Consider the following 57,671-nt stretch of genomic DNA (forward strand, 5'->3'; position numbering starts at 1 on the left):
GTCGCATCAGCAGCAATCATCGCCAGACGGGCATTGCCATCAAGTAAATGTACTGACAAATCCGGTGTAACTTCGGCCTTAATTCGCTCGAATTGCTCACGACGTTTGCTATTTACCAGCGGAACCAGCACTTCCAGATTGGGCAATTGTTGCTTCAGAATAGCTGCTGTGCGCAGAAAATCACCACTGAGCATTTCTACTTCAGAATGGCGACTACCCGGCAATAAAGCCAGACAAGGTGTATTGGGTGCAATGCCAAGCTCAGCTTTTGCCGCGTGTTTATCGGGAGCCAATGGCATAGTGTCCGCCATGGTATGGCCGATAAAACGGCAGGGAACATTAAAACGATCGTAAAACGCTTTTTCAAAAGGAAGGAAGGCGAGCACCATATCGGTCGCTTTGCCAATTTTGAAAACACGTTTTTGCCGCCAGGCCCACACCGATGGGCTGACATAATGAACGGTTCGTATGCCACGCTGCTTCAAGCGCCCCTCGAGGGTAATATTGAAATCAGGAGCATCGATACCGACAAAAACATCCGGCGATAGCTCGCTAAAGCGTTGAGTCAGCTCCTTTCGGATTTTCAGTAGACGTGGCAGGCGCTCTAACACTTCAACAACGCCCATCACTGCCAATTCTTCCATCTCAAACCAGGCTTCGCATCCTTCAGCTTGCATCAGAGGCCCAGCTACACCAACAAAGCGGGCATCAGGAACCTGAGCTTTCAGTGCACGAATCAATCCTGCACCTAAGATGTCGCCGGAGGTTTCACCGGCGACTAAACCTATAGTTAAAGGACGCCCGCCACTTGACGGTCGATCAACAGATAATGGGCTATTTTGCATAAGTCAGCGAATAATGCCGCGAGTCGAACGCGCAAAGAAATCAATGAATGCTTGAACTGATGGATGTTGTTCCGCCAATTCAGCAATTTCAGGTTTCACTTCATCCAATGTCCGGCCACTGCGATACAATAATTTGTATGCATTGCGGATAGCATGGAGTGATTCTTTGTCGAAACCACGGCGTTTTAACCCTTCGATATTGATACCGAATGGTGTCGCATGGTTACCTTGAGCAATGACAAAAGGAGGCACATCCTGAGCTACACCAGAACAACCGCCCACCATCACATGCGCACCAATCACGCAGAATTGATGAATGGCAGTCATTCCGCCAATAATGGCAAAATCGTCGATTTCTACATGACCACCCAATGTTGCATTATTCGCAAGAATACAACGATTGCCAATGATACAGTCATGGGCAATATGGGCATTAATCATCAGTAAATTATCGCTGCCTACTTTCGTTAATCCACCACCTTGCACGGTGCCTCGGTGGATAGAAACACTTTCACGGATACGATTACGGTCACCGATTTCTACGCGAGTAGGCTCGCCAGCATATTTCAGATCCTGATTTGCTTCACCAATCGAAGCAAACTGATAAATCTGATTATCACTGCCGATTTTTGTTATTCCATTAACGACGACATGGGATTTCAGTTCCGTGCCAGCGCCGATTTCCACCTGGGATCCGACAAAGCAAAAAGGGCCAATACGAACGCCGGCGCCAATAACTGCACCTTCTTCGACGATAGAACTTGGATGGATAACGGCGGTTTTGTCAATCACGTATCAGGACTCCTTAACGTCAGACTTTGCAACTTCAGACTTTGCAACTACAGCTGTTGCTGGTTTGCTGCGAGCACACATCATTGTTGCCGTACAAACGATTTCACCATCAACTTTCGCAACACCAGTAAAACGAGTCAGACCACGGCGCTCTTTAACAAACTCAACTTCCATGATCATTTGATCGCCAGGCACTACTGGACGTTTAAAGCGAGCATCATCAATACCAGCAAAATAATAAAGCTCACCTGGTTCAAGTTTACCGCGGCTCTTAAACGCCAAAATCCCGGTAGCCTGAGCCATAGCTTCTAATATCAGCACACCAGGGAAGATGGGCTTACCTGGGAAATGGCCTTGGAAAAATGGCTCGTTGAAAGAGACGTTCTTCACTGCACGCAGAAATTTCCCTTCCTCAAAATCAAGGACGCGATCTACCAGCAAAAACGGAAAACGGTGCGGGAGTAGATCCAGAATCTCTTCAATGTGCAGAGTATGAGTGTCAGTAGTCAAAATACTCTTCCTGTCTAAAAACTGATGCTATCAACAACACGGCCTGCACTGCCCCAAAAGGGAGGCATTAGGCAGGCCGCAAATTAGGAACTCTTTACACTTACTTTTGGCATCAATTGCCAATAAGTTTGATTATTTGCTCAGAGTTTCGGGCTTAAGTGATTATTCTTTATCGATTTTGCGCTCAATCGCTTTTAAGCGTTTATTAATTCCATCAATATTCATCACTAAAGCAGCTGTTTTGCGCCACACTTTATTGGGTTGTAGCGGAATACCGGAGGAGTATAACCCAGGTTCAGTGATTGGACGCATCACCATTCCCATTCCGGTGATTGTGACTTTGTCACAAATCTCCATATGACCATTGATCACACTTGCGCCGCCTATCATACAATAGCGTCCAACTTTCAGACTACCTGCCATGATAACACCACCCGCAACCGCAGTATTGTCGCCAATCACAACGTTATGTGCAATCTGACATTGGTTATCAATGATGACGCCATTACCAATAATCGTATTATCCAGCGCACCACGGTCAATTGTTGTACAAGCGCCAATCTCAACACGGTCGCCAATATGTACAGAACCAAGCTGCGGTATTTTTATCCAGTTGCCACGATCATTTGCATAGCCAAAACCATCTGCACCAATGACCGTACCGGATTGAATCAGACAGTTTTGCCCAATTACAACTTCATGATAAACGGAGACATTGGCCCACAAACGGCTACCTGCACCAATGTGAGTATTCTTACCAATAAAACAGCCAGCACCGATAACTACGTTATCGCCCAGCACAACACCAGACTCTATCACTGCATTTGCACCGATAGATAAGTTCTCGCCCAACGTTGCCTGCGGAGAAATCACCGCACTTGGGGCAATATCTTGCGCAGGTTGAGGTGTGGTATCCATTATCTGTGCCATGCGTGCATAGGTTAAATATGGATTTTTAACCACCAGGGCAGCAGATTTACAGAAAGGTAAGTCAGCCTCAGTCAACACCACCGCACCTGCATTGCAAGTTGCGAGTTGTTCTTGATAACGGCTGTTTGACAAGAATGTGATTTGCGAAGGCTCGGCAGAATGCATAGAAGCGATGCCGGTGATGACCAGAGAGCCATCACCGTGCACCTGTGCATCCAACTGCTGGGCTAAATCAGCCAGTCGAATTGAAGGCATGTTTTATTTAACCTGTTTCAGCACGTCAGCAGTGATATCTTTAGAAGGATCTGCATATGCAACAGCATTTGCATCAATCACTACGTCATAACCGCCTTTGCTAGCAACAGATTTAACAGCATCCTGAATACGGCTCAGAATTTTGTTACGCTCTTCCATCTGACGACGGCGATTATCTTGCTCAAAAGCCTGGGCTTTAGTAGAGAAAGTTTCACGCTGTTTCATTACGTCGTTTTCCAGCTTAGTACGATCACTAGCTTTCATGGTAGAACCGTCGCGCTGCAGTTTCTGCATTTTAGTCTGCAGATCGCGCTCCATTCCTTGCAGTTCGGTTGCACGGCCTTTGAATTCATTCTCCAGCTGTTTAGCTACGGTTTCACGCGCAGGTAATTGTTGGAAAATGCTGGAAACGTTAACAATAGCAATCTTGTCTGCGGCTTGAACGCTGGCAGAAGCTGCCAATGCTAAACCAAGACCTGCGGCACACAACCACTTTTTCACTATAAACTCCTTACCATTACCCGTTTGTGTCAGAGACACCTTGAAGTGCACTTAATACTGAATAATACCTAAGATAGCGCCAACCTGAGCCAACGCTACTTTAGGTTATTTCAACTACCAGTGCTGTCTTTAAAATTCAGTGCTACTTAGCTAATCAATTACTTCGCCAAGCAATTACCAAGTTTTACCGATGTTAAACTGGAATTGCTCTGACTTATCGCCTTCGTAATCTTTAACTGGTTTAGCATATGAGAACACTAAAGGCCCCAATGGTGACATCCATTGTAGTGCCACACCGGCCGAGACACGAATATTACTGGCTTTACTGTAATCAGGAATACCTGCTGCTCGTGTTTGAGCGGTATTTTCCCAATTGGTATCCCATACGGTACCAGAGTCAATAAAGACTGAAGTGCGTACAGAGTTCGAGTATTTCTCACTAATGAACGGTGTCGGTGTAATCAGTTCTATACTAGCCACCGCCATGGCGTTCCCCCCTACCGCATCGGTAGAGTTATTAACTGTAGTCCCATTATTGGCGTAATACGCCGCTTTTGGACCAATGTTATTAGAACGGAAACCACGAACAGAGCTGGCACCACCGGCATAGAAGTTCTCGTAGAATGGCATTTCTTTCGAACCGATACCGCCACCGTAACCCAAGCGACCACGGCCCAACAGCACCCATGAACGATCTTCATCTAATGGCTGATATGCCGATGTATCGAATGTGACTTTGTAGAACTCATTATCTGAGCCAGGTACAGTCACTTTCGTATTCACCGAGGATTTCACACCCGAAGTTGGGAAGAAGCCACGGTCAAGGTTGTTGTATGTCCAACCCATATTCAGCGTAAAGTCATCAGTAGTAAAGCCCGTACGCCCGGTGTAGTCAGGACGTTGACCTACTGACTCTAGATAGCGCCACATCGCAACTTGTGGTTCCATATCAGACAGATCGTTGTGGACGTAACCTAAGCCAACACGCAATGAGTTATTCTCATTGATTGGGAAGCCTAAAGTACCGTCAACACCATAACTGCTGTTGGTATAACCGGATAAGTCTGCGTTATCTGCTTTAAAATCATTATAGAAGATACGCCCGCCCAGACTGACACCGTCAACGGTGAAGTATGGGTCAGTTAAGGTAAACTCAGCATAGGTCTGGTAGTCGTTTTTCGTGCCGTTAATACCGACTGTATTACCCGTACCCAACCAGTTATCTTGCTGCACGCCAACCTGGAAGCTCACGCCACTTTCAGTACCGTAACCGATACCAAAGTTCAGACTACCCGTGTTTCGTTCCTTAACTTTGTAAGTCACATCGACCTGATCAGCCGTTCCTGGGACACGTTGAGTTTCAACATCAACAGTCTCGAAATAGCCTAAACGGTTCAGACGTTCTTTACCGGCTTCAACTTGATCATTACCCAGCCATGCACCTTCCATTTGACGCATTTCACGGCGCAACACTGAGTCTTTACTGGTGTCATTGCCTTCGAAACGGACATTACGGACATAGAAACGGTTACCCGCATCTACATTGATATGCAATTTAACTGTTTTATCAGCATCGTTAATTTCAGGCTGAGATACGACGCGCGGATAAGCATAGCCATAGCGACCCAACATCTTCTTGATGTCTTCTTCCATGCGCGTCACTTTACTGCCGTTAAACAGTTCACCCGGCTCAATCTTGGTCAGCTTATCCGCTTCAGATTGATGGCCTGCAAGATTACCGCTCACCACCACGCTGTTAAGCTTGTATTGGTCGCCTTCAGTAATATTGATAGTGATATAGATGCCTTTTTTATCTGGCGTCAAACTCACTTGGGTTGAATCAATGTTAAACCGGGCATAACCACGATCCAGATAGAAACTGCGTAAGATTTCAAGGTCACCAGCCAGTTTCTGCTTCTGATATTTACGATCACCGACCACGTTCCACCATGGCACTTCATCGCGCAATTGGAAGCGCGAGATAAGTTCATCAGTTGTGAAACTGTGGTTACCTACGATGTTGATCTGCTGAATTTTTGCAGATACACCCTCGGTAAAGACCAATTTTAGATCAACACGATTACGCGGCAATGGAGTAACAACAGCCTTCACTGAAGCACTGTATTTACCCACACTGTAGTAGAAGTCTTCGAGTCCTTTTTCAATGTTGGATATAGTGGTACGGTCCAGGGCTTCGCCAACCCGGACGCCAGAGGCCTCCAGATTCTGCTTAAGCATGTCATCTTTCACCGCTTTATTACCGGAGAAAGTGATGCTGGCAATCGTTGGGCGTTCTTTGACTTGAACAATCAGCGTATCACCATCGCGCAGGACGCGAACGTCCTCGAAGTTGCCTGTAGCAAACAACGCACGGATAGTTTGACCGATGTCATCATCACTGACGGTATCGCCTACGCGAACCGGCATATTAAGTAACGCCGCACCGACGGCGACCCGTTGCAGGCCTTCGAAATGAATATCTTTCACTACGAACCCGTCTGCACCGTATACGGTGGCGCTGCCAAACAGCAGCGACGCTATGAGCAACTTTTTCATCGCCATCGTTGTTATGCGTTCTTCCTAACCTATCCCCTGCCGTTAAAGACGGGAGAAATCATTGAAAAGTGCAAGCCCCATTAATAACACCAGCAAAATCGAGCCGATGCGATAACTGAAGTCCTGTACTCGCTCAGAAACCGGCCCACCCTTCAGCTTTTCTATCGCCAGGAAGAGCAGATGTCCACCATCTAACACCGGTAACGGGAACAAATTGATAATGCCCAAGTTGACACTGATAAGTGCCAAAAACATCAGGTAATACACCAACCCGTACTCAGCTGAAACCCCAGCACCTTGTGCAATAGATATCGGGCCACTCAAGTTATTCAGCTTAACATCACCAGTAATCAGTTTACCCAACATGCTTACCGTCAAATGCATCAACTGCCAGGTTTTATCCCCAGCTTGGTAGAGTGCGGTGAACGGGCCATATTGGCGAATCGTTTTATATTCATCCGGAAGCGGTATAACTTTCGGCACTACACCCGCAAAACCTTCACTGCGGTTTTCTCCAACCGATTTTGTATCTGGTATCAAGGTTAAAGACAAGGGGGTACCACCCCTTTCAATATCTAACACCAGCGCTTTACCGGGGTTATCTCGAACTTGTAAAACAAATGATTGCCAACGATCCAGCAACTGGCCGTTAACTTTAACTATCCTATCCCCTGCTTGTAAACCCGCCTTTTGTGCCGCTGACCCTGGTTGGACTTCTGCCAAGACGGATTCAATCTGCGGGCCACGCGGAATAATGCCTAACGCAACCACGGGATCTTGTTTATCTGGCTCAAATTGCCACTGACGCAAATCCAAGGTCTTTTGCACCACGTTAGCAGAGCCAAATGGAGCAACACCGACTTGTGCTTGCTTATCGCCAATTTTACTGATTAAAGCCAAACGAACAGAATCCCAATCAGGCGTTTCGATGCCATCTACAGACTTAAGTTCCATTCCTGGAGAAATATTGGCTTGCGCAGCAATGGATTGTGGCGAAATATCACCCACAACCGGACGCACACTTGGCACGCCAATGATAAACACCAGCCAGTAAGCAATGATAGCAAAAAGGAAGTTAGCAATAGGGCCCGCGCTGACGATTGCCGCACGTTGTAAAATGGTTTTATTGTTAAAAGATTGATGGCGGAGCTCCGGAGCAACAGCCTCTACGCGCTCATCCAACATTTTAACGTAGCCACCCAATGGGATGAGGGCGATAACATACTCGGTTCCCTGACGATCAGTTCTACGCCATAACGCTTTACCAAAACCAATCGAAAAGCGTTCGACACGGACACCACAGCGCCGTGCCACCCAAAAGTGGCCAAACTCATGCACTGTAATTAAGATCCCCAGTGCGATAATAAACGCGGCCAGGCTCCAGAGTATGCTCATCATATTCCCTAAACTCCCCGTCAGTGACGGATTAAAACACTAACAGCATTAAGCAGGCAAATACCGGCACAGCTGCGGTCAGGCTATCGATACGATCCAGTATCCCACCATGACCAGGAATCAAATGACCACTGTCTTTGATTCCCGCTTCACGTTTAAACATACTTTCGGTCAAATCGCCGAGTACCGAGGCCAATGCAGCGACCACGGAACAGATTAACAGTTTTTCGGGGATGATATCCAATGGAGCATATCGACCAAACAACCATGATATCAGAGCTGATGTCAGTAAACCGCCAATTAATCCTTCCCACGTTTTACCCGGTGAGACTTTAGGCGCTAATTTATGTTTACCGAACAATTTACCGAACATGTAGGCGCCAGAATCAGCTCCCCACACCAGCAGCATCACATAAAGCAGCCACCAAGCACCAATATTATGGTCCAGCTCGTAGCCATACTGGCGTAGTGCGACCATTCCCCAGAAGAATGGGACAATGGTCAGGATGCCGAAAACTATACGCAACAGACGTGAATCGCGCCAAAATACCGCAGAGCGTGGGTAAGTAAGCACCAACAGCAATGCAGCGATCCACCAGCCTATAGAAAGCCAGAGAGGCACGCTCACTTGTGGAAGATGAGCTGAATGTTGGTAGGCCGGGAGGCTAAGCAACATTGAGACCAGTAAAAAACCACACAGTATGGCTAGCCAAATACGCTGAGAACGACTGGCAAACCCGGCTAATTGCCCCCATTCCCAAGCGGCAAGCATGCTGACAACAAGAGTGACAATAGCAAAACCAACCGGCGGAAGCAGGAACAGTGCACTAATGACAACCGGAATCAAGATTAAAGCAGTTATGAGACGATACTTCAGCAAAAGTTCCCCCTAGGATGCAGTTGCATCGATAGGTGTAGTTCCCCCGAAGCGACGCTCGCGTTGTGCAAATGCATTCAGCGCACCTTCAAAGACATGTTCATCAAAATCAGGCCAGAGTACATCAGTAAAGTAAAGTTCAGCATAGGCGATTTGCCACAACAAGAAATTACTGATGCGATGTTCACCACCGGTTCTGATCACTAAATCTACCTCAGATTGCTCATGCAGGCAGATATGCGAATTTAGCGATTCTTCACAAATATCTGTGGGTTGCAATTCCCCTCGCTGTACCTGCTCAGCTAAGTGACGCACTCCCTGAATAATATCCCAACGGCCACCATAGTTGGCAGCAATGTTAAGTCTCAGACCGTCATTATTTGCCGTTAACTCTTCTGAGCGACGGATCCGTTTCTGCAAACGTTCACTAAAGCGACTGATATCACCAATGACCGATAACCGAACCTTATGTTTATGCAGACTTTTTACTTCGCTGTCCAGCGCATGAACAAAAAGTTCCATTAATGCGGTGACTTCTTGAGCAGGGCGGTTCCAGTTTTCACTGCTAAAAGCATAAAGCGTGAGCGCATCCAACTGATGAGTAGCAGCAAAACTGACCGCTCTGCGAACTGATTTCACTCCCGCTTTGTGACCGAAAACCCTTAATTTACCCTGTTTTTTTGCCCAACGCCCATTGCCATCCATAATGATAGCAACATGGCGAGGGGTTAGGGGGGACAAGTTAGCCCTATCTTCATTTACAGACGACATAATGCGAACTCATTTCCTCAATAAATCAATTGTTCATCCCGAACATTAGGCAGCAAGCGCACAAAAAAAGCCGTGTACCAAGTCACGGCTTCTTCAGTGACAGCCAAAATAGACGGTTTAAATACCTATTGGGCCATTAATCAACAGTCTATCTACCCATTGACGGTGCAGACTATATCATCTCAGCCTTATCCTAACAAATTCCCACATTAGCCAAGGAGGCTTTTAATTATTCAATTTCGCTATTACTTGAACAGCCATATCGCGGGCTTTACGGTCAATCACCAACACCTCATCCACACTGGCTGGCTCTGGTAATGATAACTGCTCCACAACAGTACGATTAATCACTGCAATATCAGTGAAACGAATTTGCGAATCCAAGAACGCCATGACAGAAACTTCGTTGGCTGCATTCAGGGCGGTAGTGGCGGCTTGCCCTGTATTTGATGCATCGATAGCCAATTTCAAGCACGGATAACGCTGATAATCTGGCTCCGCAAAAGTCAGCTCGCGTATCTTGCAGAAATCCAGTGGTGCCACACCTGAACTCACCCGCATTGGATAAGCCATCGCATGTGCAATCGGTGTTCGCATATCTGGCGTCCCCATCTGTGCCAATACGCTACCATCATGGTAGCGCACCATTGAATGAATGACAGATTGAGGATGTAAAATAACTTCCACCTGTTCTGCGCTAGCATTAAATAACCACCGCGCTTCGATATACTCCAGCCCTTTGTTCATCATTGTCGCTGAGTCGACCGAAATCTTGCGCCCCATAGACCAGTTTGGATGGGCACAAGCTTGGTCCGGGGTGACATCTGCAAACTGTGCTAATGGCGTTTCACGCAGTGGGCCACCAGAGCCCGTTAAGATGATGCGGGAAACACCATTCTCACTCAGTGAAGAATAGCCTAATTGAGACTGAATTTTTTCAGGTAAACTCTGAAAAATAGCATTATGTTCGCTGTCGATGGGTAGCAGTTGTGCACGACTGTGCTTCACTTCATCCATAAAGAGCTTGCCACAAGTAATTAGTGACTCTTTGTTGGCCAGTAATACTTGTTTGCCTGCGCGGATAGCCGCCAGTGTTGACGGTAAACCTGCGACGCCGACAATCGCCGCCATCACCTGATCAACATCGCCTATAGCCGCCACCTCACACGCGGCTTTTTCGCCGGAGTAAACTTCTGTTCTTGAACCGTTTTCTGCCAACAACCGGCGCAATGCTTTAGCCGAAGTTTCATCGGACATAGCGGCATAACGGGGAGCGAATTCGAGACATTGTTGGGCCATCTGATCAACATTGCGACCAGCAACCAATGCGGTGATTTTGAATAATTCGGGATTAGCGCGCACAACACCCAGAGTGCTGTTGCCGATGGAACCTGTAGAACCAAGAATAGTCAGTTGCTTCATGAGAGTGCTCTGAATAACTGTGTTTATACCCGTCATACTTCAAGCTGTATGTACGTTGGCTGCTTTGTTCACCCCAGCCACTTACCGGTGTAAGTTCTTGGGGATTAGCTCAATAGCCGCCTTCCTGCAACTCAAATTATTTAGGGTATTATGATAGGCGCGGCATCAATCTAACAAAATATTGAACCCGCTAAAACAAAGCGCCAACTAAGCGGCGCTTTGTCATTGCGAGTGAGGATTAGAAATCCATCAACTCGGTTTCTTTAGCAGCCAACGCAGCATCAACTTTCTTGATAAAGGCATCGGTCAGTTTTTGAATGTCTTCCTGAGAGCGGCGATCTTCATCTTCGCTGATCTCTTTATCTTTCAACAAAGCTTTTACTTTATCATTAGCATCACGGCGCACGTTACGAATAGAAACGCGGCCCTGCTCGGCTTCTGCACGAACAACTTTGATTAAGTCTTTACGGCGTTCTTCTGTCAATGCTGGCAGTGGAACACGGATAACGGTGCCCGCAGAAGAAGGGTTTAGGCCTAAATCAGAGGTCATGATCGCTTTTTCAACTGCGGCACTGAGGCTGCGGTCAAAAACAGTCAAAGCCAAAGTCCGGGAGTCTTCAACGACGATGTTAGCCAACTGGCGCAATGGCGTTGCAGTGCCATAATACTCAACCTGGATGCCATCAAGAATACTTGGAGAAGCGCGGCCGGTGCGGATCTTACTGATGTGATTCTGGAATGCTTCTAAGCATTTTTCCATACGCACTTCGGTATCTTTTCTAATTTCGTTAATCACGTTGTGAACCCTTGAAAACTGGTTACTTGGCAGGCCATACCTTGAGTATAGCCAGTGAATATACAAACCAACAGTTGCTGGCGTAGGAGCAGCCCCTCGATAACACGGGCAGTCGCTTATTTAACTGTCGGTATCACTTCTTTAGTGATCAATGTCCCTTCGTTCTCACCCATCACCACACGGCGCAGAGCGCCAGGCTTATTCATGTTGAAGACACGAATTGGCAGGTTGTGGTCACGGGCCAAAGTGAAGGCCGCCAGATCCATAACTTTCAGCTCTCGCTCTAAAACGTCCTGATAGGTTAACTGTTCGTACAGTGTTGCATCAGGATTTTTCACCGGATCTGCGGAGTACACCCCATCGACTTTTGTTGCTTTTAACACAACATCAGCTTCAATCTCGATGCCACGCAGACAAGCTGCGGAGTCTGTAGTGAAAAATGGGTTGCCGGTACCCGCAGCAAAAATGACTACGCGGTTGTGGCGCAGCAGGCTGATTGCTTCGGCCCAGCTGTAATTATCACACACACCATTAAGTGGAATAGCAGACATCAGGCGGGCGTTCACATAGGCACGGTGCAGTGCATCTCGCATTGCCAGGCCGTTCATTACGGTAGCCAGCATTCCCATGTGGTCGCCCACTACGCGGTTCATCCCAGCTTGTGCCAAACCGGCACCGCGGAACAAGTTACCGCCGCCAATCACCACACCGACTTGAATGCCCAATTCGACCAGCTCTTTAACTTCTTGAGCCATGCGATCCAAAACGCTTGCGTCGATACCAAAACCTTCTGCGCCTTGCAGGGCTTCGCCACTAAGCTTAAGCAGGATACGCTGATATACGGGTTTTGCATTGGTTGCCATGGTGTTCTGTCCTAAGCAGCAGTAATAATATTGGGGACTTGACCGTCAGGATTTCAAGGCAATATTGGGCGTTGAAAACTGACTAGCCTAAGCTTATACCCTCAATAATTCGAGTGACAGGAAGACGACAACTGAGTGAATCCTCAGGAGCCGACATAAGTCAGTGACTGAGGTGAACAAAAGCAGTCAACGCACCTGTAGCTTGAAGTATGACGGGTATCGAGTGGATAAAATGGAACCGCCTGGTGGCGGCCCCATTTTTAGCATTAAGACTGTTTGCTCATTGCTGCAACTTCAGCAGCAAAGTCAGTCTCAACTTTCTCAATGCCTTCGCCCACTTCGAAGCGGATGAAGTTTACAACGTCAGCTTTGTGCTCTTTCAACAGATCGCCAACAGTTTTGCTTGGGTCCATAACGAAGTTCTGACCAGTCAGAGAAACTTCGCCGGTGAACTTACGCATACGGCCTTCAACCATCTTCTCAGCAATTTCACGCGGTTTACCGGATTCGATAGCGATATCCAACTGGATTTGGTGCTCGCGAGCAACAACTTCAGCAGGAACATCTTCTGGCTTAACGTATTCAGGCTTGCTTGCAGCGATGTGCATAGCAATGTGCTTAACCAGCTCTTCATCAGCGCCAGTTGCCGCAACCAGAACACCGATACGTGCACCGTGCAGATAAGTACCCAGAACATCGCCTTCCAGAACAGCAACACGACGAATGTTGATGTTCTCACCGATTTTAGCCACCAGGTTAGCGCGTTGCTCTTCGTACTTAGCTTTCAGAACGTCGATATCAGCGATTTTGTCAGCCAAAGCTGCGTTGATAACTTCTTCGCCGAATGCTTTGAAGCCAGCATCTTTAGCAACGAAGTCAGTTTCGCAGTTCAGTTCCAGAATCACACCGAATTTGCCGTCGGCTGAAATTTTAGCCAGGATAATACCTTCAGCAGCGATACGGCCTGCTTTCTTGGCAGCTTTAGCCTGACCAGATTTACGCATATTGTCGATGGCAAGCTCGATGTCGCCGTTAGCTTCAACCAACGCCTTTTTACATTCCATCATGCCTGCAGCAGTACGCTCACGCAGTTCTTTTACCAAAGCAGCGGTAATAGCAACCATTTCAATTTCCTCGGTTCTCTTGTGAAAACAAGATCTCACATTAGATACGCAAAGGGGGCCTATAAAAGGCCCCCTAACCAACATATTTCAATACCTGGTTAATAAGGGCTCACGACGAGCCTGACTTATTATTCAGCTTCTACGAAGCTTTCTTCCGCTTGAACGGCCAGATCTTGAGAACGACCTTCAGTGACGGCAGTAGCAACAGCGCTCAGGTACAGTTTAACTGCACGGATTGCGTCATCGTTACCTGGGATGATGAAGTCAACGCCATCTGGATCGGAGTTAGTATCAACGATAGAGAATACCGGGATACCCAGGTTGTTAGCTTCTTTGATAGCGATGTGTTCGTGATCAGCATCAACAACGAACAGTGCGTCTGGTAAACCGCCCATGTCTTTGATACCGCCCAGGCTGTTTTCCAGCTTGTTCAGTTCACGAGTACGCATCAGCGCTTCTTTTTTGGTCAGCTTGTCAAAGGTGCCGTCTTGAGACTGGATTTCCAAATCTTTCAAACGTTTGATGGACTGACGAACAGTTTTCCAGTTAGTCAGCATCCCGCCCAACCAGCGATGGTTCACGAAGAACTGGTCGCAGTTGTTGGCAGCTTCTTTTACCGCTTCGCTTGCTGCGCGTTTAGTACCAACGAACAAGATCTTACCTTTACGGGAAGAGATCTTTTTCAATTCAGCCAGAGCTTCATTGAACAATGGTACGGTCTTTTCCAGGTTGATGATGTGAACTTTGTTACGTGCGCCGAAGATGAAAGGCTTCATTTTCGGGTTCCAGTAACGGGTCTGGTGACCGAAGTGAACACCGGCCTGGAGCATGTCGCGCATGGAAACAGTTGCCATGATTAAAACCTCTATAGTATCAGTTGGGGTTATGCCTCCACGTGTCCCATAACGCCGACCCCATAAGAAATTGATAATAATCAAAAACTTTAGGGCACCCCGGCGTATGTGTCGACACGTGTGTGTTATTTACACATATGAGTGCGATTGGTATTGCTCGACTAAACAGTACTTTCTTATCAGAACATGCACAGGCTCCCTAGAGAGACCCAAGAATAATTTCTTAACAAAGAAAATAGTACGATTCGCCGGCGCGCTTTATACCATAAACAGCCACAACACACCAACTTTTGTTGTATTTAATGCCGTCACTACAAAGGAAAGTTTGGCAGCAAATTACAGGGCTGGTACCATTAGCAACAGCTTTTTTAGGGTATATGATACTTACCTGCTTATTCATATCACGGCGGCTGGTTGATACTTACAGCCCCTACGGACACTTTTGCATGGCAATCTCAATCAAAACACCTGAAGATATTCAAAAAATGCGCGTTGCTGGCCGCTTGGCTGCTGAAGTGCTGGAAATCATTGAGCCTCACGTAAAACCAGGCGTCACCACCGGCGAGCTTGATCGTATTTGTCACGACCATATTACCAACAACCAGCAAGCGATTTCAGCTTGTCTTGGTTATCACGGTTTTCCGAAGTCAGTGTGTATTTCGGTCAATGAAGTTATCTGCCACGGCATTCCAAGTGACGACAAAGTCCTGAAAGATGGCGATATCGTGAACATCGACGTGACCGTGATTAAAGACGGCTTCCATGGCGACACGTCAAAAATGTTTATTGTCGGCAAACCAACCATCCTTGGTGAGCGTTTGTGCCGAGTGACCCAAGAAAGCCTGTATCTGGCTATCAAAATGGTCAAACCGGGTATCCGTCTGCGCACCTTGGGTAAAGAAATTCAGAAGTTTGTAGAAGCAGAAAACTTCTCTGTCGTCCGTGAATATTGTGGCCACGGCATTGGTGAAGGTTTCCATGAAGAGCCACAAGTTCTGCACTACGACGCTGATGACGGTGGCGTTGTCCTGCAAGCGGGTATGGCTTTCACTATTGAACCTATGGTGAATGCGGGTGATTACCGCATCCGCACCATGAAAGACGGTTGGACAGTAAAAACTAAAGATCGCAGCTTGTCGGCGCAGTATGAGCATACTATTGTGGTAACTGATAACGGCTGCGAAATAATGACGTTGCGCAAGGATGACACCATCCCCAACATCATAACGCACGAGTAATATGACAAGCCGGCATCCGCCGGCTTTTTTATGGGTTGCGTCTTTTTATCAACGGGGAATATATGTCTGACAATCACTCCGAGCATACTCTATCGCTGATCCCCACACCGGTTATTCCTGAGCAACCCGCATCACCGACCACCTATCTTGATAGCGAGCTGAATTGCCCGATACTCAAGCAACGGCTAGAGACTTTCCAGTCTTGGTTGGCTGATGCATTCAATGGCGGAATCAGTGCAGAGACATTAATTGCTGCGCGCAGTGATTACATCGACCGCTTGTTGCGGCGACTGTGGACATTCTATGGCTTTGATGATGTGCCAGAAACCGCGCTGGTTGCCGTCGGCGGTTATGGTCGTGGTGAATTGCACCCACTATCTGATATCGATGTCCTGATTCTGACCAAACAACGCCTGAACGACGAACAAGCTCCGCGAGTCGGCCAATTAATTACGTTGTTATGGGATTTGAAGCTGGAAGTCGGTCATAGTGTGCGCACTCTGGAAGAGTGTTTGCTGGAAGGTTTAGCCGACCTCACTGTTGCCACCAATATGATTGAATCGCGTCTAATTTGTGGCGATGTCGCGCTGTTCCTACAGATGCAAAAACATATTTTCAGCGAAAATTTCTGGCCCTCCCCCCAATTTTTCCATGCCAAGCAGGTTGAGCAACAAGAGCGGCATAAACGCTATCACGGCACCAGTTATAATCTCGAGCCAGATATCAAAAGTAGCCCCGGCGGCTTAAGGGATATTCATACCTTACAGTGGGTTGCCCGCCGCCATTTTGGCGCAACATCTTTAAGTGAAATGGTTGATTTTGGTTTTCTCACCAAAGCCGAGCGCAACGAACTGATTGAAAGCCAAAGTTTTTTATGGCGCATCCGCTTTGCTTTACATTTGGTACTGAACCGCTACGACAACCGCCTGTTATTTGATCGCCAACTGAGTGTTGCTCAACTTTTGCAATATCAGGGCGAAGGTAATGAGCCGGTCGAACGTATGATGAAAGATTTTTATCGCATGACACGCCGGGTTAGCGAACTGAATAACATGCTGTTGCAGTTATTTGATGAAGCCATTTTAGCGCTGGATGCCAATGAGAAACCACGGCCACTGGATGATGAGTTTCAGTTGCGTGGCGATTTAATCGATCTGCGTGATGAAAATCTCTTTGTTGATAAACCTGAAGCTATAATGCGCATGTTCTATCTCATGGTGCGCAATCAGGACATCAAGGGCATTTACTCCACTACCGTGCGCCGTTTACGCCACGCCCGCCGGCACCTGAAACAGCCATTATGCAATATCCCTGAAGCCCGCAGGCTGTTTATGGCCATTTTACGCCACCCAGGGGCGGTTTCTCGGGCATTGTTACCTATGCATCGCCACAGCGTACTATGGGCCTATATGCCGCAATGGGGCAGTATTGTCGGGCAGATGCAGTTTGACCTGTTTCATGCTTATACCGTCGACGAGCACACTATCCGAGTGTTACTTAAACTCGAAAGCTTCGCCGATGAAACAACCCGCCCGCGTCACCCTCTTTGTGTCGAACTTTATCCGCGCCTTCCTCAGCCTGAATTACTGCTGCTTGCAGCACTGTTCCACGATATCGCCAAAGGACGAGGGGGTGACCATTCAATATTAGGCGCTCACGATGTGCTGGAATTTGCCGAGCAACATGGGCTGAACTCACGCGAGGCCCAATTAGTTGCCTGGCTAGTCCGTTGCCATCTATTAATGTCAGTTACAGCTCAACGCCGAGATATTCAAGACCCGGCGGTTATTCAGCGATTCTCAGCAGAAGTGCAAAGTGAAACCCGCCTGCGTTATTTAGTCAGCCTGACTGTGGCCGATATTTGTGCCACCAATGAAAACCTGTGGAATAGCTGGAAACAAAGTTTGTTGCGCGAACTTTATTTCGCCACAGAGAAGCAACTGCGCCGCGGCATGCAAAACAGCCCAGATTTACGCGAGCGCGTCCGCCATCATCGGCTACAAGCGCTGGCATTGCTGCGCATGGATAATATTGATGAAGAAGCGCTGCACCGTATCTGGAGCCGCTGTAGAGCAGATTACTTCCTGCGCCATTCTCCCAATCAATTAGCCTGGCATGCCCGCCATTTACTGGAGCATGACTCAACCAAACCACTGGTGCTGGTCAGCCGTCAGGCCACACGGGGTGGGACTGAAATCTTTATTTGGTGCCCTGATCGCCCGTCATTGTTTGCCGCTGTTGTCGGTGAGTTGGATCGCCGAAACCTAAGTGTCCATGACGCACAGATTTTTACTAATCGAGATGGCATGGCGATGGATACTTTTATTGTGTTGGAGCCGGATGGCAGTCCATTGGCACAAGACCGACACCCTATTATCATCCATGCTTTGCAGCAAGCAATGACGCGACAAAACTACCAACATCCACGTGTCAGGCGGTTATCACCCAAATTACGGCATTTCAGCGTACCGACTGAAACCAACTTCTTGCCAACGCACAATGAACGCCGGACATATCTGGAACTCATTGCGCTCGACCAACCTGGGTTATTAGCGCGTGTCGGTGACATTTTTGCTGATTTAGGATTATCACTGCATAGTGCGCGCATCACCACAATCGGCGAACGGGTAGAGGATTTATTTGTGTTAGCAGATAAAGACCGCCGTGCTTTAAGCATTGAAACTCGTCGTGAATTAGCACAGCGGTTGACAGATACCCTCAATCCGAACGATAAACTGTGATACAAATATCTTTTTAGTCATTAATTTTTCTTACGATGGGAAAAAACAGGATGCAGCAACTACAGAACGTTATTGAAACCGCTTTCGAGCGCCGTGCAGATATCACCCCGGCAAATGTTGACACCGTAACGCGCGAAGCGATTAACCACGTGATTGATCTGCTGGATACCGGCGCGCTGCGGGTGGCAGAAAAGATTGATGGCCAGTGGATTACTCACCAATGGCTAAAAAAAGCCGTGCTGCTGTCTTTCCGCATCAATGACAACCAGGTCATGGAAGGCGCAGAAACGCGTTACTACGATAAAGTCCCGATGAAGTTTGCTGGCTATGACGAAGCCCGTTTCCAACGTGAAGGTTTCCGTGTTGTACCTCCGGCAACCGTGCGTAAAGGCGCATACATTGCGCGTAATACTGTACTGATGCCTTCCTACGTTAATATCGGTGCTTTTGTTGATGAGGGCACCATGGTCGACACATGGGCAACAGTAGGTTCTTGCGCACAAATCGGTAAGAATGTTCATCTGTCTGGCGGCGTTGGCATTGGCGGCGTATTGGAGCCACTGCAAGCTAACCCAACCATTATCGAGGACAACTGCTTTGTCGGCGCGCGTTCAGAAGTGGTCGAAGGGGTTATTGTTGAAGAAGGCTCGGTTATTTCCATGGGCGTTTTCATTGGTCAAAGCACCCGTATTTATGACCGCGAAACTGGCGAAATCCATTATGGTCGTGTTCCCGCTGGCTCTGTCGTCGTTTCAGGTAATCTCCCATCAAAAGACGGTAGCTACAGCCTGTACTGCGCGGTCATCGTGAAGAAAGTCGATGCGAAAACCCGTGGAAAAGTCGGCATTAATGAGTTATTACGCACCATCGACTAAGATTGAAGATAGCGGGCTAATTACCCGCTATTTTTTTGCCTTGTGAGTTAATCACATTTTTTGGCGAAAATTACCGTCATAATCATAATCTGTGGAATATAGACCTAAAGTAATTGGCATTTACAGGGAGACCGCAAGCTAATCCCCAGCAATTCCAAATATGAAAGGGATAAAACTAAAAAGGTGGCGCTATGTATGACAATCTGAAAAGCTTAGGAATCACACAACCAGAAGATGTCGATCGCTATAGCCTGCGTCAGGAGGCCAATAACGACATTCTGAAAATTTACTTCCGCAAAGATAAAGGTGAATTTTTTGCTAAGAGTGTGAAGTTCAAATACCCACGCCAGCGCAAAACTGTGGTTGCTGATAATGCTGGTCATGGCTATAAAGAAATCAATGAAATCAACCCAAATCTACGCTATGTCATTGATGAGCTTGATCAACTGTGCAAGCGCGATCAAGTTGAAGTTGATTTGAAACGTAAAATTCTAGATGACTTGCGTCATTTAGAGAGTGTAGTGACCAATAAGATTGCTGAAATTGAAGCTGACCTGGAAAAACTGACCAACGGCCGCTAAATCTGGTTTTTAATATTGCTAAAGTCACTGGAGTTGCAGGTGAATAAACATCGCCCTCACCTGCAATTTCATGGATAGAGATATATACCCTAAATAATTCGAGTTGCGGAAAAGCGGCCAACGCACATGCAGCTTGAAGTATGGCGGGTATAGTTATTGAAATAAATAGTTATTGAAGTAGGCGGCCCCACTGCTCTACCCACGAAGCTGAAACCACCTCTGGCTCTGGGTGTTCGGTGGCATCAATCTCCAGCCTTTCGCCAATTCTCGTAGCACCCTGCTCTTGCAGCAATTCATCAAATGCACGCCCGGCACCACAGAAGCTATCATAGCTGCTGTCACCCAACGCAATCACGCCATAGCGCAACTCTGGCTGGAAGCCAACTTGATCGCGCACAGCGGCAAAGAGCGAAGCAATACTGTCAGGGAAATCCCCCTGCCCGGTTGTCGAGGTCACCACCAGCGCATAATGTTGACGATAATACTGCCAGGCCTCTAAAGTGCCCTCATCGAACACTTTGACCTCATGCCCCTGTTCTTTCAGTATATTTTCAGCTTCTTCCGCAACTAATAGCGCGTTACCGTAGACCGTGCCGACAAAAATCCCGACCTGAGCCATAAAAAATATTTCCTTTTAACGAGAAAAATTACGCACTATCCTGACCTGCAGTTGCTGGAAACTCAACCCTTTCAAGATGAGGGGTAATACCCCGCCAGCCAAAATGTGACATCAGCTGTTGCCAGGAATCATCCCAACGCGCGGTCAAATTGAGTGGCTCTCCGGTGACAGGGTGATTCAGATGCAAATGGCTGGCATGAAGCATGAGCCGTGAACAATCAAAATGCTCAGCAATTCCACGATTTTGGCGTAAATCGCCATGGGTGCTGTCACCGATGATAGGGTGGCGAATGTGCGCCATATGCCGCCGTAGCTGGTGTTTACGCCCTGTTTCTGGCTTTAATTCCATTAAACTGCGCGCAGTGTCATAGCGCCCAATGGCAATGGGAACTTCCACTTGAGCCAGTGCGTGATAATGGGTAACCGAAGGCTGCGGGGCTTTATCTGGCCGGGCAAATTTATCCGCAATTTTGTCTAACTCTTCGGTCATCTCGTAATCAATCGTGCCATCTTCCAGTACATATCCACGTACAACCGCATGATATGTTTTCTGAATTTGATGCTGCTCAAATTGTAATGAAAGGGCACGGGCCACATCACTGGACAGCGCCATCAGCAACACACCTGATGTCGGGCGATCCAGTCGATGGACGGTATAAACATGCTGGCCAATCTGGTCGCGTACTGTTTGCATTACAAATACAGTTTCGTTGCTATCCAACCAACTGCGGTGGACAAGCCAGCCAGCCGGTTTATTGACCGCAACTATATGTTCATCTTGATAAAGTATTTCCAACATTAGTGACTTTCTTTATTCAGCAGGTCATCGAGGCGCTGTAATTCAACCAGCAGTAAGGTGCAATCTGGACGGCCCTCACCACTCAGCGCCTCTTCAAAGTAGGGTGTAATGGCAAAACGAGTAGGGAGTGGCCCTTTCGATTCCAGCAATGCATACATCCGAGGAATAAGTACCCATTGCAACCACTGCTCAGCATCCATGGTATCAATGCTGAAAGGCTCATTACTTTCAAAAGCCTCGACTGACGGTGGAACAGATTGCCAAAGGTCAATTGCCCGCATGGCAAGCTCGATATTTTGTAGGCTCTGGCGCACCTGATTTTCTGTATTCATGATTATGCTCTCAACCAAAAAATAACCATTCACCGGGCTGGTTCAACGGCGGCCAAGCATACCATTGAAGAAGAAGATGCCAAAATCCCCTCTAAACGATAGGCATAGGTTGAATAAAATACAGATAAAAAAAGGGGTACTGTTTTACCAGTACCCCTCTATTCGTTTCATAGCAATCCAGCTAAAAGTGATGCTCCCTGCTCAATCCTTGAAAACTTTTCCGTGCGGTTATCCTAACCAGCAATCCGTCGCGTTGTCCTACACCATCCCGGTGTCAATCCTGAGGTTATCCTAACCCACCAATCATCCTGAACTGGCTCTCAATCTCCATCCTGGAGGTGTCCTTTGTTTCGTCCTGAAACATCCCTTCACTCATCCTAAGCAGTCCCTGTGTTCTTCATCCTGAAGTGGCATCATCCCGATACCGTCCTTCTCGACCAGATCCTATCCAGCGAGTAAAGGATCGCTTAATCAACAAAGAGAGACAAGGTATCGTCAGAATAATGAGGAAATGCTTTTATATATAAAAAAATGAATGTTTATAACGAAATGATTTTATTGAAGATAAACCCGACACAATAATTTCACATAAAATGAATAGAAGTGATGTCTCACAGCCCGTGTGCGAGATCTCTCACACGAGCTGTATTGGAAAAAACAATGACCATTTATTTATTCAGGAAATACTGGTCGTAATGCATCCAGAAAATGAGTGAGAGTCGATGCCAACAATGTCCGTTTTCCGCTACCAAACTCCTCTAACACCACATTGCCAGTAACATTACACAATGAGGCCATGGTCATTTCCGATTCTGTTGTCGCCAAAAACAGTGTCGGTGAGAGTTTTAGCCTTTTTTGTGTCACCAAATGACCAATGAGATTCTCCTGTAAACGGATAAAGTCATCTTCACTCCAAACTTGCAGCAAGGTAAAGCGGTGGTCACCTAAATCTGCTTTCATATCTCCGGCATATTGCTGGGTATAAAACTCATGAATATCGGGATGAAGTTGAATCTCCAGTGCCCGTTCAATATTAGCGAGATTAGCACCCGTGACAAAAGGCTGTGGTAACCAAAATACCTGATTATCCTCAGTTTCTATATTACACGGAGAAGGAACCCCATAAAGTTCCTCACTGGCAGGTGGCCGCCCAGTTTGCTGCTGCCATAAATCAATATAGCGCTGGGTAAAACCCTTGAGTGCCGTTGAAACGTTCTGGTCCATTATTATTCTCTGTATCGCGGCGGCTTGCTCTGCACCCTGGAGGGCATAGCTCTCACTCAGAAATGCAGTTAAACGCGGCATTAATTGATAAACTACAGCTATTGTACCTTTCTCTCATCATGGGAACAGCATGTCTTCATATCAAGACCACGAAGCTCTGGCGGAACTGACGTTAGGCAAACCTACTGCATATCGCGACCACTATGACGTAACCTTATTGCAGGCCGTACCACGCAGTATGAACCGCGAACCCCTCGGTTTATATCCTGATAATCTGCCCTTTCATGGCGCGGATATCTGGACATTGTATGAGCTGTCGTGGCTAAACAGTAAGGGCTTACCACAAGTTGCTGTGGGTGAAATTAGCCTAAATGCTGATAGCGTTAATCTCATTGAATCAAAGAGTTTCAAACTTTATCTCAACAGTTTTAACCAAACCACGTTTACTGACTGGGAAAATGTACGAACAACTTTGCAACAGGATTTATCCGCCTGTGCTCAAGGAGATGTGAATGTCAGGCTATACCGGCTAGATGAAATAACACATCAACCGATTGCCAATTTCACGGGGGAATGTCTGGACGAGCAAGATATTCGCATTGATAGCTATGAGTTCAGTGCCGATTATCTGCAAGGTGCGGCGGGTAAAAACCACGTGGAAGAAAACCTGGTCAGCCACTTGCTTAAGTCCAACTGCTTGATAACCCACCAACCAGATTGGGGTTCAGTCCAAATCAGCTACAGCGGCCCACAGATTAACCGGGAAGCCCTACTGCGCTATCTGGTCTCTTTCCGCCATCATAATGAGTTTCACGAACAGTGCGTCGAGCGTATTTTCAATGACATTATGCATTTCTGTCAGCCAGAAACATTATCAGTTTATGCGCGCTATACCCGTCGCGGCGGGCTGGATATTAATCCCTGGCGTTCCAATACTGATTTTGTGCCATCAACTGGCCGCCTGGCACGGCAATAAATGCGTACAGATGCGCAACTTTATCACCGGTTGTACGTTAGTATTGGCAAAAAATGAGCGACAACGTTAAGGTTATTTATAGGTTCCTCATGCTATTTTTAGTATAAGAATCAGTAATGAATACTTAGTGGCCTCTGATATTCCACGGAAAACAGAAAGCAACACTCTGATACACAGGCACTACCACCCTCAAGGGTGTAAAGGAGTAACTTTGATTACACATGTCAGTCCACTCGGTTCAATGGATCTGTTATCACAGCTCGAAGTGGATATGCTCAAGCGTACAGCCAGCAGTGATCTGTACCGTTTATTTCGCAATTGCTCATTAGCTGTTCTCAATTCAGGCAGCCTGACCGATAACAGCAAAGAGCTTTTATCTCGCTATGAAACCTTTGATATCAATGTGCTTCGCCGCGAACGTGGTGTAAAACTCGAACTGGTTAACCCACCAGAGCATGCTTTTGTTGATGGTAAAATTATCCGCTCTTTGCAAGCAAACCTGTTTGCGGTGTTGCGTGACATTTTGTTTGTGAATGGTCAAATCGTCAATGCTGGGCGTTTCCAACATCTCAATATGGAAAGCTCCAGCCATTTGACCAACCTGGTCTTTTCAATTTTGCGTAATGCCCGTGCCCTACATCTTGATGAAGATCCAAATATGATTGTGTGCTGGGGCGGCCATTCAATCAATGAAACCGAATACTTGTATGCCCGTAAAGTTGGCAGCCAATTGGGTTTGCGTGAATTGAATATCTGCACCGGCTGTGGGCCAGGGGCGATGGAAGCACCGATGAAAGGCGCCGCTGTTGGCCATGCCCAACAACGCTACAGACAAGGCCGCTTTATCGGGATGACCGAGCCGTCAATCATTGCTGCTGAGCCGCCAAACCCATTAGTCAATGAGCTGATTATCATGCCAGACATTGAAAAACGGCTAGAAGCTTTCGTCCGTATCGCCCATGGCATTATTATTTTCCCTGGCGGTGTGGGGACAGCAGAAGAATTGCTTTATTTATTAGGTATTCTGATGAACCCGCATAATAAGGAGCAGGTTTTACCCCTGATCCTGACGGGGCCTAAAGAGAGTGCGGATTATTTCAGGGTCGTGGACGAGTTCATCATGAACACGCTGGGTGATGAAGCACGTAAATACTACCAAATAATTATTGATGACCCCGATGAAGTCGCGCGTCAAATGAAGAAAGCAATGCCATTGGTGAAAGAGAATCGCCGTAATACCGGGGATGCTTATAGCTTTAACTGGTCTATTCGTATCGAGCCAGATTTACAGCATCCTTTCGAGCCAAACCATGAAAATATGGCGAATCTGGACTTATCCCATAATCAAGCCCCAGAGAAGCTAGCGGCAGCATTACGCCGTGCTTTCTCCGGTATTGTGGCGGGTAACGTCAAAGAGGTCGGGATTCATGCAATTGAAGCTCATGGGCCATTCAAATTGCACGGTGACCCGCTACTGATGAAGCAAATGGATCAATTGCTGCAAGGCTTTATTATCCAGCAACGGATGAAGCTACCGGGCAGTGACTACACACCTTGCTATGAAATCTGTAGTTAAAAAATCAGTAACTTTCACCGGTAGTGCGAGCAGGATCCCCCGGCTGGCGCTACCTGAAAGTTATTTGAATCCCTGCAGGTTCGCTCTTTATAGTAAAGAATGGCCAATAAAATAGCCCTCACGGGATAGGTTTTAAGACAGTCCATGCAAATTCATCTTCTTATCGTCGACGCCCTTAACCTGATTCGCCGCATTCACGCGGTGCAAGGTTCACCTTGTGTGAATGCTTGTCAGCATGCACTGCAACAGCTGATTTCACATAGCCAACCAACTCACGCCGTCGCCGTTTTTGATGAAGATGACCGCTCGGATAGTTGGCGGCATCAACTCTTGCCCGATTACAAAGCGGGCCGCTCACCGATGCCAGACAATCTGCAACAAGAAATGCCGCTAATCCGTGAAGCATTCCATTCATTGGGTGTTGATTGCTGGAGCTCTCCGGGCAATGAAGCTGATGATCTTGCTGCGACATTGGCGACAAAAATCGGTGGGGCTGGGCATCAAGTGACTATTGTTTCAACCGACAAAGGCTATTGCCAGTTGTTAGCACCGAATGTACAAATTCGTGATTACTTTCAAAAACGCTGGCTGGATATGCCGTTCGTAAAACAAGAATTTGGTGTATTACCGCACCAATTGCCTGATTACTGGGGACTTGCTGGGATCAGCAGTAGTAAAATTCCGGGTGTCGCCGGCATTGGAGCAAAAACTGCCGCGCTGTTATTGCAGCAAATTAGTAATCTGGAAGAACTCTATCAAGAGCTAGATTCAGTGCCGGAGAAATGGCACAAAAAGTTGCAACAGCACCAAGAGATGGCTTTTATTTGTAAGCAAATTGCGACACTAAAAACTGATTTGCCATTAAGCGGCAATTTGCAGCAATTACGTTTGAATCGATGATATCAGCATAAAAACAAAGGGGCCAATTGGCCCCTTGTGCGTAAGACAGACAGGTCTATCACTAAAATTTAAAAACGCTCATCACGGCGGCCCGGCGCGCCAGACCAGATACGGCGCACATGTACCGTCACTTCTTCACGGTCATGATAGAGTTGTTTGGCCTGAATATGGGCATTGATGCCATTTTCTTTTAGCTGCTCATCAATCATTTCCAGATTCTCCGAAACAACTTCAAAACGTTTTTTCATCGGTAATTTCAGGTTAAAAATCGCCTCACGGCACCAACCATTCACCAACCATTTGATAATAAGTTGGGTGACTTTAGCCGGTTTCTCCACCATATCGCACACTAACCAGTAAATATTGCTGCGCGTTGGTTCATATTTAAAACCATCAACACGATGATGCGTAACCTGCCCGGTATCCATCAAACTTTGTGCCATCAAGCCATTATCAATGGCCTGAACCATCATGCTGCGTTGCACTAGCTGATAAGTCCAACCTCCGGGGCAAGCACCTAAATCAACAGCATGCATACCACTGGCCAATCGCTCTTCCCATTCATCTTGTGGAATAAATACATGGAAAGCTTCTTCCAGCTTTAAAGTTGAGCGACTTGGTGCGTCTGATGGGAACTTAAGGCGCGGAATCCCCATATAGAACGGGGAGTTATTGTTACTGTAAGAATAACCGACATAACAACAGCCCGATGCAATAAAGAACACATGTACCACTGGCCGGTGTGCATTCTCACGGACAGACAGAATTTTTTGTTCACGCATTGCGCTACGCAGCGGCACTGTCAACTTACGGCAAAACTTAAGTAACTCTTTGCTTTCATTAGTGTCAGCAACTTCAACTCGCAGTTCACCGGCTTTTTCGACAACACCGACCAACATGCCAACAATAGGCGATACCCGATCTTCCGGCGGTAAATCTTTCAATAACTCGCCCACGACCATCATTTGACGGGCGAAAATCAATTCGCGGAATGGTACTTCACGAATCAGACGATCTGCATCTTCTAACTGATAGCATTCAAATAGCACATAACCGCTATTGTCTTTTACTCGCGCGAAACCAAAGATTTCAAGCTGTGCTGCTTTGGCGGTAATTTCCGCCGCACACTCTTTCTCAAAACCTGAGCGGCAATATAAAGCAATTTTATTATTCATGGCGTTCTGCCCTTTTTCTTAGACGCAGCGCGCCAATCAACATCAAAATCCATCCCGCCAGAAAACATACTCCGCCCACTGGCGTGATATATACCCACAGTTTCAGGTGTGATAGAGCCAGGCAGTATAAACTGCCACTAAAGAGTAGCGTTCCGAGCGCTAACAAGGCTCCACTCCAGTAAAACCAAATACTAATCTGCCGTTGCATTGCAACCGCGAGTGCCAGGATAGCCAATGTATGGAACCCCTGATACTCCAGCCCGGTATGAATCCAAGCCATTTCATTCGCCCCCAAAGAGGCACTCAATACATGAGCCCCAAAGGCACCGAAAGCAACATAGAAAAAACCGCTCAGAGCGGCAAATATCAGCATTAAACGACCATTCATCGTCATTAACCTTAAATTAATATCGCCTGGTAATAATTAAAATTAGTTGTCGTAGCGAAAACGGAGCTTTTCCTGTTCGCTAGCTGCTCTTGCCAGTATCCACTGACGAAAGGCGGCTATTTTACCCAGTTCTGCCTGACTGTCATGACAAACCAGATAAAAAGCATTTTTACTTACCAGCACTTCATTAAACGGGCACACCAACCGCCCAGCTTCAATCTCAGATTGCGCCATAACATTATTCACCAGCGCAATACCTTGACCATGAACAGCGGCCTGAACCACCATTACACTGTGACTAAATATTGGGCCTTGCTGCACATTAATCTGCGGTACACCCAATTGACGGGTATACGCCATCCAATCTCGGCGGGAAGTATCATGCAACAAGGTATGATTAGCCAGATCTGCTGGTACTTTTAATCCATTATCGCCCATTAATAGGCTAGGCGCACAAACAGGAAGCAAGAATTCGGCATACAGACGTTCAGTGCGCAAACCGGTCCAATTTCCCCGACCATAAAATATCGCCACATCTACATCATCAGCCAGTTTATCCTCTTCCCGATCCACTGCCTGGATCCTGACATCAATACCCGGATAAGCAGCATTGAATCCAGAAAGGCGGGGAACCAACCATTGAATAGCAAAACTAGGGGGAAGACTGACAGTCAGAGCACCTTTGGCGCTGCGTGCCTGCAATTTGCGAGTGGCTTCATTGATGGAGGTGAAAATCTCTTTGATGTCGAGGTAATAACTCTGTCCTTCTTCTGTCAGCAGCAAAGAGCGGTTACGCCGACGAAACAGTTTTAGCCCGAGGAAATCCTCCAGTGACTTTATCTGGTGACTAACCGCCGCTTGCGTGACAAATAATTCATCAGCAGCTTTAGTAAAACTCAGGTGACGCGCGGCCGCATCAAAGACCCGCAAGGCATTCAGTGGTGGTAATCGTTTTGACATGAATTGGATACTTTTTTATAACGGCTCATCTTCAGATGAAACCCTTTGTTTACTTATTAGTTTTTGTAATCCGAGACATTATAAATTGTCCGTTGATGATGCGCCAGCAAATACCTATAGTGGCGGCACTTCCCAAGCCGGAACGAAAAGTAGGTTTAGTATCCAGGTACTGAATTGCTTTTGGCTTTGTGGTTGTGATGTTGTGTTTGCAAATGGTCTGGTGTACCAGACATAGTAGCTAATCTACTGTTTTTTTTCACTTCCTGTACATTTACCCTGTCTGTCCATAGTGATTTTATGCAGCACCGCAATTTTTGCGGTGCTTTTTTTTTGCTCCATTCCCAGCACTGACTTCTTTTTAAGAACCTAAATGTAAGTTAATAACCTAAATGTAAGCGCCACTTTGTATTGCGTAGAGTTAAGCTTAAATTTAAGTTGTTGCAGAGGACTCCAGGACATATCAGATTTCTGTCGAAAATAACTTGGCGGCTTAACTACTTGCCCTCAGCCATTTCTTTGACTTCTGAGCGATTAATTTGCTGTTCGGTGCCATTGGCATCGGTGTAGCTTATCATCCCAGTGTCATCATCTACTTTAGGTTTACCATCAGCAACGATAGTGCGACCATCATTAGTGTGCATCACATAGTTGCTTGAACAGGCTGCTAAGGTAAAAGTGAGCATAAGTGCAGAAATTACGGCAGCTGTCTTTTTCATGGGTGACTCCTTGCAGATTAAAATGCTAAAAAAATCGTTTCCATTACCAGACAAATGGTTATGTCCGTTACTATTTAGCATAACCCTCTTGAGTCATATTGCCAGCCATCAGGGCCATTAGTCGGCTAGTTGTGGCTAAAATGAGACAGTTCCGAAGTGACCCAAAGGATACAAACAACAGAATGAAGTCTTTTAATCCAACGGATTTTCGCCAGGAATTCCCGGCAATTAACGATGAAATAATCTATCTGGACAGTGCAGCGACGGCCCTGAAACCGCGCGCCATGATTGACGCTACCCAGTTGTTTTATCAGCAAGATTCCGCGACAGTGCACCGCAGTCAACATCAATCTGCATTGTCATTGACCGCTCGTTTTGAAGAAACCCGCCAGCAGGTAGCTGACTTTATTAATGCGCCGGACGCAGAAAATATTGTTTGGACACGCGGCACAACCGAAGCCATTAATCTGGTAGCGCAAAGTTATGCTCGCCCTCGCCTACAGACTGGGGATGAAATTATTGTCAGCGAAGCAGAACATCATGCCAATTTAATACCCTGGCTTATGGTTGCTGAACAAACGGGTGCCAGAATCATTAAATTACCCATCGGCCTCGACCATCTGCCCGACTTACAACTATTACCTCAGTTATTCAGCAATAAAACCCGCATATTGGCGCTAGGCCAGATGTCTAATGTGACAGGCGGTAGCCCGCAATTAGCAGAAGCCATTGAATTCGCCCATCAACATGACTGCATCGTGATGGTCGATGGTGCACAAGGAATTGTTCATAGCCCGGCAGATGTTCAAGCGCTTGATATTGATTTTTATGCTTTTTCTGCTCACAAGCTATATGGACCCACCGGTATTGGCGTGTTGTATGGCAAATCTGAACTGCTGAAAGAAATGCCCGCCTGGCAAGGTGGCGGTAAAATGCTAACTCATGCCTCATTCGGCGGTTTTATACCCCATGAAGTGCCTTACCGCTTTGAAGCCGGTACACCTAATATTGCGGGGGTGATTGGTTTATCGGCGGTATTGAGTTGGCTGGAACAGATTGATCTGGACGAGGCCGAAATTTATAGCCAAAAACTGGCGACTTTAGCGGAGAATAAACTGGCTCAATTACCGGGTTTCCGTAGCTTTCGTTGTCAGCAATCAAGCTTGCTAGCATTCACTTTTGATGGTGTTCACCACAGTGATTTAGTGACGTTATTGGCCGAACAAGGGATCGCGCTGCGGGCTGGCCAACATTGCGCACAACCGTTAATGGCGGCGCTGGCAGTAAGTGGTAGTTTGCGTGCTTCATTTGCGCCTTATAATACCGAAAACGATGTTGAAACGCTGTGTTCAGCTATCGCCAAGGCGCTGGAATTATTACAAGATTAACGACTGGTAGATGATAATTTCGCTAATAAGAGAAAAAAATAATGATTGCTCCACACCCCTTTGGTCATGATATTACGGCCTCTACTCTGCTTGAGACATTCAGTGCTCATCAACAGTGGGAAGATCGCTACCGCCAGTTAATCTTGCTGGCGAAGCAGCTCCCGCCATTACCAGAATCATTAAAGCAAAATGAGTTGGAATTGACTGGATGTGAAAACCGGGTGTGGCTGGGGCATGAGTGTTTGCCGGATGGGCGCTTACATTTCTACGGTGACAGTGAGGGGCGCATTGTTCGTGGGTTGCTGGCTGTTATTCTGACAGCTGTGGAAGGTAAAACGCCGCTACAAATATTGGCAGAAAATCCCCTGGCCCTGTTTGACCAATTGGGGTTACGGCAACAATTAAGTACCTCTCGCGCCAGCGGTTTACAAGCACTGGCGCAAGGTGTGCAGGCGATTGCAGCTAAATACGTGTCATGATAGTGACTGCCCCTGACGGGCAGCTTTCGCCATCATTTTCTTCAATGCATGGGACACCGCAACAAAACCAAAAGTCGCGGTGACCATGGTGGCCGAGCCGAAACCTGATGTGCAATCCATCTTTTTTGGCCCCTCGGCAGTGCTGCGCGATGCACACACCGAACCATCACTCTGCGGGTAAACTAAGGGTTCGCTGGAGAAAACACAGTCAATCCCCAGCTTACCTTTGCTGTTTTTCACCACGTTAAAATCACTTTTCAGTCTTTCACGTAACTTCGCGGCTAAAGGGTCTTGAATTGTTTTCGCCAAATCCACTACCTCAATGCGAGTTGGGTCTATCTGTCCACCAGCGCCACCCGTCGTCACCACCGGGATTTTATACCGACGACAATAAGACAGCAGCGCGGCTTTGGGGCGCACACTATCAATGGCATCAATAACATAGCTAAAGTTTTTATCTAAAAGCTCCGCAACATTATCCGCAGTAATAAAATCATCAACACACGTCACTTTGCATTCAGGATTGATAGCCAGAATACGTTCAGCCATGACTTCTGTTTTAGCCTGTCCGACATTGCTCCGTAAAGCATGAATTTGGCGATTGGTATTCGTGACGCAAACATCATCCATATCAATTAATGTAATCGCACCAATCCCAGTACGCGCCAGTGCTTCGGCCGCCCATGAACCCACGCCGCCAATACCGATGACACAAATATGCGCCTGCGAAAAAAGTGTGAGTACCTGCTGCCCATAAAGGCGAGCAATACCACCAAATCGCTGTTGGTAAGCTTCTGAATAGGCGGTGCTCATCGACTTGTTACCTTCATAACTTATTACCTTTATAGCCTGGAAAAATAATACGAATACAAAAGCGGCCAATTGGCCGCCAGAGAAAGGGTTGAATAGGTTACATCACCGCTAGCTTATTGGCCCTGATTCTTCACTAACAGCGAAGAGCCATTACCGGATAGAGAGGCCGTTTTCTCCCCTTGATAAGCGGTAAATAGCGGCCCATTACTTTGCGCATTTTTTAACACCCAAACACGTCCATAATGGTTGTAGAAACCAGCGGCTTGACCAGCTTCATGCCCAATCCCTTGATATATATCAAAATGCTGGCCTTTAATTGCGCCACCCACATCCAGCGCCACCATCAAACGCATCTGATAGTGGCCAGTGAATTTACCTTGATTATCCAATAAGGGGACTTCCGCTAACAGTGTGGTACCCGGTGGAATCAGTGAACGATCAGAGGCAACCGAAGCTTTGGCAATCAATGGAACCGCACTGGCCCCTTTCACCGGCGCATACATTTCCGGTTTGAAGAAGACAAAGGACGGATTCTGCTCTAATAACTCTCTGACCTCAGCTTCGCTGTGAGTTTCAGCCCAATGGCGGATAGCTTGCATCGACATATCCGCTCTAGCGACTTCACCGCGGTCAATCAGCACTTTGCCGATACTGCGGTAAGCATGCCCATTTTTACCCGCATACCCGAAGAAAGTCAGTGGCCGCCCATCACCATAGTCAATATAACCGCTCCCCTGCACTTCCATCATAAAATTATCTACCAACGAATTGGTGTACGCGATAATTAAATTGTTGTTATCCAATGCACCTGAATATATCGCCGCGCGATCGGGTAGACGGCGCTTTCCTTTAGCAGGCATACGATAAAGTGGATGGCGGAATTCGCCTTGTCGTGTATAGCGGGCTTGCAGTACCGGCGTGTAGTAACCGGTAAATTGTACATTACCGAAATTATCCACCCCTTCCATCTGATAGGCATTCAGACCGAACAAACTTAACTTACTGGTATCTGCCCCAGCTAACATCCAGTTTTCAACCGCATTAAAGGTGCTGCTGTTGCGGTTATACAGACCCGGTGAAGATTGGTTAATCACTTTCACCTGATCAGAAAAATCTTTGGCGTTGACTGGCTTACCTGTTGCGTGTGGTTCATTCACCAACTCTAGTGGATGCTCCAGACGCCCATCTTTATATTGCTGCCCACGATCGGTTGGCCGGGATTGGCAACCAGCCAAAACAGCAATCATTATTCCACTCAGTAGGTATTTGCCCCAACGACTTGTCATTTCACGCCTTCTCTTCTCTTACTTACTTTTATCTACCGGATTTTATCTACCGGCGAACGATAACAAACGCCTATAGATAAAGGAATCAGCATGCAGAAAAAAATCCCCTGACACCATTGTGGGGAAAAAGGAAACAGATAGTTGATAAATTAATCGAAAAAACCTATTTACCCTAATTAAGTGGCAAAACTACTTGCAACAGATCTCATCCAGAGTATAGTGCGCTCAATCGGACGCGGGGTGGAGCAGCCTGGTAGCTCGTCGGGCTCATAACCCGAAGGTCGTCGGTTCAAATCCGGCCCCCGCAACCAACCGATACTGGCTACCAGCAGTATCAAATATTGTCCGATAGTCTTGAAAGTTAAGATGAATTAGGTAGAATGCTTGTTAAGTAGTAAAGCAGTAAAAATGTAATGACGGACGCGGGGTGGAGCAGCCTGGTAGCTCGTCGGGCTCATAACCCGAAGGTCGTCGGTTCAAATCCGGCCCCCGCAACCAATTACATGATTAAGTCAGATAGAAAAGTATTAAGACGGACGCGGGGTGGAGCAGCCTGGTAGCTCGTCGGGCTCATAACCCGAAGGTCGTCGGTTCAAATCCGGCCCCCGCAACCAATTCTTAATCATTTCATATCACTATAAGACACCCTCAAGGGTGTTTTTTTGTTTCTGGCGTTATACCCGTCATACTTCAAGCCGCATGTGCGTTGACTGCTTTCGTTAACCCGAATCATTGACTCGCGTCAACTCATCGGGATGAATGTGCCTCACCCCTGAGGCACACCCTGCGGGCAGCATAAATGCTGTTCAAATCGGTTCCCGACCGATTTGTATCTCAGTTGCCGACTTCCTGCAACTCGAATTATTTAGGGTATATTTCAATTAATAGCAACATCCATTCATTAAAGTCGGGCCATCGCCCCACCATTAGCAAAATAAGCTTTGATACCGGCAAAGATGGACTCAGCCACTTGCTGCTGAAAATGGCTGGTTCGTAACTTTCTCTCTTCTTCCAAATTGCTGATAAACGCCGTTTCCACCAAAATTGATGGGATATCAGGCGCTTTCAAGACGGCAAAACCCGCTTGATCAACACGGTTTTTGTGGAGTTTATTAATTTTCCCCATACGATTCAGCACTTCTTTACCAAATTTCAGACTGTCATTGATAGTTGCGGTTTGCAGCAAATCAATCATGGTATGGTCAAGATAGCGATCACCACTCTTGCTAACCCCACCAATCTGGTCTGACTCATTCTGCGTTTGCGCCAGAAAACGCGCAGCGGTACTGGTTGCCCCTTTGGTCGATAACGCAAAAACCGACGAACCTTTAGCGGCCCGGTTGGTAAAAGCATCGGCATGGATTGAAATGAATAAATCCGCACGGAGCTTACGGGCTTTAGCCACCCGCACTTTCAAGGGAATAAAGACATCTTCATTGCGAGTCATAAATACCCGCATATTCGATTCTTTCTTTATTAAAGCCTGCAATCTGCGGGCAATTTGCAACACAATATCTTTCTCACGGGTTTTATTATAGCCAATAGCCCCAGGATCTTCCCCGCCGTGCCCTGGGTCTAACATGATAACAATCGGCCTATCTCGCCCTGCTTTACCTGCTTTGGGTGCTTCTACAGGTAAAGTGCGCTCCACATTGCCTTTATTGTAATCTTCTAATAGTGCCAGCAACGGATCATCTTCAGCCGAGGTTTTCCCCTCTTGCGGATAAAGATCCACCACCAAACGATTCCTAAACTCAGCAAAAGGTTTAAGAGTAAAAAGTTGTGGGCTAATACTTTGCTTCAACTCCAAAACCAGCCGAACAGTATTTTTATCAAACTGCCCTACCCGCGCCTGCTTGAGGTAAGGGTCACCAGACTGAACTTGCTTGGTAATCTCTTTTAGTACGCTATTGAGATGCACGCCTTCAATATCAACCACAATCCGGTCCGGATTCGTCAACGCAAATTGACGATACTTAAGTGGTGTATTGGATTCCAGCGTTACCCGGGTATAGGTTGAAGAGGGCCAAATCCTGACGGCAATAATATGTGAAGAAGCAGCAAATCCAACCCGGCTGACACTCAGTAGCCATGCTGCAGCAGCCCCGTGTAGTAGACGGCGACGCCCAGAATTATGATTTGAATCTGCCATGTAACTCCAAAGTAACGACCAAAATATGAATAAAAATAGAACAAAAAAAATCACGAGGAAAAACTTTAACGAATCGATCCCATGCTGTCATTAGAAAAACATTTTTATGTGATTCAACTCATTAATACAAATACGCCATACATATGCATTTAATAGCAATTTCTTGCTTGCCATCTTGGTCAAAAAAGAATAAAAATACAAAAATACCGAATAAAAATTCAAAGAGGATCTGCCGTGAAGGAACGTAGTACAGAACTGGTCCAGGGATTTCGTCACTCAGTTCCCTATATCAATGCGCACCGCGGCAAGACATTTGTTGTCATGCTGGGTGGCGAGGCGATTGAGCATGAAAACTTTTCTAGTATCGTTAACGATATAGGCTTATTGCATAGCCTTGGGATCAGGCTGGTTGTGGTATATGGCGCTCGTCCACAAATCGACAGCAATCTGGCACAGCATCACTACGAACCTATTTATCACAAGCATACCCGAGTCACTGATGCCCGGACGTTGGAAATGGTCAAGCAGGCGGCGGGTTTATTGCAATTAGATATCACCGCAAGATTATCAATGAGTTTGAATAATACTCCGCTCCAAGGCGCGCATATCAATGTGGTCAGCGGCAACTTTATTATTGCTCAGCCCTTGGGTGTAGATGATGGTGTAGATTATTGCCACAGTGGCCGTATCCGCCGGATTGATGAAGAAGCAATTCATCGCCAATTAGACAATGGCGCGATTGTGTTGCTGGGGCCAGTTGCGGTGTCAGTCACCGGCGAGAGCTTTAATCTGACCTCAGAAGAAGTGGCGACTCAGCTAGCTATCAAACTGAAAGCTGAAAAAATGATTGGTTTTTGCTCATCCCAAGGGGTGACAGATAACGAAGGCAATATTATTTCAGAACTGTTCCCGAATGATGCGCAAAAACGGATTGAAGATCTGGAGCAAGAGGGTGATTACAACTCGGGGACGGTCCGTTTTCTGCGTGGGGCTGTGAAAGCTTGCCGCAGTGGGGTACGCCGCAGCCATTTACTGAGTTATCAGGAAGATGGGGCGCTGGTGCAAGAACTGTTCTCCCGTGATGGTATCGGTACCCAGATTGTGATGGAGAGTGCGGAACAAGTTCGTCGCGCAACCATTAATGATATTGGCGGCATATTGGAGCTGATTCGCCCGCTGGAGCAACAAGGTATTTTGGTGCGCCGTTCACGTGAGCAGCTTGAAATGGAGATAGACAAGTTCACCATTATCGAGCGGGATAATTTGACCATTGCTTGCGCCGCGCTTTATCCTTTCCCCGAAGAACAAATCGGTGAAATGGCCTGTGTCGCGGTACATCCGGATTATCGCAGTTCATCCCGAGGGGAAATGCTGTTAAAACGGGTGGCTAATCAAGCACGGCAAATGGGCCTTAAAAAGCTGTTTGTATTGACTACCCGCAGTATTCACTGGTTCCAAGAGCGCGGTTTTACTCCCGCCGAAGTTGATGTGTTACCGATTCAGAAGCAAGAATTGTATAACTATCAACGTCGCTCAAAGATTCTGCTGGCAGATTTGTAATCTGAAGGGGCGTTCGCCCCTTCAATATTTTCAGGTCAATTGATTCAGACGTTCTACCAATCCGCTAACACGAAGCGTAGGTGTCCGGACCGCATGGCTCAATACCGTATCACTGCAATACAATGTCAAACGCTGACGGGCGCGGGTAATGGCGGTATAGACCAATTCGCGAGTTAACACTGGCATGAACGTATTGGGTAAAACCAATGCCGTATGTTCAAATTCCGAACCTTGAGATTTATGCACCGTCATAGCATAAGCGGTTTCGTGGCTGGGAAGACGGCTCGGCTGCACAGATTTTATATTGCCGTCTGGCAACTGGAAATGTACCCGTAGCTCCCCCTCACTATCATACAAAGCAATGCCAATATCGCCGTTGAATAAACCCAGCGCACTGTCATTCAGCCCTATCATCACCGGCCTGCCAACATACCAACGCCCCGACGGCCCTGGTGCTCGCTCAATTAACCGCTTGCGGTGCAGTAGCTGCTCAATGCGCTCATTTAAGCCACTGACACCAAATGGCCCAGACCGTAATGCACACAGTAGTTGATAGCGCCCAAATGCAGCCAGCACCTCAACCGCATGAGCACCTGCGGCGGCCAGTTCAAGATAGTGCTGATAGCCCGCAACACAGTCTTCCAGCAATACCTGATAATCATCTGAATCTGCCAGAGAGAAATTTTCAATATCGGAATATGTGCCATTTAGAACAGATAATGCATCCCGATACTTTCCGGCATTAACTGCTAAAGCAAGCTGTCCAATCCCCGATTTCTCATCGAAGCGGTAGCTTTTACGCAGCAAACACAAGCTATCACGGACATTGACTGTATCTGTCTGCACATCACCAATCGGGATGTTTCCCACCAATATGCATCCTGTTAAGCGAGTTAGCTGCTCTGCTCGTGATCCACTGTAACCCAACTCAGCAAAGCGACATATATCACCCAGCACGGCCCCTGCTTCTACCGAAGCCAATTGATCACGGTCACCGAGAAAAATCACCTGGGCTTTGGTTGGCAATGCTGCAATTAGCCGCGCCATCATAGGCAAATCCACCATTGATGCTTCATCGACCACCAACACATCAAGGTTTAGGGGGTTACCACGGTGATAACGTAGGCGCTGACTATTAGGTTGCGCGCCCAACAAACGGTGCAATGTGGATGCCTGGTCGGGGAATAACTTGCGTTCATCGTCAGTCAGTGAGAGTTGGCGAATGGCTTTGCCCAGTGATTCCGTCAAGCGCGCAGCCGCTTTACCGGTGGGTGCGGCAAGTTGAATACGCAGTCGTTGCCCTTGGCTAAGTTGTATCAGCGCAGTCAATAATTTGGCAACGGTGGTCGTTTTACCTGTCCCTGGGCCACCGGAAATGACGGAGATACGGCGGGTAGCTGCAACAGCAGCAGCCAACTTTTGCCAGTCGACCTCAGTGCCTGCCGGCCCAAATAGGCGATCGAGCGTCTCTCTTAGTAATGTTTCATTGACGTCTCTGGCTTCATTGCCGTCACTGTCTTCCTTGATAAGCGACGCCGTATTGTCGCTGGCCATAAAACGCACCACATCCCCTTCGTATTGCCACATCCGTTGTAGATACAAACGGTCATTTTGCAAAACTAACGGTGTGGGCTGTGTGCCATCACTTACTGCTGGAGAGTTATTGAGTGTTTGCATCCACTGTAATTGATCCGGTGCACCAATTACCTGCCACAGCGCTAGCGCTAGCGCTGGCTGTCGCCCGCCAAATAGCTTTTCTGGCTGCAAATAATTGAGTGGAAGACATACATGCCCAGCACCAGCTTCAGCACTGAGAACAGCCGCTGCCAATTGCATCATGGGGTCATTATCACCGGCGATCATTCGTGAGAACTGAACATCCAGCGGACGTAGTAAGTGGTCACGAACCGCCTGCTCCAGTAACGTCATCATATTGATGTGCCCTCACCGGTTATAACAATTCCACTTTTATCGCTAATGTACGGCTCTACCTCACGACCACTGAATAAACAGTCCATTTTTTCGATCAGCGCCCATTCAGGGCGGCAACTAAAAATACCATTTCCAGGATGTTGGCTATCAATGCCGCGCAGGAAGAGATAAATGACACCACCAAAGTCGCGCTGATAGTCATAATTACCCAGCCGATGACGTAAATAGCGATGTAATGCCAAGGTATAAAGCTGATATTGCAAGTCATAGCGATGCTCTGCCATTGCTTGGGCCATCGCCTCATTGGTATAAGCGCTGCTGTCTTCCCCCAACCAGTTAGACTTATAATCCAACAAGTAATATTTCCCCTGCCAACAGAAAACCAGGTCAATAAATCCTTTGAGCATCCCTCGGACTTGCTGAAAATCCAACGCAGGGCATTGACGGGAAAGTGGATCATACTGCTTGATTAAGATATCTAACTCTCGGGCTTGCAACAGCGCATCTATCGGCAAATAAAATTGCAACTCGGCCTGCTTACTCTGTGGGGTCAATCCCGCCAATGTCACGCCGGTTTCATTCAGAGGAGTTTGTACAATGTCATTTAGCCACTGATACAGCATAGGTGACCACTGCTCGCCAAAACCTTGTTGCTGAAGTTGCTCCGTCAACCCGTCTTGCTCAATAGGCTGGCTAAAATCCAAGGGTTCGAGTAAATCATGCAGGAAAGTCCCAGGGGCCGCGCCGCGAGGGAAAGTATGAGGGGTTAACTGGCTCTCGCTAGTTGATGCTTGCTCACCAACGGCGTCAGTATCCAGCCGTGGTAATAACTCCTGTAATGGCACATTCAGTGCTGGTGATACCCCACTTTTACTCGAACCATGCTGCTGTAGACCGGAATAGCTGGTGACTCGCCAAAAATCGTGTATTTGACGGCTAAACTGACGGGCAGCAAGGGCTGGTAACTCTTTCCGCAGTGGATGCCAAGGCGTTTCGTCCAGTTGCCCAGCTTGCAAAACAGAAATATCCCCACCGGCTAGGGTTGCTAACTCGGCGAGTTTGTCAGCAAGATACTGCGCATCTCCCGCATGGCCTTGTTGCACCAAATAGCCTAGTGCGCTGAGATGCATGTCACTTTCACCCTGTTTTTTTCGCCCGCCTTTAATCAGCGGAGCAATACCTATGCTGCAATGATAAACCGCACGGGTGAGTGCGACATATAATAACCGTAAGTCTTCTGCCAGCCGCTCTTCCTCTGCCAAAGCCTGACTCTCTTCATCGGCGTTCAGGTCAAGTAAGGCCTCAAAACTGTGACGATCATGGTAAAGAACGTCTTGCTGTTGGCGGAAATTACCCACAAAAGGTAACCATACCAGCGGGTATTCCAGCCCTTTCGATTTATGGATAGTTATCACCCGCACCAAATGACGATCACTTTCCAAACGTAATTGTTGGTTATCAGACTGATGATTCGGCTGGGCTATTTGTTGTGCCAACCAACGGATTAGTGCGTGCTCACTATCAAGCTGCGATGCGGCTTCTTGTAATAACTCTCCCAAATGCAGCAAATCTGTCAGCCGCCGTTCACCGCCCTGAGTTGCTAACAAGTTTTCAGCTAAATGGCGATGAGCCATAATCTCCCGTAGCATCGGTAGCACGCCACGGCGCTGCCAATGTTGGCGGTAGCCATCGAATTCATCAACCAAAGCATCCCAAGCCCGCTCATCGTGGTTCAATCCATCCAGCATTTGTGCATCTAGCCCCAGCATACCGGTCGCCATGGCACTGCGTAATGCCCGTTCCTGTTCAGGAGCCAGAGCGGCCTGCAATAGCCACAGTAGATCTTTGGCCTCTGCAGTATCAAATACGCTGTCACGATTAGATAAATAAACAGATGGGATAGCCAATGCACTCAAAGCATCGCGCACTAATGCCGCCTCTGCCCGGCTACGCACTAATATCGTGATATCTGACGCCTGAACCGGTCTTGAGCTTGTGGCCGTCACTAATTGAGCTAATCCCTGCTGGCCCGAGGTGAGCCAGTCACGGATTTGGGCAGCACACTGTCGCGCCATTAGTTGTTGGTACTCACTAACCCCAACGCCCTCACCCGGCTGCAACCAGAAAGACATCGCTGGCTGTTTTTTCCCTTTTATTTCAAATGATAACTGTTTATTTTTTTGCGCGGGAGCCACATTTACAAAGGGAATTTGCTTAAACAAAAAAGGAATGTCGACCAAACTAAAAAGCCGATTGACTGATTGCACCATCGGGAAAGATGAGCGCCAGTTAGTCTCTAGTGTGTAGTGTGCACTTACTTCCGAGCGAGCCCGAATATAAGTGAAAATATCAGCACCACGGAAAGCATAAATAGCTTGTTTAGGATCCCCAATCAACAATAGGCCGCACTCTCCTTGCCCACCATAAAGTGTGTGGAAAATACGGTATTGCTGTGGGTCAGTATCTTGAAACTCATCAATCATTGCGACGGGATAACGAATGCGAATAGATTGAGCCAACAATTCTCCGCCCGGTTGCTGCAATGCTGCATCCAATTTACTGAGCAGGTCATCAAAACCTAATTCTGCCCGCTGCCGTTTCTCTTGCTGTACAGAGGCTCGTATTTCACTGATCGCTCTGGCTAAAATCAGATCTCTGAGTGTCAGAGGTTGCTCGAATATACGGTCTATAGCATTGAATATATCGTGCTGAGGAGCTTCCCCTTTTTTGGTTTTTTCAAATAATACTGACTGCCGAAATTTCTCTAACTCTTTAGGTAACTGGTAATCGCCGGTTTCTTGTTCCGCCCAGATACCAACCTTTTCCAACCAGTTAGGTAAATATCGGGCACTGTAACTGCGTTTATCGACACCAGATCCGCTAATCAGCGCCTCTAACTCCGGGGCCACTGCGCGCCATTGTGCTTTGACTGCATCAATTTGTTCCACTATCTGCTGATGTCGACTGAGTATCGTTTCATCATCACCAGGGGCTTGCCGAAATTTTGGCGTTTCTCCCTGTAAATAAGCAGAAAGATCCTTGAGTAAGGCCTCTGGCCCGCTCCACTCTTGACTAACCGCCCTGGCGATAGCCAGAGGCAGCGGATAACAATGACGCCGCCAGAAATCGGCGCAAGCTTGCCGGCGTAATGGCAGTTCATCCTGCACCAAAGTTTGCTCAAATAAGATGCCAGATTCAAAAGCATTGTTAGCCAACATACGCTGACAAAAACCGTGAATAGTATAAATTGCAGCTTCATCCATCTGGCGCTCAGCCGCCAGCAATTGTGCTGCGGCCTCACTCAGATCAATGATTTCAGCTAATAAAGCCTGATGCATTGGGTCATAGCTGACTCCCCGTACGCAGGCGATACGCAACTCATGGATATTGTCACGAATTCGCCCTCTCAATTCTTCAGTTGCCGCCTCGGTAAAGGTCACTACCAAGATCTCTTCGACCATGAGAGGGCGACGAAACGCCGCCTCTCCACCTAATCCAAGCAGCAATCTGAGATAAAGAACCCCGATGGTAAAAGTCTTACCTGTACCGGCTGAGGCCTCAATTAGCCTCTCGCCATACAAGGGTAGCGTTAGCGGTTCCAGCCGCTGAGGAGTCATTGATGTCATGGAGCCAATACCTTCTGCGGCAAGGTTGCTTGCAAGGCTGAAGTTGTTGGGTAGGTCGTCCATCCTTTAAGCACCGCATATCCTCCCTCAGTTTGCCCTTGGCCTTTAACCTGAGAAAGCAGCGCCAAACCTTGTGGTTTAATAACAGCTTGCTGGAAGAAATCCGCCAATGCAGGGTTTGTCAACTGCTTCACTTGAGTAATCATTTTCTCGCGGCTATCAAAGGCAAAATTATTGCGATTAAAATCATTACTATAACGGCTGGCTTCTTCATCCAGCGTTTGTGGACGTTGCAGTAATTGGTTAATAAGTGCCTGTTTGTATTGTTCAAAATCAGCCGGTTTCATTTCACGCAACCGCTTCTCAGCTTGCGGATAAAACGCAAGATAGCGCTGGTAAAGATAATCAGGCTGTTTGCTATTACTTTGCAGTAAGAAACCTAAGCCCCATTGACGCCCAACTGACATTGGGAAGGCAAATACCGCGTAGCCGAGTTGCTCTGCTGTACGAAGCTGGTCATAGAACCACGGTTGAACAATCTGCCCCAGCAAAGCACTGCGCGCCATGCCCTCAATTTCTGTATAGCCGGTCGGCACATAGACGGCAGCCAGCGCCGCATCTGAGCTACTGCCAATCCGTTCCATGTTGGCAAGCTGAGCTTTATCAACAATAACATCCTCACCAGTCCACCAGATTGTCCCAGTCAAATTGAGTTGTTTTTTCAATGACTCGGCCAAGGAAGTTACCTGCTGGGCTGTCATATTACCCACCGCCAATACTTCTACCGCAGACTGTTTGAGCAAATCATCGCGATAGGTTATGACATCTTGCACACTGATGGTGTCTAGTAACTTACGCCGCTCGCTACGTTCTGAATAAGGAACATTAGACAGTAACTTGGCTGGCTGAATTGCCAACTCATAAGCTTTGCCTTTCTCGGCAATTTCCAGTTGTTCACGATACCAAGACTTAGCCTGTGCCAATTGATCTTTTGTCGGAGTGAAACTGGAGTAACCCTCCACCAAAGAAGTCAGCAACTGCGGCATCCGCTGTGTGAAGCCATTCGCACTGACATACAAACCATTATTCGGCGTAGTAGAGAAGCTAATCCCACCGATTGAGGCCTGATAACTCAGCTCATCAAGTGATAGTCCTGCCAGGTAATCAGTCAAAGCAAAAAGAACCTGATGACGAGCAGTATCCAGAGCATGTGGGTTACGGAAAGCAACAGAGATATCGGCTTTCGGTTCGTCAGCAAAATACTGACTTGGCATATAGAACACCCGCAGTCCCGGTTGTTCTGCCACTTGCTGTGGTCGGGTGATATTTTTATCAGCTTTGATTAAAGAGAAATCATCCGGAATATAGGGATTAAGTGCTGGTAAACTCAGCGTGATGTCTTTCCCCAACTTTTGCCATTCTTGCATCTCTTGTGGGCTGATTTTATTGACTTGATAAGGGGCATCAACAAAATAGGCGACTTTATTGTGGGGTTCTTCTGGGCTGACAAACCAAATACGCGCATTTTCCGGTGTCATCTCAGCCAGTCGCGCAGTAATGGCTTTCGGATCATAGTGATCAGCCAGATAAGGTGCATCCAGTACATGTGCAACAGGTACCCGCAACATCATATCTACCAGCCACTCGATGTAATCCATATCCCGAGTGATTGAGGGGTAGCGGAAATCCAAATTCAATACATGAGCAATTTCATCGAAATAGCTCTTTTTAATGCCGTCTTTGTGTAGCATGTTGATGTAATCAAAAATAGCGGCCACCACGACATCACGGTTTGCCAGACCTTTATCGGTAAGTGATACAGAAATAGAGAATACACCACCATTTCTATCCACCATCGGGTCAGCCCCGGCATTGATGGCATCAGCCAATCCTTGTTTTTGCAACCAGTCAGACAAAGTATCTTTGCTACGATTTCCTATCAAATAACTAATGTAGGTATCTGTTTTACTGCGGAATTCTGCACTATTATTCTCAATGCGGAATTCTACTTTTAGCTGCTTGCGAGGTTGGGCTGGAACATAATGAATAATAATGCCGGTTTGATCCGGAGTGACCGCAGGTACTGTAATCGCGGGTACTTTTGCGTCCCGATTAGGGATTCGACCAAAGGTATCAGCGGCTAATTGTGCCAACTTTTCTAAGGACTGATTGCTATACAGCACGCCCACCATCAGGTTAGCTGAGTAATAATGGTGATAGAAACTCAGTAGCTCATCATGTAATTTCCCGTCAGGTTTATCTTTCAGTGTGTCCAGATTTCCGCCGGAGAAACGCGCACTGGGGTGAGCCGGGTTTAAGGTTTCCGCATTCACTTGCGCCATACGCATACCATCGCGGGAGCGGGCCATCGTCAATTCAGCATTTACCGCATTACGTTCACGGTCGGCATTAATGGGGTCTAACAGCGGCTCAGCAATTGCATCAGCCAAACGGTCAACCGCCGGGGCCAATGCATCATTTTCAATTTCAAGATAATAAGCGGTTCGATAAGAAGCCGTGCTAGCGTTATGGCTACCACCATGCTTTTTCAAGAATTCAGAGAAACTGCCGGGTTCAGGGAAACGTTTAGAGCCCATCAATAACATATGTTCTAAATAATGAGCTAATCCCAATTGATTATTAGGGTCTTCCAAAGATCCAACAGGCAATGCCAAGGCAGCTAAGGATTTGGGTGCTTGCTCATCAGAAACCAACAACACGGTCATACCATTAGGCAATTTTATTGCCTGATATTTGCGCAGGTCGTGTTCACTTTTATGAATAGCTTCTGCCAGTGGTTGCCATGCAGGAGTGTCAGCCCAACTCAGTGGGGCCAGCAAACCTAATAAGAAAAATATGCCAATAATGCGGGCAAACTGTTTATGCATTCCGTTTCTCCCCTAACCCCTTAAAGTTGCCGCTAAAACGTGTATCCGGCTTCTTGTATACAATATGTATGAAAATCTTGTTTAGTCATGTGTAGCTATCACGCCTTATTATGGCGGGCTATTGGTAATAAATAACGTTCAGTTTCGTGTAATATCATATCGAGATGTTGATTATCCATCAGGCGGAATACTCTTTGTATATAGTTATCCTCACCTTCCCCGGCAATCCGTTGGTCACCTTGCCAAACCTGTAAAAGTTTCATTCGAGCTTTGGTTTGTGTTTCTTCATCCCACAAAATTTGACCAGATTCGCTATCAAAACACTGACTCAACCAAGCCCAGCCACTTTTACTCAACAACAATAAAGGTTCGCACATACCTTGCTGATAGCCACTAATTAGCTGCTGTAAATATTGCCGTGCTTCGTCACAATCCAATGGGGCATAACGCCATGCCGTTCCTTTACGTCCATACATTCGGCTTTCACCCTCACCGCCGGCGACGCAATACACCAAATGCTCAACCCACAACAAAAGCCCATCGACCGCAGTTAATGCCGCTGGCCGCCAACGAATTAAGCCGTCCTCCTGAATCTGATGAATCCATCCTGTTAGCGTGGTATCTCCAAACTCAATATTCAGCTCAATACTGTGGCTCTCTTTACGTTCAGCACGAATTTGTTCAGCTAATGGCACCATTTCCTCTTGCTGACTTTCCCAGTAAAGCTCGCCGAAAGAACCATAAGGAAGGTTACCCGCCGCACGGGCACGACTGAATACTGTATTAATATCACTTTCTTCTATCAGCGCATTCAGTAGTTGAGTATTAAACTGATAGCGGTTGAGGTTATCTAAGGTAAAAGGTTCTTCATCCGGTAACTCCGTTTCTTCAATAACGAAATTTACCCCCAGCCGACGTTGGAAAAATGCCCTCACAGGATGGCGATAGAAACGGATTAATTCATCAAGAGTGATTTCAGGCAAAGGTTCGGGTGGTAAAGGTTGATTAAATTCTGGGTGTGCCAGTCCCTTGGATTCCGCAGAAGGCAGCCATTCAGCGGCGTAACTCTGTAACTCACTGTTTTTAATAAAGTTTTCTGCTAAGAACGGCATGCGTGGATGCCAACATAGCAAATGTTCAATAACCCGTTTGGCACTGTCATCAGCACTGAGTTCTTCATCACCAGGTAAGTGATAACTTTGCGAAATGTATTCAATCAACTCACTAACCAGCACCGAAGGATAGCGTTTACTGTTGTCTTGAATCGAGCGCCCGATATAACTGATATAAAGCTGTTGCTGGGCAGAGAGTAATGCCTCCAGGAATAGGTAGCGGTCATCATCACGGCGGCTGCGGTCACCACGGCGAACCTGTTTAGCCATTAAGTCAAAGCCCAACGGCGGTAAGGTTCGTGGATAAACACCATCATTCATTCCCAATAAACACACCACTTTAAACGGGATGGAGCGCATAGGCATTAGCGTACAGAAATTGATAGGCCCTGCGAGAAAACGCTGACTAATGCGCTCATTATCCAGGCGCGAAGCCAGTTCATCCCGTAGCAGACTCAGTGGCACGATATCCGGATATTGGGCAGCAATGCCATAGCTGATGACCTTCTGCCATTGCTGTTCAATCAGTACCAGCACTGCTTCCGTATCGTTATCGGGTTCAAAGAAAGTATCTAATAATTGGCGACACAATGGCAGCCATTCACTGAGTGAACGGGACTCTCTTAATTGCTGCCGCCACTGGCTCAATTGCATCAACATTTCAGCTAATTGTCCGGCAAGTTCAGCAGCCAGACCACTGGACTCATCATAGGGCAGAACCCCTTGCCAATCACCGGCGGCGCTATCCATAGCATAGCCAAGTAGCATGCGGGTTATGCCAAAATGCCAGGTATGTTGGCCGGTGGCGGGCAGAGATAATTCGCGCACATTGTCATCATCTAATCCCCAACGGATACCAGACTCGCCAACCCATTGCCGCAAACGGCGCAATCCATCTTCGCTAATACCAAATTTATTGGCTAAAGCGGGCACTTCCAGCAGTGCTAATACCTGCTCAGAAGTAAAACGACTCTGGGGTAAATCAAGCAGAGTAATAAAAGCCTGAAGTGCGGGATGAGCCTGGCTAGCCTTACGGTCTGAAATGGCGAAAGGTAAATAACGCTCCCCGGTAGCATTACCAAATGTCGCCTGAATATAAGGAGTGTAGCTGTCAATATCCGCGACCATCACAATAATGTCGCGCGGAGTCAGCTCTGGAGAGTCCTCCAGTAATTTCAGCAAGTTATCTTGTAAAACTTCCACTTCGCGTTGCGGGCTGTGGCACACATGCAAGCTAAGGGAGCGGTCCGTGAGTTCCAAAACACGCTTTTGGTGACTATGAGCTAAGGTTTCTGGAGTGATGCCAATAATAGCGTGGTCTTCCAGCTCCAGCATGTCATGCTGAATACCATGTAAGAGATTATCCGGCTCAATATCAACAAAAGCATGAACCTCTTGGATCTCATCAACCTGAGATAATAAATACATGTGGTCACGACCAAGCCGGCCCCATGAGGCTAACAGCGGATTACTAAGATTTTGCTCACCATCATCATTAAATAGCTGCTCAGCCTGTTCAGGGTGGCGAAAGAGTTTTACTTCCATCGACGCACTTTCAGCCGATTCACGGTAATGCCTGCGTTTGCGGCTTTGTAATTTAGCTAAAAATGTATAATCCTGAATATCTCCCCAAAAATAGCGGCATGGATTAGTAAACATCAAGTGAATATCAATGTGTTTACCCAGAGCTTGCAAAGCTTGTAAATAGATTGGGGGTAATGCAGATATGCCGCAAATAAATACTCGTTTGGGCAATCCTGCCGGGCAAACGTCTGATTCAAGAAGTGTGCGGATAAAACGCTGATAGAGATTGGCGCGATGCCATTCAGGTTGTTCTAACTGGCGAGTATAGCGAGTTAATTCGACCCACAGTAAAGCTTGCCACTGCTGAGCATCGTCCAAATTATCAACCAGTTGGCCTCGTTCCCAACTCTCCAGCCATTCTGGGCGATACACCAAATATTGGTCAAAAAGGTCGGCGACTCGTGCCGCCAGTTGGTGAATCTTACGTTTATCGCTATCGTCACTTAAATAGCGTTTCATCGCAGAAAATACCGGGTTTTCCAGTAATTCTGGTAATAACCACATGAGTTTCCATGTCATTGCATCTTTGCTAAATGCGCTTTCTTTCGGGATGCCGGGTAACACACGGGTAAACATGTCCCAGATAAAGGTAGCGGGCAGTGGAAACTCAATATTGGCTGCAATACTAAATTGTTGAGCCAATTGCATTTGCAGCCATTGAGCCATACCTGGGCTTTGAACAAGCACAACTTCTTGCTGGAAAGGATTATCCAACGGTTCTCGTTCTATCAGCGCAGTCGTTAGCGCTTTGAGTAAATCCAATTGATTAGAATGATAAACCGTGAACATGGTGGCTCCCTTAAAACTCTATGAAGAATATCCATAAATGATTAAACCAACTGACCACCACTTGCGGATAAATCCTGAAGTTTAATACTCTAACTTGATAATGAGTGAGTGCAATAGGTTATCTTCATTATCATATTTATAGCTGCGCGGTTAGCCGCCCTCACTCACAATGCAAAACCACCGACTTAATTCTGCCTGCTGTGTAGATTGCATTTTTAGGATGAATGTAAACTCCGTACACTCACCATCAATTCGATTTATAAGCTGGTGATATTGCCAGTTAGGCTTCATTCCTAAGGTAAGCGCTTTGGTGGGTTCGCCGCCGCTACTTTCAATATGTTGATTAAGCAAAGACCACGCCTGACGTTGCTGCCATAAAGAGGAAAAACCCTGCAAAAGTGCCTGATGGTATTGCAGTAATCCCAGCAGCGAGACAGAGAAAAAAAGTGCCGCGATTAAGACCTCTGGTAGGCTAAACCCCTGTTGAAAATGAGAATTCCCTCCCTCTCTGGTATACTGTGACTTGCAGCGATATCTGACTAAATACAAAATTTTGCATCCTTATCCGGACAAAAATCTGACCAACCATGAGCAACCTTAATCAACCGATGTTCTCCTCTAACTCCATGAGTAGAATGCAGTTTGACGCGTTGATAAAACATCAACGGCGGCTGTATTCCTGAAGATTGACTCTCACCTCTGAGGATAAAAAAACCGGCCAGCGAGGCAGGTTTAAGACAGGCTTTTAAGCCATATTGCAGGTGCTCATTGCAATGCCATCTTGAACCGGCTTGCCACGGCATACTGAATGACCACTTCTGCCCCGCCCCCCAATTCAATGATGATGTTGCCTGATTAAAGGCCCGTAAATGGTGTTGTTCCTCGGCGGTAATATGCTGAATATTATCCAATTTGCGGTGTAAAGCTGATAACAAAAATAAACCGAGAGAAAAAAGAGTAGCAACAGCAGCCAGGGTACTTGTCCCCCGTTGATGATCACAGCTCATAAATTATTCCCACGGATGGTATAACTCAGTTGACGATGTATGGCTGGGTTACCGGTACTTTGCCCCACCAGTTGCACGCTATAAACCTGGCCCGGAGCTTGCTGCGGTAATGGCGTAACAGAAAAATGCGTTATGGTGATGTTGTGTGGATCAAACAGTTTTTCCCAACCACTGCCAGAACAATTCAGCTCGCCGCGCTGACCTTCTAATGCTTTATTGCGTAGCCGGTAACCAAAGTATTCAGATTCCTGATGTTTCTCCCCTTCCCACCGACCATTGCGGTTGAGGTCATAAGCAACAATCAAGCAAGAGTTTGCCACTTCCCCTGGATAATGTTGTGTAGCAATCGCGTTGCCCTGACACTCACCGTGACAAAATCCAGCCCGCCTCAGGTCTTTTTCCAGTGCAGCCATAGTCTGGCTCAGTGCTAACTCCAGGTGATAGTGCTGCTGTAATGTTGCTATTTGCTTGTGTAAACGGGGGAAGGTCTGGGTAGCAGCCATAATAATCAAACCACCAACACTCAGCGCCAGCATCATTTCTGGCAGGGTAAAACCCGTCATACATTTATGTAAAAAGTAATCTGATACAGCAACCTCTGGTTTTTTTATCATTGCTAGCATAAATGAATACCCGATATTGATTGCTCATCGCTGCATAGCCTCATTCGCCCGCGGCTGGAGATAATTAGCCGAATACGCCCAGCCGGATTATTGAGCATTATATTTCCTGCTTGTGCTGTATTTCTTACACCAAAGAAACCCATTTTTTTCTTCAAAGGAATCGCAATAGAAACATCGGGATAAGGTGGAATAAACACTGAATTATCTAATGGTGAACAGGGCATGACGGGCTTATCACCACTGCCTAAACACCCCTGACCTTCTTGCTGTATCCATAACCATGCCGTGCTGTTACTGCGATTAGTTTTGGCCTGTAAATGAGTAAGAAAGGCAAGTAACTGGCGAGCACTGTCCGCGAGCCTCTCCCGTTGCCGATAATGGTGCCAATTTTGTGTCCCCCACACGGCCATAATACCGGCTAAGGCAATGACCAATAGCAGTTCAATAAGACTGATACCATTTTGTTTTTTAAGAAAATTGTTTTTATACATCGCAGTATATTGAGCCGTAGATTGGTTTTCATGAGGTGAGTTTACGTCGTGAAATTTTGATATCCAGTAGTTGTTTACTCAGGCTGGAAGAGGTGCGCAAAATTTTTTTAGTGGCGACAGAGATACAAAAAGGGGTGCGGCACAGCTCGCATTTTTACAGCAGGGAGAATGATGGTAATTGAGAGAATGATGGTAATGGAGAGGATAGATTTGACATCAACCTGACCGGAGCCGTAATAGCTCCGGTCAGCAGGCGAGATAGTTAAATAGCAATCGGCGCTTTAATGCCAGGGTGAGGGTCATACCCTTCAATTTCAAAATCTTCGAAACGATAGTCAAACAATGAATCAGGTTTACGTTTGATAATCAGTTTCGGTAATGCCCGTGGTTCGCGGCTCAATTGCAGATGTGTCTGTTCAATATGGTTGCTGTATAAGTGTGTATCACCACCCGTCCAGACAAAATCACCCACTTCCAAATCACATTGTTGCGCCATCATATGCACCAATAATGCGTAGCTGGCGATGTTAAATGGCAAGCCGAGGAACACATCGCAAGAACGTTGATATAGCTGGCAAGACAGCTTGCCATCAGCCACATAGAACTGGAAGAAAGCATGGCACGGCGCCAAAGCCATTTGATCCAATTCACCGACATTCCATGCAGAAACAATGATTCGGCGGGAGTTTGGGTCTTGCTTGAGCTGTTGCACCACTTTACTCAATTGGTCAATCTGGCGGCCATCAGCAGCGCCCCAAGCGCGCCATTGCTTACCATAAACCGGGCCAAGGTCGCCGTTTTCATCCGCCCATTCATCCCAGATTGAGACATTATTTTCCTTCAGATAAGCAATATTGGTATCGCCATTGAGGAACCATAACAGCTCATGGATGATGGAACGTAAATGGCAGCGCTTGGTGGTCACCAGTGGGAAACCATCTTGTAAATTGAAACGCATCTGATGCCCAAAAATTGACACCGTCCCGGTACCGGTACGGTCATCTTTAGGAGTGCCTTCTTCCAGCACTTTTTTCATCAAATCCAGATACTGTTTCATGTTACCTCACGAAAGTTGTTGCGCAGGACGGCGATACGCCCAAATCATCATAATGATACCGGCCAGAATCATAGGCACAGAAAGAATCTGCCCCATGCTGATCACGCCGTCGAACAAGCCGAGCTGGGCATCTGGCTGGCGGAAACATTCAACAATAATACGGAACGCACCATAACCAATCAGGAACAGGCCGGAAACACTGCCCATCGGGCGCGGCTTACGGATAAACAAGTTCAGGATGATAAACAGCACCCCCCCTTCCAGAATCATTTCATACAATTGCGAAGGATGGCGTGGCAATACACCGTATTGATTGAAAATCGCCTGCCATTTAGCTGGGTCGGCGGCAACAATCGCAATATCTTCGCCCCGAGAGGTCGGGAACAGCATTGCCCATGGAGTATCTGTCGTGACTCGGCCCCACAGCTCGCCATTGATAAAGTTACCCAAACGGCCGGCACCTAAACCAAATGGAATCAATGGAGCCATAAAATCAGCAACTTGGAAGAAATGGCGTTTGGTGCGGCGAGCAAACCACAGCATCACACAGATAACACCAATCAGACCACCGTGGAATGACATGCCGCCATCCCATACCTTAAACAGATACAATGGATTATCGAGGAACATCGGCAGGTTATAGAACAGAACATAACCGACACGGCCACCAACAAACACCCCGAGGAAACCGGCGTAAAGTAGATTCTCGACTTCTTCTTTAGTCCAGCCACTACCCGGTTTATTGGCCCGACGGACTGCCAACCACATCGCGAAGACAAAGCCCACCAAATACATCAGGCCATACCAATGCAGGGAAACCGGGCCAATGGAGAAAATGACCGGATCAAATTTAGGAAACGCCAGATAGCTATTGCTCATCTATCACCACGAAATATCTCATATTTTGAGAAAATTAATGTTCTTGCCCGGTTAGGGCGACAGGTAGCGCATAATAGCATAGGGCTGGGGGGGTCTGGGCTGCACCAAACAGAAAAGTTCTGTAAACCCGGTCGATGCTATTTATCATCGCGACAGTTATTTACCATCGCGACAGTTATTTACCCCCGCGAATCAGGCCCCCTAGCCCTTTACGCTCCATAAATGCCGCGGTTAAATGACGCACATCAGTGGTCATTTGCGCGCTTAATACCCGCTCGGCCAGAGCTTGCGCATCCACTAAATCGATATTCCGTAGCAGGTATTTAATGCGCGCCACACTGCGGCCATTCATGCTGAGATTGCGATAACCCAACCCGACCAGCAATAAAGCGCCCATCGGATCACCGGCCATTTCACCACACAAACTCACTTGCAGGCCAGATTGGGTCGCCTGCGCCAAGATGTGGCTAAGCACCTGTAGCATCGCGGGATGTAAACTGTCATACAGTGAAGCCACGCGGGTATTATTGCGGTCTACCGCCAGCAAATATTGGGTCAAGTCGTTGGTGCCGACCGAGATAAAATCGACCCGCGATTTCAGATACGGCAGCATAAATATCATGGCTGGCACTTCAACCATCACGCCCAGTTTTGGCTGAGGTAATTCATGGCCCAGAAGTTCTTGAACTTCACGACCCGCACGATCAATCAGGCGTTTTGCTTCGTCGACTTCTTCCAAACTGGTGATCATCGGCAATAAAATCCCCAGATTACCGGTTCCAGCATTGGCTCTAAGCATCGCTCTGACTTGGATCAAAAAGATCTCGGGCTGATCGAGAGTGACACGGATGCCGCGCCAGCCCAGACAGGGGTTCTCTTCACTGATAGGCATGTAAGGAAGCTGTTTATCCGCACCAATGTCCAGTGTTCTGAGTGTTACCGGTTTGTTCGGGTAAAGCTGCAACATGCCCTGATACTGCGCCACTTGCTCTTCCTCTGATGGGAAGCCGCTTTGCAGCATAAATGGGATTTCGGTGCGATATAGGCCCACGCCATCCACTCGTCCCCCCAGTAGTTGCTCATGTTCCGGGCTAAGACCCGCATTCAGCATCACCTGAACCCGCTCACCACTTCTCAGGGCGGCAGGTTGTTCAACCTCATCTTCAGCCAGTTTGCTAAGTTCAATCTCTTCCGTGACCAGCCGTTGATACTCTTTGACCAGCACCGGCTCAGGATCAACCAGCACTTCGCCACGATAACCATCAACAATCAGTAACCGCTGATTCAGTAACGCGGGTTGAATATCCGCGCCCATGACTGTCGGGATCCCCATGGCGCGCACTAAAATGGCGGCATGAGAGTTAGCCGCACCATCACGCACCACAACACCGGCGAGGCGATCCTGTGGTACTTCGGCCAGAAGTGTGGCGGTTAGCTCATCAGCCACCAGAATAAAACGCTCAGGCCACTGGCTGGCCCCAGAGGTGCTGTCGTCGAGATGAAATAGCAAGCGCTGACCTAATGCTCGCAGATCACTGGCGCGCTCGCGCATATAAGTGTCTTGCAAGCTGGCAAACTGCGCAGCAAATTGTTCGACCACTTGCTTAACTGCCCATTCCGCCACAGATCCGGCATCAATTTGAGCAAAAAGCTCGCGCTTTAGGCGGGCATCATTAAGTAAGTGGGAATAGAGATCGAAAATCGCCGCGCTCTCTTTTTGTGAGCTGGCGGCAAAGCGCTTACTGAAACGGCGGAATTCAGCCGCAGCCTCTTCCAGCGCTTGGGTTAGACGTTCGCGTTCTTGGGCGGTATCGAGTGTCGAGGCTTCATAAACCAAATCCAGCGAAGGCTGCGAAGTATCCTGCCACCCCTCAGCTACCGCGACTCCCGGAGCCGCAGCGAGTGCGCGGATCCGCGTCTGGCGATATTGGCCAAAAATAGCATTTAGCTGAGATTGAGAAAGGATGCCCGCCAGTTGCATTGCCAGCGTGACCATGAACGACTCTTCGCTCTCATCAAACTGACGATGCTCACGTTGCTGAACCACCAGCACACCGAGCAATTGACGGCGATAAATAATAGGAACCCCGAGAAACGCCCGGAAGCGGTCCTCTTTGACTTGGGGAACATATTTAAAACTGGGGTGGCTCTGAGCATCTGCCAGGTTGATTGGCTCGGCCAGACGCCCGACCAGCCCGACGATGCCTTCGTCAAAGGCCAGCGTAATAGTGCGGCCACGAGGTTTTTTCAAACCTCGTGTCGCCATTAGGTAATAACAACGGCGGTCATTGTCTGCCAGATAAATCGAGCAAACTTCCGTGTCCATCGCCAGACAGGTTTCATTGACCAACAGCTCTAACGCATCCGTTAGGCTGGTTGCCATCGCCACTTTCTCAACTATTTCTCGCAAACGCGTGAGCATGATCGGCTTAACTTAACCTCTTTTACGGCGATAAGCGGGCGGTACCCGTGGCGGAGCAATCTCCTGCACAGGCATTACAGTAGGTGCAAACTCTTTCATCACGCGGCGATAAACATCCCGTTTAAAAGACACCACCTGACGCACCGGATACCAATAACTGACCCATCGCCAGCCATCAAACTCCGGGGTGCTGCTGCGCTGCATGTTGATATCGGCTTCATTACACATTAACTGTAGTAGAAACCATCGCTGTTTTTGGCCGATGCACACCGGCTTTGTATCCCAACGCACCAAACGTTTTGGTAATTTGTAACGTAACCAGTTACGGGTTGAAGCCAGAATTCGGACATCCTTTTTGTTAAGTCCTACCTCTTCAAAAAGTTCACGATACATTGCCTGCTCTGGTGTTTCACCGGGATTTATCCCGCCTTGAGGAAACTGCCAAGAGTGCTGACCGTAACGTCTGGCCCACAACACTTCTCCCTGCCGATTACAAATTACGATACCCACGTTCGGGCGGTAGCCATCATCATCGATCACCGGACTACCTCGATAAGCTTAAAACTCAAAGATGCTCTGATTGTTTCACACTAGCAACAGGCGGTAAACCACTGCTTATCCGCCAGCGAAACCTGATAACTCTGGGATAACTCACAGATATTGGCAAAGTTATAAACACCCCAGGGTCTACACTCGCTATTTTATTCACTTTTTCTGTGGATATAGGTGTGCAGAACTCTAGGGAAAAGCAGGTACAACTCATTTTAACGCAATTATACGCTAAAAATATTCAAAAAAATAAGTGATTAATTTCAATGAAATAACAGGTTTCCCACAGGTATACATACCCCAGAAATGTGATCTTTATCCGCTTTAGATCTGAGGCTGGCTAAAGATCCATCAATGCAGTTTTTATCCACAGATAATGAGGCAAAGTTGTGCAAAAAAGAGCAAAACTCGCAAATAAACCTGTCGTCAAGGCTGTAAATTGAACCAGTGATCATGATTTATTGGGGTTATCCAATAAATCTGTGGATAAATAGGTGTAAGATCCTGTTCATTATTCCTGTTAGCAGGTGTACAAGATAGCCAAAATAAAAGTATTTTCAGGAAGGATGGAAAGAAAACTTCCGTTAAATCATGCTATTATTCATTTCTGCTGGACTGGATAACAATACATCTACGGTCACTTTTATTTCAGCTTGTTTTTTAACCGACTTTAGCAGGTTTCCACTCTATGTCTGTTTATTCACTGCCCCCGGCACCACCCACTGATGAACATCAACTTTTTCAACGTGCTGAGGCATTATCAGGTTTTACCCTCGGCGAATTGGCTATCAGAGCGGGTTGGAACATTCCAGCTGATTTAAAACGCGTCAAAGGCTGGGTGGGTATGTTGTTAGAATTCTATCTGGGGGCCAGTGCGGGCAGTAAACCTGAACAGGATTTTGCCGATATTGGTATCGAGCTGAAAACCATTCCTATCAATGCCCAAGGCAAGCCGCTGGAGACCACTTTCGTCTGCGTCGCCCCACTGACCGGTAATAGCGGTATCACCTGGGAAAGCAGCCACGTGCGGCACAAGCTCGCCCGCGTGTTGTGGGTGCCTGTCGAAGGGGAGCGGCAAATTCCGTTAGCGCAACGCCGTGTGGGCGCGCCTTTATTGTGGAGCCCTAATGAGGAAGAGAAAGAATTACTGCGGTGCGATTGGGAAGAGTTAATGGATCTCATCGTTTTGGGCAAAGTGGAAACCATCACCGCTCGTCATGGCGAAGTATTGCAGTTGCGTCCGAAAGCGGCCAACAGCCGTGCATTGACTGAAGCCATCGGCGAACATGGGCAGCCTATCATGACATTACCTCGTGGTTTTTACCTGAAAAAAACCTTTACCGGCCCGATGCTCGCCCGACACTTTTTGCTTTAACAGACGAATCTGATTATTCCGCTTAATGAATAAACGAGAATAGCCAAAGAACATGGTGTTGCAGGTAG

The 57,671-nt window shown here is 47.3% G+C and carries 48 protein-coding genes and 3 tRNA genes (1 of these 51 cut by a window edge); 14 read left to right on the plus strand and 37 right to left on the minus strand.

Features of this window, described 5'->3' with window-relative positions; all coding sequences use genetic code 11:
* The 14 genes from lpxB to rpsB all read right to left on the minus strand — a co-directional run.
* Positions 1-845 carry the 5' portion of a lipid-A-disaccharide synthase gene (gene lpxB / locus DXZ79_RS15560; protein WP_038631266.1) on the minus strand. 340 nt of this gene lie to the left of the window's left edge, so 845 of the gene's 1,185 nt are visible here — the first part of the coding sequence; it begins with the start codon at positions 843-845; its stop codon lies beyond the left edge, outside the window.
* A gap of 3 nt (positions 846-848) precedes the next feature.
* A complete protein-coding gene (gene lpxA, locus DXZ79_RS15565) occupies positions 849-1,637 on the minus strand; it encodes an acyl-ACP--UDP-N-acetylglucosamine O-acyltransferase (protein WP_004391689.1) in 789 nt (262 codons plus the stop codon).
* Between the two features lie 3 nt (positions 1,638-1,640).
* Positions 1,641-2,147 (minus strand): 3-hydroxyacyl-ACP dehydratase FabZ, encoded by a 507-nt coding sequence (gene fabZ, locus DXZ79_RS15570; RefSeq protein ID WP_038631264.1) that lies wholly within the window; start codon positions 2,145-2,147, stop codon positions 1,641-1,643.
* Between the two features lie 162 nt (positions 2,148-2,309).
* Complete coding sequence (lpxD, locus tag DXZ79_RS15575; RefSeq protein WP_038631262.1) at positions 2,310-3,332, minus strand: UDP-3-O-(3-hydroxymyristoyl)glucosamine N-acyltransferase; 1,023 nt, start codon at positions 3,330-3,332, stop codon at positions 2,310-2,312.
* Positions 3,333-3,335: 3 nt separating this feature from the next.
* Complete coding sequence (skp, locus tag DXZ79_RS15580) at positions 3,336-3,833, minus strand: molecular chaperone Skp (protein WP_011816966.1); 498 nt, start codon at positions 3,831-3,833, stop codon at positions 3,336-3,338.
* 174 nt (positions 3,834-4,007) lie between these two features.
* Complete coding sequence (gene bamA, locus DXZ79_RS15585; protein WP_120011425.1) at positions 4,008-6,395, minus strand: outer membrane protein assembly factor BamA; 2,388 nt, start codon at positions 6,393-6,395, stop codon at positions 4,008-4,010.
* 36 nt (positions 6,396-6,431) lie between these two features.
* Entirely contained in the window at positions 6,432-7,787 is a 1,356-nt protein-coding gene (rseP, locus tag DXZ79_RS15590; protein ID WP_038631257.1) for a sigma E protease regulator RseP, read from the minus strand.
* A gap of 28 nt (positions 7,788-7,815) precedes the next feature.
* On the minus strand, positions 7,816-8,664 hold the full coding sequence (gene cdsA / locus DXZ79_RS15595) for a phosphatidate cytidylyltransferase (protein ID WP_120011426.1): 849 nt from the start codon (positions 8,662-8,664) through the stop codon (positions 7,816-7,818).
* Between the two features lie 9 nt (positions 8,665-8,673).
* Positions 8,674-9,432 carry a (2E,6E)-farnesyl-diphosphate-specific ditrans,polycis-undecaprenyl-diphosphate synthase gene (gene ispU / locus DXZ79_RS15600; protein WP_038631252.1) on the minus strand — a complete coding sequence of 253 codons (759 nt, stop codon included), beginning with the start codon at positions 9,430-9,432 and terminating at the stop codon, positions 8,674-8,676.
* 225 nt (positions 9,433-9,657) lie between these two features.
* Positions 9,658-10,854, minus strand: a complete 1,197-nt coding sequence (gene ispC / locus DXZ79_RS15605) for a 1-deoxy-D-xylulose-5-phosphate reductoisomerase (RefSeq protein WP_038631250.1) — start codon at positions 10,852-10,854, stop codon at positions 9,658-9,660.
* 238 nt (positions 10,855-11,092) lie between these two features.
* Positions 11,093-11,650, minus strand: coding sequence for a ribosome recycling factor (gene frr / locus DXZ79_RS15610; RefSeq protein WP_004391701.1), 558 nt, complete (start codon positions 11,648-11,650; stop codon positions 11,093-11,095).
* A 116-nt stretch (positions 11,651-11,766) separates the two neighbouring features.
* Positions 11,767-12,513: a UMP kinase gene (gene pyrH, locus DXZ79_RS15615; RefSeq protein ID WP_038631247.1), complete on the minus strand. Its 747-nt coding sequence runs from the start codon at positions 12,511-12,513 to the stop codon at positions 11,767-11,769.
* A gap of 266 nt (positions 12,514-12,779) precedes the next feature.
* Positions 12,780-13,637, minus strand: coding sequence for a translation elongation factor Ts (gene tsf / locus DXZ79_RS15620; protein ID WP_038631245.1), 858 nt, complete (start codon positions 13,635-13,637; stop codon positions 12,780-12,782).
* A gap of 128 nt (positions 13,638-13,765) precedes the next feature.
* Complete coding sequence (gene rpsB / locus DXZ79_RS15625; protein ID WP_004391704.1) at positions 13,766-14,491, minus strand: 30S ribosomal protein S2; 726 nt, start codon at positions 14,489-14,491, stop codon at positions 13,766-13,768.
* Positions 14,492-14,937: 446 nt separating this feature from the next.
* Between rpsB and map the strand changes: the two genes are divergently transcribed.
* The 4 genes from map to DXZ79_RS15645 all read left to right on the plus strand — a co-directional run bounded on the left by map (position 14,938) and on the right by DXZ79_RS15645 (position 19,926).
* Positions 14,938-15,729, plus strand: coding sequence for a type I methionyl aminopeptidase (gene map / locus DXZ79_RS15630; protein WP_038631243.1), 792 nt, complete (start codon positions 14,938-14,940; stop codon positions 15,727-15,729).
* 62 nt (positions 15,730-15,791) lie between these two features.
* On the plus strand, positions 15,792-18,470 hold the full coding sequence (gene glnD / locus DXZ79_RS15635) for a bifunctional uridylyltransferase/uridylyl-removing protein GlnD (protein ID WP_120011427.1): 2,679 nt from the start codon (positions 15,792-15,794) through the stop codon (positions 18,468-18,470).
* A gap of 50 nt (positions 18,471-18,520) precedes the next feature.
* Positions 18,521-19,345 (plus strand): 2,3,4,5-tetrahydropyridine-2,6-dicarboxylate N-succinyltransferase, encoded by an 825-nt coding sequence (gene dapD / locus DXZ79_RS15640; protein ID WP_038631238.1) that lies wholly within the window; start codon positions 18,521-18,523, stop codon positions 19,343-19,345.
* Positions 19,346-19,536: 191 nt separating this feature from the next.
* Positions 19,537-19,926, plus strand: coding sequence for a DUF3461 family protein (locus DXZ79_RS15645; RefSeq protein WP_004391709.1), 390 nt, complete (start codon positions 19,537-19,539; stop codon positions 19,924-19,926).
* Between the two features lie 169 nt (positions 19,927-20,095).
* Here the strand turns inward: DXZ79_RS15645 and DXZ79_RS15650 are convergent, their stop codons facing one another.
* The 4 genes from DXZ79_RS15650 to syd all read right to left on the minus strand — a co-directional run bounded on the left by DXZ79_RS15650 (position 20,096) and on the right by syd (position 22,900).
* Positions 20,096-20,545: a flavodoxin gene (locus DXZ79_RS15650; RefSeq protein WP_038631235.1), complete on the minus strand. Its 450-nt coding sequence runs from the start codon at positions 20,543-20,545 to the stop codon at positions 20,096-20,098.
* Between the two features lie 28 nt (positions 20,546-20,573).
* Entirely contained in the window at positions 20,574-21,344 is a 771-nt protein-coding gene (gene truC, locus DXZ79_RS15655; RefSeq protein ID WP_120011428.1) for a tRNA pseudouridine(65) synthase TruC, read from the minus strand.
* Positions 21,344-21,676, minus strand: coding sequence for a YqcC family protein (locus DXZ79_RS15660; protein ID WP_038631231.1), 333 nt, complete (start codon positions 21,674-21,676; stop codon positions 21,344-21,346). Before DXZ79_RS15660 ends, truC begins: the two co-directional genes overlap by 1 nt.
* Positions 21,677-22,348: 672 nt before the next feature.
* Positions 22,349-22,900, minus strand: coding sequence for a SecY-interacting protein (gene syd / locus DXZ79_RS15665; protein WP_038631229.1), 552 nt, complete (start codon positions 22,898-22,900; stop codon positions 22,349-22,351).
* 130 nt (positions 22,901-23,030) lie between these two features.
* On the opposite strand from syd, the gene queF reads away from it, so the two are divergent.
* From queF to xni, 3 genes are all read left to right on the plus strand, one after another.
* Entirely contained in the window at positions 23,031-23,876 is an 846-nt protein-coding gene (queF, locus tag DXZ79_RS15670; protein ID WP_038631227.1) for an NADPH-dependent 7-cyano-7-deazaguanine reductase QueF, read from the plus strand.
* Positions 23,877-24,087: 211 nt separating this feature from the next.
* Positions 24,088-25,452, plus strand: a complete 1,365-nt coding sequence (gene ppnN, locus DXZ79_RS15675) for a nucleotide 5'-monophosphate nucleosidase PpnN (RefSeq protein WP_038631224.1) — start codon at positions 24,088-24,090, stop codon at positions 25,450-25,452.
* A gap of 144 nt (positions 25,453-25,596) precedes the next feature.
* A complete protein-coding gene (xni, locus tag DXZ79_RS15680; RefSeq protein WP_038631222.1) occupies positions 25,597-26,352 on the plus strand; it encodes a flap endonuclease Xni in 756 nt (251 codons plus the stop codon).
* Between the two features lie 68 nt (positions 26,353-26,420).
* On the opposite strand, the gene rlmM is transcribed toward xni, so the two are convergent.
* The 4 genes from rlmM to DXZ79_RS15700 form a co-directional block, all read right to left on the minus strand.
* On the minus strand, positions 26,421-27,527 hold the full coding sequence (rlmM, locus tag DXZ79_RS15685; protein ID WP_038631220.1) for a 23S rRNA (cytidine(2498)-2'-O)-methyltransferase RlmM: 1,107 nt from the start codon (positions 27,525-27,527) through the stop codon (positions 26,421-26,423).
* Positions 27,520-27,915 (minus strand): DUF423 domain-containing protein, encoded by a 396-nt coding sequence (locus DXZ79_RS15690; protein WP_072076318.1) that lies wholly within the window; start codon positions 27,913-27,915, stop codon positions 27,520-27,522. Before DXZ79_RS15690 ends, rlmM begins: the two co-directional genes overlap by 8 nt.
* A 42-nt stretch (positions 27,916-27,957) precedes the next feature.
* Positions 27,958-28,875: a transcriptional regulator GcvA gene (locus tag DXZ79_RS15695; protein ID WP_038631218.1), complete on the minus strand. Its 918-nt coding sequence runs from the start codon at positions 28,873-28,875 to the stop codon at positions 27,958-27,960.
* A gap of 494 nt (positions 28,876-29,369) precedes the next feature.
* Complete coding sequence (locus tag DXZ79_RS15700) at positions 29,370-29,591, minus strand: YgdI/YgdR family lipoprotein (protein WP_032820367.1); 222 nt, start codon at positions 29,589-29,591, stop codon at positions 29,370-29,372.
* A 182-nt stretch (positions 29,592-29,773) separates the two neighbouring features.
* Here DXZ79_RS15700 and csdA point away from each other — a divergent pair, with 182 nt between their 5' ends.
* Both csdA and csdE read left to right on the plus strand, forming a co-directional pair.
* On the plus strand, positions 29,774-30,979 hold the full coding sequence (gene csdA / locus DXZ79_RS15705; RefSeq protein ID WP_038631216.1) for a cysteine desulfurase CsdA: 1,206 nt from the start codon (positions 29,774-29,776) through the stop codon (positions 30,977-30,979).
* Between the two features lie 41 nt (positions 30,980-31,020).
* Positions 31,021-31,458: a cysteine desulfurase sulfur acceptor subunit CsdE gene (gene csdE, locus DXZ79_RS15710; protein WP_172667619.1), complete on the plus strand. Its 438-nt coding sequence runs from the start codon at positions 31,021-31,023 to the stop codon at positions 31,456-31,458.
* Here csdE and tcdA read toward each other — a convergent pair.
* Positions 31,453-32,271 (minus strand): tRNA cyclic N6-threonylcarbamoyladenosine(37) synthase TcdA, encoded by an 819-nt coding sequence (gene tcdA / locus DXZ79_RS15715; protein ID WP_038631213.1) that lies wholly within the window; start codon positions 32,269-32,271, stop codon positions 31,453-31,455. The two genes, csdE and tcdA, sit on opposite strands and share 6 nt — an antisense overlap.
* Positions 32,272-32,384: 113 nt before the next feature.
* The gene (mltA, locus tag DXZ79_RS15720; RefSeq protein WP_038631211.1) at positions 32,385-33,557 is read right to left on the minus strand and encodes a murein transglycosylase A; all 1,173 of its coding nucleotides are present in this window, start codon (positions 33,555-33,557) and stop codon (positions 32,385-32,387) included.
* 234 nt (positions 33,558-33,791) lie between these two features.
* On the opposite strand from mltA, the gene DXZ79_RS15725 reads away from it, so the two are divergent.
* The 3 genes from DXZ79_RS15725 (at position 33,792) to DXZ79_RS15735 (ending at position 34,171) form a co-directional block, all read left to right on the plus strand.
* Positions 33,792-33,868 (plus strand) — tRNA-Met (locus tag DXZ79_RS15725).
* 110 nt (positions 33,869-33,978) lie between these two features.
* Positions 33,979-34,055: transfer RNA gene (locus tag DXZ79_RS15730), tRNA-Met, on the plus strand.
* A gap of 39 nt (positions 34,056-34,094) precedes the next feature.
* A tRNA-Met gene (locus DXZ79_RS15735) sits at positions 34,095-34,171 on the plus strand.
* 287 nt (positions 34,172-34,458) lie between these two features.
* Here the strand turns inward: DXZ79_RS15735 and amiC are convergent.
* On the minus strand, positions 34,459-35,709 hold the full coding sequence (amiC, locus tag DXZ79_RS15740; protein WP_038631209.1) for an N-acetylmuramoyl-L-alanine amidase AmiC: 1,251 nt from the start codon (positions 35,707-35,709) through the stop codon (positions 34,459-34,461).
* A 234-nt stretch (positions 35,710-35,943) separates the two neighbouring features.
* Between amiC and argA the strand changes: the two genes are divergently transcribed.
* Positions 35,944-37,269, plus strand: a complete 1,326-nt coding sequence (gene argA / locus DXZ79_RS15745) for an amino-acid N-acetyltransferase (protein ID WP_038631207.1) — start codon at positions 35,944-35,946, stop codon at positions 37,267-37,269.
* Positions 37,270-37,299: 30 nt separating this feature from the next.
* Here argA and recD read toward each other — a convergent pair whose 3' ends face one another.
* The 12 genes from recD to rppH form a co-directional block, all read right to left on the minus strand.
* Complete coding sequence (gene recD, locus DXZ79_RS15750) at positions 37,300-39,198, minus strand: exodeoxyribonuclease V subunit alpha (RefSeq protein ID WP_425330484.1); 1,899 nt, start codon at positions 39,196-39,198, stop codon at positions 37,300-37,302.
* Positions 39,198-42,827, minus strand: a complete 3,630-nt coding sequence (recB, locus tag DXZ79_RS15755) for an exodeoxyribonuclease V subunit beta (RefSeq protein WP_120011430.1) — start codon at positions 42,825-42,827, stop codon at positions 39,198-39,200. Before recB ends, recD begins: the two co-directional genes overlap by 1 nt.
* Positions 42,824-45,715 carry a pitrilysin gene (gene ptrA, locus DXZ79_RS15760; protein WP_050292070.1) on the minus strand — a complete coding sequence of 964 codons (2,892 nt, stop codon included), beginning with the start codon at positions 45,713-45,715 and terminating at the stop codon, positions 42,824-42,826. Before ptrA ends, recB begins: the two co-directional genes overlap by 4 nt.
* 98 nt (positions 45,716-45,813) lie before the next feature.
* Entirely contained in the window at positions 45,814-49,200 is a 3,387-nt protein-coding gene (gene recC, locus DXZ79_RS15765) for an exodeoxyribonuclease V subunit gamma (RefSeq protein WP_120011431.1), read from the minus strand.
* A gap of 150 nt (positions 49,201-49,350) precedes the next feature.
* Positions 49,351-49,749 (minus strand): prepilin-type N-terminal cleavage/methylation domain-containing protein, encoded by a 399-nt coding sequence (locus DXZ79_RS15770; protein ID WP_038631195.1) that lies wholly within the window; start codon positions 49,747-49,749, stop codon positions 49,351-49,353.
* Positions 49,740-50,207, minus strand: a complete 468-nt coding sequence (locus tag DXZ79_RS15775; RefSeq protein WP_038631192.1) for a YgdB family protein — start codon at positions 50,205-50,207, stop codon at positions 49,740-49,742. Before DXZ79_RS15775 ends, DXZ79_RS15770 begins: the two co-directional genes overlap by 10 nt.
* A complete protein-coding gene (locus DXZ79_RS15780) occupies positions 50,204-50,821 on the minus strand; it encodes a prepilin peptidase-dependent protein (RefSeq protein ID WP_172667620.1) in 618 nt (205 codons plus the stop codon). The genes DXZ79_RS15775 and DXZ79_RS15780 overlap by 4 nt, the downstream gene beginning before the upstream one ends.
* A 2-nt stretch (positions 50,822-50,823) precedes the next feature.
* Positions 50,824-51,321: a prepilin peptidase-dependent protein gene (locus DXZ79_RS15785; protein WP_038631188.1), complete on the minus strand. Its 498-nt coding sequence runs from the start codon at positions 51,319-51,321 to the stop codon at positions 50,824-50,826.
* Positions 51,322-51,583: 262 nt separating this feature from the next.
* Complete coding sequence (thyA, locus tag DXZ79_RS15790) at positions 51,584-52,378, minus strand: thymidylate synthase (RefSeq protein WP_038631185.1); 795 nt, start codon at positions 52,376-52,378, stop codon at positions 51,584-51,586.
* Between the two features lie 6 nt (positions 52,379-52,384).
* Positions 52,385-53,257: a prolipoprotein diacylglyceryl transferase gene (gene lgt / locus DXZ79_RS15795; protein ID WP_120011432.1), complete on the minus strand. Its 873-nt coding sequence runs from the start codon at positions 53,255-53,257 to the stop codon at positions 52,385-52,387.
* A gap of 175 nt (positions 53,258-53,432) precedes the next feature.
* Positions 53,433-55,679: a phosphoenolpyruvate--protein phosphotransferase gene (gene ptsP, locus DXZ79_RS15800; protein ID WP_038631183.1), complete on the minus strand. Its 2,247-nt coding sequence runs from the start codon at positions 55,677-55,679 to the stop codon at positions 53,433-53,435.
* 12 nt (positions 55,680-55,691) lie between these two features.
* On the minus strand, positions 55,692-56,219 hold the full coding sequence (gene rppH / locus DXZ79_RS15805) for an RNA pyrophosphohydrolase (RefSeq protein WP_005272897.1): 528 nt from the start codon (positions 56,217-56,219) through the stop codon (positions 55,692-55,694).
* Positions 56,220-56,916: 697 nt separating this feature from the next.
* Between rppH and mutH the strand changes: the two genes are divergently transcribed.
* Positions 56,917-57,603 (plus strand): DNA mismatch repair endonuclease MutH, encoded by a 687-nt coding sequence (mutH, locus tag DXZ79_RS15815; protein ID WP_120011433.1) that lies wholly within the window; start codon positions 56,917-56,919, stop codon positions 57,601-57,603.
* Positions 57,604-57,671 lie beyond the last annotated feature (68 nt).

Origin of the sequence: Yersinia rochesterensis, from assembly GCF_003600645.1 — a bacterium.
Taxonomy (GTDB): Bacteria; Pseudomonadota; Gammaproteobacteria; order Enterobacterales; family Enterobacteriaceae; genus Yersinia; species Yersinia rochesterensis.

Coding starts and splice junctions, on each gene's coding strand:
- recB (WP_120011430.1), bottom strand. CDS start 42,827: ATGACATCAATGACTCCTCAGCGGCTGGAACCGCTAACGCTACCCTTG.
- ispU (WP_038631252.1), bottom strand. CDS start 9,432: ATGTCGTCTGTAAATGAAGATAGGGCTAACTTGTCCCCCCTAACCCCT.
- rpsB (WP_004391704.1), bottom strand. CDS start 14,491: ATGGCAACTGTTTCCATGCGCGACATGCTCCAGGCCGGTGTTCACTTC.
- DXZ79_RS15690 (WP_072076318.1), bottom strand. CDS start 27,915: ATGAATGGTCGTTTAATGCTGATATTTGCCGCTCTGAGCGGTTTTTTC.
- pyrH (WP_038631247.1), bottom strand. CDS start 12,513: ATGGCAACCAATGCAAAACCCGTATATCAGCGTATCCTGCTTAAGCTT.
- rseP (WP_038631257.1), bottom strand. CDS start 7,787: ATGATGAGCATACTCTGGAGCCTGGCCGCGTTTATTATCGCACTGGGG.
- DXZ79_RS15695 (WP_038631218.1), bottom strand. CDS start 28,875: ATGTCAAAACGATTACCACCACTGAATGCCTTGCGGGTCTTTGATGCG.
- DXZ79_RS15660 (WP_038631231.1), bottom strand. CDS start 21,676: ATGAATACAGAAAATCAGGTGCGCCAGAGCCTACAAAATATCGAGCTT.
- map (WP_038631243.1), top strand. CDS start 14,938: ATGGCAATCTCAATCAAAACACCTGAAGATATTCAAAAAATGCGCGTT.
- csdA (WP_038631216.1), top strand. CDS start 29,774: ATGAAGTCTTTTAATCCAACGGATTTTCGCCAGGAATTCCCGGCAATT.
- bamA (WP_120011425.1), bottom strand. CDS start 6,395: ATGGCGATGAAAAAGTTGCTCATAGCGTCGCTGCTGTTTGGCAGCGCC.
- syd (WP_038631229.1), bottom strand. CDS start 22,900: ATGGACCAGAACGTTTCAACGGCACTCAAGGGTTTTACCCAGCGCTAT.
- xni (WP_038631222.1), top strand. CDS start 25,597: ATGCAAATTCATCTTCTTATCGTCGACGCCCTTAACCTGATTCGCCGC.
- ispC (WP_038631250.1), bottom strand. CDS start 10,854: ATGAAGCAACTGACTATTCTTGGTTCTACAGGTTCCATCGGCAACAGC.
- mltA (WP_038631211.1), bottom strand. CDS start 33,557: ATGACAAGTCGTTGGGGCAAATACCTACTGAGTGGAATAATGATTGCT.
- truC (WP_120011428.1), bottom strand. CDS start 21,344: ATGTTGGAAATACTTTATCAAGATGAACATATAGTTGCGGTCAATAAA.
- DXZ79_RS15775 (WP_038631192.1), bottom strand. CDS start 50,207: ATGAGCTGTGATCATCAACGGGGGACAAGTACCCTGGCTGCTGTTGCT.
- DXZ79_RS15650 (WP_038631235.1), bottom strand. CDS start 20,545: ATGGCTCAGGTCGGGATTTTTGTCGGCACGGTCTACGGTAACGCGCTA.
- DXZ79_RS15700 (WP_032820367.1), bottom strand. CDS start 29,591: ATGAAAAAGACAGCTGCCGTAATTTCTGCACTTATGCTCACTTTTACC.
- glnD (WP_120011427.1), top strand. CDS start 15,792: ATGTCTGACAATCACTCCGAGCATACTCTATCGCTGATCCCCACACCG.
- dapD (WP_038631238.1), top strand. CDS start 18,521: ATGCAGCAACTACAGAACGTTATTGAAACCGCTTTCGAGCGCCGTGCA.
- amiC (WP_038631209.1), bottom strand. CDS start 35,709: ATGGCAGATTCAAATCATAATTCTGGGCGTCGCCGTCTACTACACGGG.
- thyA (WP_038631185.1), bottom strand. CDS start 52,378: ATGAAACAGTATCTGGATTTGATGAAAAAAGTGCTGGAAGAAGGCACT.
- lpxD (WP_038631262.1), bottom strand. CDS start 3,332: ATGCCTTCAATTCGACTGGCTGATTTAGCCCAGCAGTTGGATGCACAG.
- ptrA (WP_050292070.1), bottom strand. CDS start 45,715: ATGCATAAACAGTTTGCCCGCATTATTGGCATATTTTTCTTATTAGGT.
- lgt (WP_120011432.1), bottom strand. CDS start 53,257: ATGAGCAATAGCTATCTGGCGTTTCCTAAATTTGATCCGGTCATTTTC.
- DXZ79_RS15785 (WP_038631188.1), bottom strand. CDS start 51,321: ATGTATAAAAACAATTTTCTTAAAAAACAAAATGGTATCAGTCTTATT.
- tcdA (WP_038631213.1), bottom strand. CDS start 32,271: ATGAGCACCGCCTATTCAGAAGCTTACCAACAGCGATTTGGTGGTATT.
- csdE (WP_172667619.1), top strand. CDS start 31,021: ATGATTGCTCCACACCCCTTTGGTCATGATATTACGGCCTCTACTCTG.
- tsf (WP_038631245.1), bottom strand. CDS start 13,637: ATGGTTGCTATTACCGCTGCTTTGGTAAAAGAACTGCGTGAGCGTACT.
- DXZ79_RS15780 (WP_172667620.1), bottom strand. CDS start 50,821: ATGATAAAAAAACCAGAGGTTGCTGTATCAGATTACTTTTTACATAAA.
- recD (WP_425330484.1), bottom strand. CDS start 39,198: ATGACGTTACTGGAGCAGGCGGTTCGTGACCACTTACTACGTCCGCTG.
- queF (WP_038631227.1), top strand. CDS start 23,031: ATGTCTTCATATCAAGACCACGAAGCTCTGGCGGAACTGACGTTAGGC.
- ptsP (WP_038631183.1), bottom strand. CDS start 55,679: ATGCTCACGCGTTTGCGAGAAATAGTTGAGAAAGTGGCGATGGCAACC.
- DXZ79_RS15645 (WP_004391709.1), top strand. CDS start 19,537: ATGTATGACAATCTGAAAAGCTTAGGAATCACACAACCAGAAGATGTC.
- rlmM (WP_038631220.1), bottom strand. CDS start 27,527: ATGAATAATAAAATTGCTTTATATTGCCGCTCAGGTTTTGAGAAAGAG.
- recC (WP_120011431.1), bottom strand. CDS start 49,200: ATGTTCACGGTTTATCATTCTAATCAATTGGATTTACTCAAAGCGCTA.
- mutH (WP_120011433.1), top strand. CDS start 56,917: ATGTCTGTTTATTCACTGCCCCCGGCACCACCCACTGATGAACATCAA.